Genomic DNA, 41,826 nt, shown 5'->3' on the forward strand with positions numbered 1-41,826 from the left:
GCGCTTGCTGCCTGTGTCGGCCTGTTCAGTGACATAATCAAAACGCTTAAGCGCCAACCAAGCAGACGCACCACTTGTAGGTGGTGCTTCAATGAGTTGCCATTGCGGCGGTTGACACTTAGCAAGTTCTGCCATTTGTAAATAAACCGCCTCACACAAACCTTCTTCATGGCCAAGTGCGAGATTTTTAGAGGTAAATTTAATTAGCCACGCTTCATCACCAGGCTTTGCAAAGGTTCGACAATGCTGAGTTTCCCCAGCAGGCATATAAATTTGTGCCTTAGGTCTGGCCCCGCCCGAACTACCTCCGGCGACTAATGCGGCCAACACCTGTTGCGTATGCCCATCTAACTCATCGTGATTATCATCCATATAATCTGACATCGAAGAATCGAACAGCGTTTGTGCTTCTAAGCCTAACGTCGCTAAATCAATATCCGCGTGCGTAGTGGCTGAAAACTCAGACACCGGAGAAAAAGACAATGCTCCCATGCCTTTATCACCGACAAAGGCTAACCTATCCATCGCCGTTAATTGATTAGGCAGTATGCCCTTTTGCCGGAAAATACGATCTTGTAACAGCATGCCCCAGCCATCGGGCAAACAATCTCCAAATACGCCATGTACACCTTGGTGCGGCTGCTTAGGTGCGGCTTGAACTTGTATACTCGACTGTAAGGTAAACGGTGATAAATTGCCAAACTGCTGCAAATAGTCGTCAGCATACTGAAAAAAAACGCCTTGACGATTCTGCGCCAAGACTCCAACAGAGATCTGCTCACCTGAGCTTAGCGTGCGAGTCACGGCGAGTTTTTGAATGGGTTTAAAACTCATCTTTTAGCACCTCATCAATACTCGTGGGCATAGCAGCGCGTTCTTTGCTAGGTTGTGTGAGTTGATAGAGCCTCTCTAGCGAATCAAGGGTCTGCCATAGCAACAGCAATTGGCGAAATGAAATTTGCCCGGTCAGCTCAAACTTTTTAATGGTGGCCGCAGGTACACAGCTGCGCTCAGCAAGCGCCGCTCGTGACAGCTTTGCCTGCTTGCGTAACTCACGTAAATAAGCCGCATAGGCTTGGCTTACATCGGTATCATCAAGTAAGGTAAAATTCATCCGCACAGACCAGGTGGATACAGTTATATCCATTATAGCGAAATAAAACAGAAATTGGATACTATTGTGTCTATTATCAAATAAGGTGTTGAAAAATCACTCGATAAATCCCTTCTAAACTGCTATTTTTAAACCCTAGCAGCAGCATAAAAACGGCACTGTTTTTCCGTAGTTTTAGCCAAGAAGCACCACTAAGATTTAGTAAAAGCCATAGGCAAGTGGTGGGCAGTTTGGTGGGCAAACAGGCATTTTTGAACGGTTTCTTTTCGGTAACTTATTGATTTTTTGAGGGTCTAGACCGCTACTCAATGAGCAGATCCAGAATATAGAGTAACCGTGATTGGATACACTTATTCTACAGCTGCTAGCTAGTCACTCTAGTTAGCAGCTTGTTAGCAAAAGTCGCTAACTACGCCGACAAAAGAAAAATTAAAATTAAAATTAAAAACTATGCCTATTACCCTACTACGAATTCTTCTACCTTTAATTGGCATTGCTTTCGCCTCTAAGGTAATTTTTCTCACTGCCGCTTCAACCGCGAGTATTTCGCTTTTGTCCTTAGATGGGCTATACAGCCTGTTCTATGGTTTGAGATTTGATATCACATCGGCGGCTGCTCTTTCTGCTCCAATTATTATCGTCGCCCTGATTCTGCATTACACACGATTTAACGGCACTCAACTAATCAAAGCACTGATGATTGCCTCTGCACTTTGGCTGATCGGCACCACAATGTCAGACACCATTTACTCTGCAGATGCCAACAAGCATGTGACCTTTGAGATATTTACCTCAAAAGGTCTTGAACTTGAACTAATGCATACCGCCATAACCCAATACTGGCATTTAACCCTAATCGGTGTGGTTCTGATGCTAGCCACCTCTCTCGCTATCTGGAAGTCGAGCTTTATTCGCTGCAGCCAAGTACCTTCAAGTAAACTGAGTTTTTCCTTAAGTATTGTTGTCTGGTTGGCCTTTACGGTTACGGCAATACGTGGGGGATGGATGGATCATCCTCAGTCTCCAATGAGCGCCTATAATATTGGTGACAACGAACGTGCCTTTATCGCTTGGAGTGCACCATACAGCGTGACTTATCATCTAGCCAAAGGGGCCAAAAAATCCGCGTTCTATATCACCGAACCTGCTAGTGAACAGCTAAAGAATGAATTAGCTCAAACATCTAGAGCGCCAGAAAATCTAAACAACCTAAAAGATGCCAACATCATTTTCGTTTTACTCGAAAGCTGGGTATCTATCGATATGAAGAGCTACGGTTCGAAAATTGACTCTAGTCCTTATTTTGATGCGCTAAGAGAAAAGTCACTTTCTGCACATGCTATGTATGCTGATGGCTATCGCACTGTGCAAGGCATGTTTGCCAGTATGTGTTCGTTCCCTAACCCGAATGGTGGAATAGTAGCAAGCACCCAGTTGCAGAATAATCAATACTACTGTCTACCACATATGCTTAAGGATCGCGGTTGGGATACTCACTTTGTACAAGGCAGTGGCAAGGGCATTGTTGGCGCATTTGCTAAAACTCTTGGCTTTACTGAGTCGTATGGAAAAATGGATTACGACTTTGATTACGAGAAAAACGAATGGGGCTACATGGACGGCGGTATCTATCGTTTCTCTCTTGAACGCCTAGATGAAATGCAGCAAAAGAACCCAGACAAACCTGTATTTATGATGATCAACACAGGGACCACTCATAGCGATTACCTACCGGAGTCATTTGGTTACCCATTCGGCGATGAAAATCTATCCCAGATTAGAGCCAGCGTACAAAACCACGCTGACATTGACCTACATGAGTTTCTTACTAAGCTCGAAGGTCGTTTAAGCAAACCAACCCTTGTTGTGTTAATGTCTGACCACACAGCCATGGTTTCAGAGCCAGGGTTAGCAAAAAACTCAATTCCATTTCTAATCTACGCAACCGACGGTTCGATTGCGGCTAAACAGATTGATGCATCCGTTTCTCAACGAGATATCGGTGCGACCGTATTAGATTGGATGGGAGGTTATGCGCCATGGTTTACTGGTCAATCTTTACTTCAAGAGCAAGAGTCCTATCGCAGTAGCTTCTCAAATGGCAGCCGATTCTATTGGATTGATGGCCGCCATGTGGTTGCGATTAACTCACCTGACGGCGAACTTAAACGATGTTTCAGTATCGGTGATGATACTGCTACGTTGCAGAGAGAAGACTGCAGTGCCGATTGGGTAGAACCGCTTTACCAGCAAGGTCGAGACTTTAACGCGCTCACTCAAGAGCTACTGTTTGATGGTAAGACATTGGATTATCGCCAGCTACCTTCCTTATTTCCTACCGAATAGTTGACAGCGACTAACAAAGCCCCACATCGTTAACGGGGCTTTGTTTTTACTCATCTTTCAACTTAGTATTTCGGTCCACATAAGGCCAATAGTGATGCCCAACTCGAATTACCATGGTCGAAATGGCTAGAATTAATGCCGCAACGGATAACCACACCACAATTGTCGAGTCCATCTCCTTCATTCCCAAAGTGATATAACGAGCAATAGCCATCATGGCGATGTAGATCGGGTAGCGCACTGGAATCTTACCGTTGACCACAAATTGCTTAACCATGGCCAATACTTCAAGATAGATGAACATCAGTAGAATGTCGGTAAGCAGAACTCGCTTTTCAGTGAATACATGCACAAACTCTTCAACGATGGCATATAAGGTGGCGAGGGTAATCGCAATCAGCAACACGGCTTCCAAAACATGGAAACATCTTAGAAAGGGTTTACTAAACGAGTTAGGTAAGTGAGAAGGCATTGGTGATATCCATATCAGTCCATTGATTGGAATAGAGTTTATCATGAAATCATGAACAAAATTCAACCAGGTCACTTTTCTCACTACAACAATACAAGCAGCAGACACTCGAACAAACGATTGTAAGTTGTCCTAAATAGGCGATATGTGCTACTCTTCGCCTCCATTTTTCTGGCCTAAATTTCACCACATCGGTGTTTCTATACGGTCAGTGCTATCTTTAAGTGAGTCAGTGTAGTCGGCTGACAACAACCAAACCAAATGTGGGATCGTACCTATGGCTAAAGGCACTCTGTATATCGTATCTGCACCTAGTGGTGCTGGAAAATCTAGTCTAATTTCTGCCATGCTAGAAACTAATCCAACCTACGCGATGAAAGTGTCGGTATCTCATACTACTCGTGGTATGCGTCCTGGCGAACAAGATGGTGTTCACTACCACTTCGTACAAAAAGAGCACTTTGAAGAGCTCATTTCAAAAGGTGAGTTTCTAGAGTATGCAGAAGTGTTTGGCAACTACTACGGTACTTCTCGCGTTTGGATTGAACAAAACCTAGATAAAGGCATTGATGTGTTCCTCGACATCGACTGGCAAGGCGCTCGTCAGATCCGTGAACAGATGCCGTTGGCAAAAAGCCTATTTATCCTGCCACCATCAAATGGTGAGCTAGAGCGTCGTCTTAACGCCCGTGGCCAGGACAGCGATGCCGTTATTGCTAAGCGCATGGCAGAAGCAAAATCTGAAATCTCACACTATAGTGAGTACGACTACGTGATCATCAACGATGATTTCGACACTGCATTAATGGACTTTAAGGCCATCATTCGCGCAGAAAGATTGAAGCAAGACAAGCAAGCTGCTAAATATAAAGGCATGCTTGACGCGCTTTTAGCTGAATAAGTTGTAGCTTCGAGTTTCGAAGAGATAATAGATCTATTAACCAATAAGACGAGAGTTTCAACAAACTAGTGGCTCGTAACTAGTGACTAGCATCTAAGCCACTCTGCCTGTATAATTTCTCGTCATTCAAAATTTTAGTTAACTAATTTGGAGTTCTCATGGCACGCGTAACTGTACAAGACGCTGTTGAAAAAGTTGGCAACCGTTTCGACCTAGTTCTAATTGCGGCACGCCGCGCTCGTCAAATGCAAACTGGTGGCAAAGATTCACTAGTGCCAGAAGAGAATGATAAGCAAACGGTTATCGCTCTACGCGAAATCGAAGAGGGTCTTATCACTAAAGAGATTCTTGATGCACGTGAGCGTCAAGAGCAGCAAGAGCAAGAAGCCGCTGAACTAGCAGCTGTAAGCAGCATCGCTCACAGCCGTTAATTAGACCTTCTCGTCAATACAACTATCTTCCGGGCCTAAAGTTTGTATCTATTCGATAGCCTAAAAGACGTTGCCCAAGAATACCTAACAGAGCCTCAAATTGAGGCTCTGCGTCAATCTTATGTGGTAGCGAAAGATGCCCATGAAGGGCAGACCCGTTCAAGCGGGGAACCTTATATTATCCACCCTGTTGCTGTTTCACGTATCTTGGCTGAAATGCGCCTGGATATTGAAACACTGCAAGCAGCACTGCTTCATGACGTCATTGAAGACACCGAAGTCACCAAAGAGGAGCTTGAAGCTCAATTTGGTACTACTGTTGCTGAACTGGTGGATGGCGTTTCTAAGCTCGATAAGCTTAAGTTTCGCGATCGCAAGGAAGCTCAGGCAGAAAACTTCCGCAAGATGGTTCTTGCCATGGTGCAAGACATCCGCGTTATTCTGATTAAGCTCGCTGACCGTACGCACAACATGCGTACACTCGGTGCGCTACGCCCAGACAAAAAACGTCGTATCGCACGTGAAACTCTCGAAATTTACTCTCCATTGGCTCATCGCCTAGGTATCCACAACATCAAGACTGAGCTTGAAGAGCTTGGTTTTGAAGCGCTCTACCCGAATCGTTATCGCGTTCTAAAAGAGGTAGTAAAAGCGGCTCGTGGTAATCGTAAAGAGATGATCGAGCGTATCCATGAAGAGATCGAAGGTCGCCTCCAAGAGGTAGGACTTAAAGCTCGAGTATTTGGTCGCGAAAAAAACCTATTTTCCATCTACAACAAGATGAAGATTAAGGAACAGCGCTTCCATACCATTATGGATATCTACGCTTTTCGCGTGGTCGTCGAAGACGCTGATACTTGTTACCGAGTGCTCGGCCAGGTTCATAGTTTGTATAAACCGCGTCCCGGTCGCATGAAAGACTACATTGCAGTACCTAAAGCCAACGGTTATCAATCGATTCACACTTCAATGGTCGGCCCTCATGGCGTCCCTGTTGAAGTGCAGATCCGTACTGAAGATATGGATCAAATGGCAGATAAAGGTGTCGCGGCACACTGGTCATACAAAAACAACAGCGATCGCACCGGTACCACCGCGCAAGTGAAAGCTCAACGTTGGATGCAAAGCTTATTGGAGCTACAGCAAAGCGCGGGCAACTCATTTGAGTTTATCGAGAACGTTAAGTCAGACCTGTTCCCAGACGAAATCTACGTCTTTACGCCAAAAGGGCGTATCGTTGAGCTACCTGTTGGCGCAACCGCCGTCGATTTCGCTTATGCGGTGCATACTGATGTCGGTAATACCTGTGTTGGTGCACGTGTTGACCGCAATCCATACCCGCTGAGTAAGTCGCTCAAAAACGGTCAGACGATTGAAATCATCAGTGCGCCGGGTGCGCGTCCAAATGCCGCTTGGCTTAACTATGTGGTGACCTCTCGCGCACGTACTAAGATCCGCCAGGTTCTGAAAACGATGCGCCGTGAAGAGTCAATCACGCTAGGACGACGCCTACTTAACCACGCATTAGGTGAGCACTCACTAACTGATATTGATGAAGCCAACATCAACCATGTACTCAACGACCTCAAAATTGACACCATTGAAGACCTGTTAGCCGATATTGGTCTAGGTGAACTAATGAGTATCGTCATTGCTCGTCGTTTACTTGGCGATGCGGACGAACTAACAGAAGTGGCAGGCGATAGCGAAGGTAAGAAGAAGCTGCCAATCCGTGGGGCTGAAGGTATTCTTCTAACATTTGCTAACTGTTGTCATCCAATCCCAGACGATCACATCATCGCACACGTGTCTCCGGGCCGTGGTTTGGTTGTCCATCGCGAAATGTGTCCAAATGTACGTGGTTATCAAAAAGAACCAGACAAGTACATGGCGGTAGAATGGTCTGACGATTACGACAAAGAGTTTATTACTGAAGTCACTGTCGATGTGCAAAACCGTCAAGGCGCATTGGCCGAACTAACCAACGTTATTTCAAAAACTGGCTCAAACATTCACGGGCTCTCTACCGAGGAACGTGATGGACGCTTGTACACAGTAACGGTACTGCTAACGACTAAAGATCGTGTTCATCTTGCGGGCATCATGCGTAAGATTAAGGCGATGCCACAGACACTAAAAGTTCGTCGCCGCAAAAATTAGAGTTAAGTTCCTAGATAAAGATGTTCCTAGTTCCTAGAACCTACCTCTAGGAACTAGAAACTAGGGACTAGAAACTAAAAACCTATGAATTTAGAACGCTACAATCGAATCCAAGAAGTATTAAAAGCACGCCAATCTGATCTGACTCTTTGTTTGGAAGAAGTGCATAAGCCAAACAATGTCTCTGCGGTTATCCGCACTGCTGACGCCACGGGAGTACACAAAATTCACGCGGTTTGGCCAAATGAGATGCGCACACTCAGCCACACTTCAGCTGGAGCTCGTAACTGGGTGGATGTGGAAACCCACGACTCTATTGAAGAAGCAATCACTGAGCTTAAAGCCCAAGGGATGCAGGTACTTGTCACTAATTTGTCTGACACTGCGGTCGACTTTCGCGAGATTGACTACACCAAACCTACAGCCATCATTCTAGGCAGTGAGAAAATCGGCGCTTCAGAGCAAGCAAAACAGCTCGCCGACCAAGATATCATCGTGCCTATGGTAGGAATGGTTCAATCTCTCAACGTTTCAGTCGCCAGTGCGGTTATTCTTTATGAAGCGCAGCGTCAACGTGAAGCGGCTGGTATGTACGACAACGAAGTCAGTTCTGTACCAGAAGAGACCATTCACCGCTTACTGTTCGAGCGTGGCCACCCAGTATTGGCTAAAGTCGCCAAGCGTAAAGGTTTAGCGTATCCGCCACTGGACGACCAAGGCCAGATCGTCGCAGATGACGAATGGTGGGCAGAGATGCAGAAGAGATAATAGTTCCTAGTCTCTAGATCCTAGAGTCCAAAATCTAAGGACTAGGCACTAGGAACTCCCCCTCTTTACTGTACAAAAACACAGATCGATGGTTAACTATCACTAACTTAGTGTATGACTTGTCGAGCGTTTTATGTCCCAACTGCTATCTGCGATTCCTTTAACTTCTCTCACTGGTGTTGGCGCCAAGGTAGCAGAGAAGCTCGCAAAAGTTGGGCTCCATTCAGTTCAAGACCTACTGTTTCACCTACCGCTACGCTACGAAGACCGCACTCGTGTCTACCCAATGGTTAAGTTGCACGCTGGCTTATGGGCAGCAGTGCAAGGTAAGGTGATGAGCGTAGATACCCTGTTTGGTAAACGCAAAATGCTGTCGGTGAAAATCAGTGACGGCAATGGCACTGTCACATTGCGCTTCTTTAATTTCACAGCAGGAATGAAGAATAACTTCAGTGAAGGTAAAACCGTTCACGCCTATGGTGAGATTAAACGTGGTGGTTATGGCTTAGAGATTGTCCATCCCGACTACAAGTTCTACGCACCGAACCAAACGACTCAGGTAGAGCAAACTCTGACGCCAGTTTATCCAACAACTGATGGACTGAGGCAAATTACACTACGCAATCTTACCGACCAAGCGCTTGAGTTACTCGACAAAGCGGCAGTCCAAGAGCTACTGCCTAGCGGTTTATACGATCAGCAAATTACTTTGGCGCAAGCGCTACACACCATACATCGACCGCCACCAAGCATAGATCTAGCGCAATTTGATGAGGGTAAACACCCAGCCCAGATCCGCTTAATTATGGAGGAGTTGCTGGCACAGAACTTGTCGATGTTGGCGGTGCGTAGCAAAGGTCAGCAAGACACAGCATTACCGCTACTCGCTCGCAACAAACTTAAGCAGCAACTGCTCGACCAACTTCCCTTTTCACCGACCAATGCTCAAGCACGCGTAGTGGGTGAAATCGAACAAGATCTCGAAAAAACACACCCTATGATGCGCCTAGTTCAAGGAGATGTGGGGGCAGGTAAAACACTAGTCGCAGCGCTTGCCGCTCTGCGCGCCCTTGAGCATGGCTACCAAGTAGCACTAATGGCACCTACAGAGCTGCTTGCTGAACAACACGCAATTAATTTCGCGGCTTGGCTCGAACCTATGGGCATCAAGGTAGGTTGGCTCGCTGGCAAACTGAAAGGTAAAGCCAAAGAAACGGAGCTAGCACAAATCGCCAATGGTGAAGCGCAAATGGTGGTCGGCACCCATGCTTTGTTCCAAGAGCATGTCGAGTTTCATCACTTGGCTTTGGTTATCATTGATGAACAACATAGATTTGGTGTCCACCAGCGCCTAGAGCTGCGTGAAAAAGGGGCTAAACAAGGTGCTTATCCGCACCAGTTGATTATGACAGCCACTCCAATCCCTCGTACGCTGGCAATGACTGCTTATGCTGATTTAGAGACTTCAGTCATCGATGAGCTTCCTCCAGGCCGAACGCCAATTCAGACCGTTGCCATCCCTGACACTAAGCGCGACGATATTGTTGAACGAGTGAGAAATGCTTGCCTCAACGAAGGTAAACAAGCTTACTGGGTGTGTACTCTAATTGATGAGTCAGAAGTGCTTGAAGCTCAAGCCGCTGCCGACACAGCAGAAGAGCTACAACGTAAGCTACCTGACGTAAAAATAGGCTTAGTTCATGGCCGAATGAAACCTGCTGAAAAGCAAGCCGTGATGCAGGACTTCAAAGACAACAAGCTGCACTTATTGGTTGCGACCACAGTGATTGAAGTAGGAGTGGATGTACCAAACTCAAGCTTAATGATCATCGAAAACCCAGAGCGGCTTGGTTTGGCTCAACTTCACCAACTACGGGGTCGTGTAGGCCGAGGTAGTGTCGCCAGTCACTGTGTGCTGCTCTACCATTCGCCACTATCAAAGACCGCTCAGAAGCGCTTAGGTGTTCTACGTGAAAGCAATGATGGCTTTGTTATCGCGCAGCGAGACTTGGAGATCCGAGGCCCCGGTGAACTGCTCGGTACTAAGCAGACCGGCATGGCCGACTTTAAGATTGCCGATCTGGTTCGTGACCAACGCCTTATCCCTGAAATACAGCGCATTGCTCGCCATATTCACGACAATCACCCGCAAAACGCTGTCGCGATTATTGACCGTTGGCTTGGCGATAGAGACGTGTACTCGAAGGCGTAGTAAGAAGAAGGAAAGTTCCTGGTTCCTAGTTCCTAGAAATACACTCACCTTCTAGGCACTAGGCACTAAAAACTACCCTAATCCTTCACCTGCAAAATCTCACCCCACGGCAAGCTCTCATCACCCAAGACAATAAAGTTTGGGTTCTCTAGCGTGTCACGTTCATTGTAAGAAAGCGGCTCAAGTAAGGTGCTTAGAATACGTCCGCCAGCCTCTTCAACAATACATTGAGTTGCCGCCGTATCCCACTCGCCGGTAGGACCGAGCCGTAGGTAACAGTCAACAGCCCCTTCGGCAACTAAACACGCTTTCAATGCTGCGGAGCCAAGAGGGACTAAATCATAGTTCCAACCACTGCTCATCCGACTGGTGATACGGTTAATATCCTGGCGGCGACTAATTGCAATCGCAATCGGGCTTTGTTGCCCATCGTGTTGGTGAGTTTTAATTCGCACGCTTTCGTTCAGATCGGGAATCTTCCAGGCGCCTTTACCTTGGTAGGCGTAGTAAGTCACCCCAGACACAGGTCCATAAACCACCCCCATCACTGGCTTGTTATTTTCAACCAAGGCAATGATAGTCGCGAAATCTCCACTGCGAGCGATGAACTCTTGAGTCCCATCAAGCGGATCCACTAGCCAGTAACGCTCCCATTGCGAGCGCTTGTCTAAGCTAATATCCGCATCTTCTTCCGATAAAACCGGGATATCAGGCGTCATATCTGTAAGCTTTTCAACCACCAGTTTGTGCGCGGCAATATCGGCACTGGTCACTGGCGTTTCATCGCTTTTAGTGAACTCCTCGTACTCTTTCTTCTCGTAGATATCGAGAATCAGCTGCCCTGCACTGCGGGCAATTTCAATCACTGCTGGCAAATGATGAGAAAGGTCTTCTTTGATTGGCATAAAAAATCCTTAGCGCTCTACCTACTCGTCCCTCAAAAAGGAACCTTGATTATGGTTTTAAAATTCGTAGAGCAAGCAACAGCGCAGTAATACTCCGCGCTTCACAAAAATCAAGGTGCGTTAGCAGCTCTTCAGCTTGCGCTAAAGGCCAACGAACCACTTCTAACGGTTCAGGCTCATCACCTACTAATTGCTCTGAGTATAGATCTTGAGCAATAAATAAGGTCATTTTGCTTGAGAAATAAGAAGGGGCAAGAACCACTTCTTTTAACGGCGTTAATGTTTTAGCACCAAAGCCAATCTCTTCTTTCAGTTCACGCTCAGCCGCTTGTTGAGGTGTCTCGCCCGGGTCAATTAGCCCTTTAGGAAAGCCAAGCTCGTAACGTTCAGTGCCAGCGGCGTACTCTCTAACGAGCAATATATCGCCCTGTTCTGTAATAGGCACCATCATGACCGCATTGCGACCACTGGGTTTCATTCGCTCGTACGTTCGCTGCTCACCATTGCTAAAGCACAAATCCAAGGCTTCAATCGCAAACAAGCGCGATTGAGCGACGGTCTGCTTTGCCAATATTTCTGGTGGGTTCCGTTTAGCCACGTACTTACTCCTATTTATGAAGCGGGGGTTCTCTTAATATATGAGAAATTTGTCATCTTTGAAAACAAAAAAAGGGCTGACATTGCTGCCAACCCTATGTATTTCATTCTAATTACTTAGTAGTAAGAGTGCTCACCGCGATCATGCTCAGTGGCATCGCGAACCGCAGAAAGCTCACCTTCAAACTGCTGCAGTAGTTCTTTCTCGATGCCCTCTTTTAGGGTCACATCAACCATAGAACAACCGTTGCAACCACCACCAAAGGCAACAATAGCAACGCCTTCCTCGGTAATTTCTACTAGGTTTACATGACCACCATGGCCAGCAAGCTGAGGGTTAACCTGAGTTTGAATTGCGTACTCAACACGTTCAACCAAAGGCGCGTCATCAGACACCTTGCGCATTTTAGCGTTCGGCGCTTTCAACGTTAGCTGAGAGCCCATTTTATCGGTTACAAAATCAATTTCAGCGTCTTCCAAAAATGGCAGACTTAGCTCATCAATAAATGCTGAGAAAAATTCAAACTCTAGCTCGGTATCTGTAGATTCCACCGCTTCTGGAGGGCAGTAAGAGACACCGCACTCTGCGTTTTGAGTGCCAGGGTTTACCACGAATACACGAATATTAGTGCCTTCTGGCTGCTGACCTAACAGGTTAGCAAAGTGTTTTTGGGCAGTTTCTGTAATAGTAATTGTATTTGACACGACGAATACCTGAGTAATTTTGTAGGCTATTTGTTCATCATTCTACTCCTGAAAAACAAGAGATCTAGCCTTTTAGTCAAATTATATGCCCAAAATAACTGAAGTTGCCGCACGGTAACAAGACTATTCAACCCTACGAACATAAGTGTACTATGCGATTTGGGCGACTAGCCTTCCGGTGAACTGACGCACTGAACAAGGCTGCAGACTCAAGAATGAAGGGGGACTAGTCTGCTGGCTCAGGAGTACGGCAAATGCAGTAGATATCAATCCTGTTCACCCCCGCTTCAAGCAGCAATTGACATAAATGCCGCACTGTACTGCCTGTGGTCACAACATCATCGACAATCGCGATATGCGCTACCAAAACGTCATCTGTGAGACGAAATGCTTTATCCAAATTCCTTCGACGCTGTGATTTGGTTAACCCTTGCTGTTGGGCCGTCGACCTAACACGAGTGAATAAGTTGCTATAAGAGACGTTGAGTTTTTTTGACAGGGAGCGAGCGATAAGCTCACTTTGATTGAATCCACGACGTAGCTTCCGCTGCCAATGCAAAGGCACACTAGTAATGAGCTGCGGAGACTCGTCAATACGTGGCTCGAGCAAACTGGCTAGCTTTCGCGCCTGCCAGAATTGGCGCTCATACTTAAGCTGATGCACATAACCCGACAATGGCGCTTGGTAATCACCAACGCAGTAAAGTCGATGCCAACTTGGCGGTTGCATCAGGCACTGGCCACAGACATCAACCTCATAAACGGTTGGCAAGCCACAGCACTGACATCTAGGCAGTGGCGCAAAGCTCTGTGAGCAGTGTTGACAAATGCCACTGCTCGGATAGGGCTTGCTGAGCGGCAACTGACAAACCTCGCAATGCATAGGTAACAGGTCGGCGATGTATTTCACTACCCTTTGAGTTAACATGGCCCCATTCCATGACAATAATCGTTCCATGATTGTGTCAACCAAGCGAAACGTAAAAGGGTGGAAATAGTGGGACTTAACGAGAGCCAAACTGAATCTTTATATTGGCAATCCAGTGGTCAAGGCAATGATCTAGTTTTGATTCATGGTTGGGGTATGAATGGCGCAGTGTGGCAACAGACAGTTGAAATCCTCAGTCAGCATTTTTGCGTCCACGTAGTGGACCTGCCCGGCTTTGGTCATAGTCATCAATCTAGCTTTGAGAACATGGACGATCTCGCTGAACAGGTGCTACAACACGCGCCAAATAAGGCCATTTGGTTAGGGTGGTCTCTCGGTGGCCTACTCGCTACGCATATCGCGCTCAATCACCCGGAACGAGTACAAAAGCTTATCACGGTAGCAAGCTCACCTAAATTTGCTGCAGAAAGACCTTGGCGCGGCATTCAGGCCAATGTACTCAGTGCCTTTACCGCACAACTGGTCGATGACTTCCAACTGACGATCGAGCGTTTTATGGCATTACAAGCCATGGGCAGTCCGTCAGCTAGACAAGACGTTAAGCTGCTGAAGAAAGCGGTACTGTCTCGTCCAACACCGAACCCTACTTCCCTGCTTGCTGGTCTGCAGCTTTTAGCCGATCTCGACTACCGAACAGAGCTAGAAAATCTAACCATCCCAATGCTGCGCCTATACGGTCGACTTGATGGATTAGTCCCTGCAAAAGTCGCCACTGACGTCGATTCTCTGGCGCCCGAAAGCGACAGTTTTATCTTTGCAGAGTCTTCCCATGCGCCCTTTATGACTGAGCTCGAAAACTTCTGCAAACAAGTTCGCCAATTCATTGACAATTAACCCTGCAAATGAACAATGTGCAAAAAAGTAGCAAAGTACGCTAAACATTTTTGTACATTGGTCGATAAATAATCTAACCGAAAGAGTTCTAGGGGCGATTGTCCCAACTCTCAGGTTGGGAGTGAGGAGGTAAATGAATGCTCGTATCACCTACGAACGTTAGTGTTCCACTCATCGCCCCATCGGTTAATGTGCAAACGGAACAAGCGGCACGCGACAACAAAGTCCGAGAGCCAATTGCACCAACGATTGCATTGACCAAGAGCAACGCAGAACGAAAGGTAACAGCAGACGATAAACGGCGAAGGCAATCATCATGGGATCCGTCCGAGCATCCAAGCTATGAGACGGAAGAAAGTGGTCATTCTGTTGCGGTTTCTCAGGAAGAACCTAAAGATACTCTCGAACGGTTATTCCAACTGTTGGCACTGGAAAGTTATAGCGCACATCAAGGTAAAGGCTACGCCATGCGTTTTCGTTTGCCGAGACGCATAATCGATGCGGCGATAACAGAAGGGATGATGGAAAAGCGCAGAACCGTGATTAAATTCCATTACGGTCATGCGGTGGCCCCTAACACCCCATCTGACGTAATTGCGGTGTTGTAGTTCCTTGTCTGATTCGATAAGGTAACGCCGAAAAAAATCCCCGTTAGTATCACTACTACGGGGATTTATATTTTTAAGGCAATACGTTAACGCTTCGCTTTGGCAAAGGCGGCAGCAAATGCACCGCCCATCGCACTATTGCCATTGGATGACTCGTCACGACGATATTGACCACCGCTGTTCTTGCGCTGTTGACTTCGTGGAATACTCGAACGTTGCGCTCGGTTGTCTTGTCCTGGCTCATCGTTTAATCGCATTGAAAGGCCAATACGCTTACGCTGCACATCCACCTCCATCACTTTCACCTTAACGATATCACCGGCTTTAACCACTTCACGAGGGTCTGATACATAGCGATCCGTTAGCGCAGATATATGCACTAAGCCATCTTGGTGAACGCCGATATCAACGAAGGCGCCGAAGTTTGCTACGTTGGATACGACCCCTTCTAACACCATACCAGGCTCTAGGTCAGAGACTTCATTCACCCCATCAGCAAAGGTGGCAGTCTTAAACTCAGGACGTGGGTCACGACCTGGTTTATCCAACTCTTTGATAATATCGCTCACCGTTGGCACACCGAAGTTATCATCGGTGTAGTCGACGGCATGTAAGCCACGCAAAAATTGAGTATCACCAATCAGCGCCTTAACGTCTTTACTGTTCTTCTCCGCAATCGCTTTGACTACAGGGTAGGCTTCTGGGTGAACAGAAGAGGCATCAAGTGGGTTCTTGCCATCCATGATACGTAAGAACCCAGCACACTGCTCAAAGGCTTTAGGCCCAAGTCGAGCAACTTTCTTCAATGTAGTGCGCGCTTCAAAGCGACCATTCTCATCGCGGTAATCAACGATATTCTGCGCAATTGTGCTCGACAAGCCAGCGACGCGAGTTAGCAACGCTGGAGAAGCCGTATTCACATCTACGCCAACCGCGTTTACACAGTCTTCAACCACTGCATCTAAGCGTTTTGCCAACATAGATTGGCTAACATCGTGCTGATACTGACCAACACCGATCGATTTAGGGTCGATTTTAACCAGTTCTGCCAATGGGTCTTGCAGACGACGGGCAATCGACACCGCACCACGCAGTGACACATCCAAATTAGGGAACTCTTTCGCTGCCAACTCCGAAGCCGAATAAACCGAGGCACCCGCTTCACTCACCATGATCTTCTGTACTTTAAGATTACCGCGCTTAATCAAATCAGCGACAAAGCTGTCCGTTTCACGTGAAGCTGTGCCATTACCAATTGCAATCAAATCAACCTTGTACTTACGCACCAAAGCATCAACAATCTGGGCAGATTTGTCATATTGCTTTTGTGGTGGGTGCGGATAGATGGTTTCTGTTGCGAGCACTTTACCGGTTGAATCAACGACAGCAATCTTAGAACCCGTGCGCAGGCCAGGATCGAGACCAAGAGTCGCACGCGGACCAGCAGGTGCGGCCATCAGCAAGTCTTTTAGGTTAGTGGCAAACACTTCAATCGCTTCTATCTCAGCACGCTCTTTCATGGCGCCCATCAGCTCAGTTTCCATATGCATGGAGACTTTAATTCGCCATGCCCAGCTAATTACTTGCTTACGCCACGTATCGGCTGGAGCATTGCTGAGTGAAATACCGTAGTGATCGCTAATAATAGTCTCACAATAAGACTGGCGAGCCCCCTCTTCTTGAGCCGGGTCCGCATTCATCGCTAGGGTTAAGAAACCCTCGTTACGACCACGCAACATGGCAAGCGCACGGTGCGACGGTACTTTACTTAACGCTTCATTGTGCTCGAAGTAGTCTTTAAATTTCTCACCTTCATGCTCTTTGCCTTCAACCACTCGGGCAACCAGCTCTGCATTGCGGTTAAGGTGAGTACGAATTTTCTCAAGCAGGTTAGCATCTTCTGCAATACGCTCCATCACGATAGCGCGCGCACCATCTAGCGCTGCTTTGATATCGGCAATGCCTTTGTCTGCATCGATATAATTCGCCGCTTCTACTTCTGGCTCCGTCTCTGGCTGAGTCCAAAGCTTATCCGCCAAAGGCTCTAACCCCGCTTCAATGGCAATTTGACCTTTGGTACGACGCTTTGGTTTATACGGCAGGTACAGGTCTTCAAGACGCGTTTTACTGTCAGCCTGGTGAATTTCGGTTTCAAGCTCAGCAGTCAGTTTACCCTGTTCTTTGATCGACTTAAGAATAGTGTGGCGACGCTCATCTAGCTCACGCAGATAGGATAAGCGGCTATCAAGGTTACGTAGCTGAGTGTCATCCAATCCGCCCGTGACCTCTTTTCGGTAACGGGCAATAAACGGAACTGTGTTTCCATCATCGATTAGGTTAACAGCAGCAGTGACCTGCTCAGTCCGAACATTAAGTTCCTGAGCAATTAAATTACAGATAGCTTGGCTCATCCGATGAATCTCTTGTTATTTGAACCCTATTGATATTGGGATGACTCAGATAAAACCCAACATTTTTTGTTGGTCACGCAAATGTTTGGCCAATAGTTTGGCAATTGTGTGAAAGTTGTGTCAGAAATAGACATAAGTGAGAACTTAACTCTCATCACTAGGACTAACTTCGTTCAAGACCTTACGTCAATAACAAGTCGTTGGAACTGCTATGAAAAATATCTTACTGGCTCTCTCTGCACTCTCGATATCCTTGCTGACACCACTAGCATCTGCCAACCAAGAAAGCGCGGCAATCAATGCTTCAACTCAATCTCCTGTCTACACACTCGACGATAAAGTGGTGTTAGGGCGCGTAGAAAGCGTTTATCTTGATGAAATAGAGCAACTAAAGGGGGTTTCATTCGCAGGAAAGATAGATACAGGCGCAGACACGACTTCAATGCACGCAACCAACATTCATGTTTCAAGCTCGCATGAGAAATTCAGCAAACTCAAAGACCAAAAGCTAATGAAAGCCTTGGTCGATTTCGAGCCAATAGACAGTGTCGAGTACCAAGATTGGGACGCGGAACTGTTTGCACCGTATTCAATTGAGGTGACATTCACTATCCAGCATCCTCACACAGGTGAAGATATTGAAATCACCCGCCCCATTGAGCGTGTCGGTGTCATTCGTAACCGCACTCAGACAGAACCGCTTCTACGACCAACCATTCGCCTGCCAATGACCATCGCAGGAAAAACCGTAAATACACAAGTCAACCTTACCGATAGAAATCAATTTTCAGCCCCTATTTTGATCGGTAAAACTTTCCTCGATAACAATGCTTGGGTATTCGCGGGATACGACTATCTACAAGAGCAGCCAAAAGCGCAGTTAATCGGTAAAAAAGAGATTGTGACGGTATCGGGCATAAAGCAGAAGCTCAGCTACTCACTAAATAATACCTACACCTCTCTGCATGCCAGCAAGATTAAGATCGACAACGAAAATCACCAAGTTACGTTTAATGTTGAAGATGGTAACGGTGGCAGTGCAACTCTGACTCGCCCGTTAGAAAGAATGCTAAACGTAAGCGGTAAAAAGAGACCCATGGTATTTATTCCAGTCGAAACCAACGGTGACAATACTCAATACTGGCTTGTCTACTTAACTGACCGCAGTAAGTTCAGATCAAAAATTCGCCTTGGCTCAGGAACTCTCAATCGCCATTTTATGATTGATACTAGTGGCACTTCATTACTTTCAAGCAAACCGAAAACCCTCAGTAGCAAGTCAAAAGCGATGCAAGTTTCGGGGAAAGAGTCGATTGAGCTCGATGGAGTCAAGCTGGTTGCCGAACCTTCAATGGTGGTCAAAACGCCATTACTGAAAGTAACCAGCTTTGAAGTATCGGACAAAAAAGGCAAAGAGTGGGTAACTTATTATCTCACTGATAGTAACGGCGATGCTAAGCAGTTTTCTAAACCGATCAACAAGACACTAAAAGTCGGTGACTCCACTCGCCCGGTAGTGTTTGGCTCCTTCATGTTATATGGAGAGGAAGTCGAACTTGCTTACGCCATTGATGTGCTCAACGATGACGAAACTGACAACTATTTCATCATTGGTCAAAAGATGTCAAAAAATGGCGTGGTGATAAATACTCGTAGCGATTACCTGCTCGATTCGTACCCACTATTTAAAGCCGGACATATTGAAGTCGCGCAAGTTGAAGGGCTGAGCTTCCCAGTCAAGCTTGATACCGGCGCAGACGTCAGCTCGATCAACGCGCAGAACATCAAACAGTTCGAGCAAGGTGGCAAACCTATGGTCACTTTCACCTACCAAAACGATCTTGGCATGGAAAAAGAGTTTACCCTCGAAGTCGTCGATAGCATGAAAATTCGGGCAAAAAAAGGGGAGAAGAAAACCACCCGGCCAGTGGTTGAAATGCAGGTTAAACTCGGTGAACTAGAAAAGAAAATCCGCGTAAACCTCAAAGACCGTAGCCGTTTTCATTACAGCATGATCCTGGGTAAAAACTTCCTTAAATATGGTGCGGTAGTCGCCAGTGAACATAACTACATACTGACCGAAAAGCCAACTGGTGAAGAGTAGCTAGTATAAGTCCCGCACTGCGGGACTTATACTATTCAGCGCTGTAGCGAATGCTGTTCACGAACCACTCCTTGTAGCCTTCCGGAGTCTTAACGCTGAACTCATCATCAATCTCTTTTTTCAGCAGCGCTCGCGCCATTGGCGAATCAATCGAAATATAGCCCTTAGCATCACCGTAAATCTCATCTGGCCCGACGATGCGAAACGCTTTTACTTCCCCCGCTTCGTTTTCAATCTCTACCCAAGCACCAAAAAACACTTTGCCTTCCTGCTGCGGTGAGTAGTCCACCACCTTAACTTGCTCGAGACGCTTACGCAGATAGCGAACACGACGGTCTATCTCGCGTAAACGCTTCTTGTTGTACTGATAGTCAGCGTTTTCACTTCTGTCACCTAGGCTTGCAGCCCAAGTCACTTTCTTAGTCACTTCGGGGCGTTCTTCTTTCCACAAAAAATCGAGCTCTTTCTTAAGTCGATCATAGCCTTCGCGAGTAATTAGGTTTGTTTTCATATTTCTGACGCTATTAAATTGAAGATCCGATATACATTAGCTAAAAAGGAAATAAACGTTAACAATTCTTTGCTCCCATTGCTCAAGAACAATGTTACATTTTGAACTGCGCATTAAGGTGAATATTGAACTGTCCCTTATTAAATAGGTGGAACCATTACATGCAAGAAAATCACAAGATACTAGTTGTTGATGATGATGCACGACTTCGTGCACTACTAGAGCGTTATCTATCTGAACAAGGATTCCAAGTTCGTAGCGTTGCCAACAGTGAGCAGATGGACCGCCTGCTAACACGCGAAACTTTCCACCTAATGGTCTTGGATTTAATGCTGCCAGGTGAAGATGGTTTGTCAATTTGTCGTCGCCTGCGTAATGCTAATAATACGCTACCAATACTCATGCTGACTGCAAAAGGGGACGAAATCGATCGTATCGTCGGCCTTGAGGTGGGTGCGGATGACTACCTACCAAAACCATTCAACCCGCGTGAGCTGTTAGCTCGTATTAAAGCGGTGTTGCGTCGTCAAACGACTGAGCTGCCGGGTGCACCAAGCAGTGAAGAGTCTATCGTAGAGTTTGGTGACTTCAGCCTAAACCTTGGTACGCGTGAGATGTTCCGTGGTAAAGAGGCAATGCCACTAACCTCGGGTGAGTTTGCAGTGCTTAAAGCCCTTGTCACCAACGCCCGTGAACCGATGTCGCGCGATAAGTTAATGAACATGGCGCGCGGCCGAGAGTACTCGGCAATGGAACGTTCGATTGATGTTCAGATCTCTCGTCTACGACGCATGCTAGAAGTTGACCCAAGTAAACCACGTTATATTCAAACCGTGTGGGGGCTAGGTTATGTCTTTGTTCCTGATGGCAAAGAAGCGTAACCAACCAAAGTTTGCTAGAGTGCGAGACAATGTCTCGCACTTTTTTTAATACCAATCGGAATAACTAGGTGTTCAAATCATTGCGCTGCAAAAATGACCCAATATTTATTCTGGCTGATACAAGCCCTAATCCACTATCAAGGTAGGTGTTATGCGCATTCGCAGCTCATTTACTCAGTCCATTCTGATCTTTCTGACTCTGCTGGTAGCAAGCCAAATCTACTCTTACTACGCTGTGTTCAATTACGCTTTAATGCCGAGTTTGCAGCAGTTTAATAAGATCATTGGCTATGAGATCAGTCTTATGCTTGATGACTCCGAAAACCTTGAAGATGGATTAGTGATGGATGCGCCATTGCGTCAACGAGTGCTAGAGCAACTTGGTGTCACTATCCATGCGGAAGATAGCCCAATTGCGCAGGAGTATCATCACGCGATCTCGATTGATTTAATGAGTGAAGAGATGACCAACGAACTCGGCTCGCCAACCGATGTGCGTATGATGTCAGGCAAAGATAGCTATGTTCTGTGGATGAAAATAGAGTCATTACCTGACTCACTAATACGGATTCCATTATCTGAGCTGCAAGAAGAAGACTTTAAGCCGCTTTTTAACAATAGCTTAATCATGGCACTGCTAATCATTGCTGGAGGCTGGCTGTTTATTCGTTTGCAAAACCGTCCACTGATTGCTTTAGAAAAGGCAGCCAAAGGCGTCGGTCGCGGTGAGATTCCACCACCTTTGCCAGAAAAAGGGGCGTCAGAGATTCGCTCTGTGACTCGCGCCTTCAATCAGATGTCCAAAGGCATCCAAGAGCTAGAAGAAGACAGAGCTTTGTTAATGGCAGGGATTAGTCATGACCTAAGAACTCCGCTGACGCGCATCCGCTTAGCGACCGAGATGATGTCCCCGGAAGATAGCTATTTGGCGGAAGGGATCATTAGCGATACCGAAGAGTGTAACGAGATCATTAGCCAGTTCATGGATTATTTGAAACCCGTAAATACGCAGTCTTTTATCGAGGTTAATCTCAATGATATCGCCAACGATGTCGCTTCTTCAGAAGGAGGGTACGAAGTTCAAATTGATACCGATCTTCACCAGCCACTGAAAGAGACACACGGTAGCCCAATTGCGATTAAGCGCGCGGTGAGTAACTTAGTCGTCAACGCAATTCGCTATGGTAATGGTTGGACAAAAGTCAGCACGGGCGCCACCGCAGACAACAAGCTTGTCTGGGTTTGTGTCGAGGATAATGGTCCGGGGATAGAGCAGAACCAAATAGCCAAACTATTTGAACCCTTCACCCGTGGCGATACGGCAAGGGGAAGCGAAGGAACCGGACTAGGCTTGGCTATTGTCAAGCGGATCGTCAGCCAACACAACGGTTCAGTGACCGTCAACAATCGCACTGAAGGCGGGTTAAAAGTGCAAATCAGCTTCCCTGTTATTAAGTAGTTTATAGCTATCAAACGTCATCAACGTATCAAACAATAAGGGCAGCTCAACGCTGCCCTTAGCTTTTGTGGCCTTACAAGCGGCCTCGGTAGCTAAACCGAAATTTACCTTCGCTGTCTGCAGGGGTTGGCAACCATTTGAGCTGCTGTTGAAATGAATTAGGAAACTCTGCCTGAGGCTTAAACCAAGCGCTCGCTGTGTAACTCTGATCTGAGTTCAATTTGGCAATCACACCACTTTCCACTTGCGAACTGGTTTGCTCACCAACGATATCGACCTGGTTCTGCTGACAGGTAAAGTTAGCGACCACTGGGCCAATATCTAAATCGGCCATTGGCGTGCCGACTGTTTGTGTATTCCACACTACACTGCCTTCAGCACTGCCACAGTAAGGGGCGGCATAAGTGTATGAGCGAAGGTTGAGCTCAACTTGACCTGCTAGATCCAATGCAACTGGCATGGGTGGAGCCAACTCAATCACTTTTTCAACGGGAAGCGAGGCAATTAAGCTCTCTGCGTAGAAACCACTCGGCGAATAACCAACAATACCGCGACCTTGTAGAGCGAGGTCACTGCCACGACCAAAGCGCACATTAGCCTCAACAGAGCCAGTAAAAAGCTTGGCAATATTGAGCTGCCAGTTCACTTGTCCATAATTCTGATCTTGCCACTCAACTTGGTGTACTGAACCATTCCAAACCGTGCCATCTACACCCGATAAATAGAGTTGATGAGGCAAAGGCGCATACTGCACCACAAACTGAGCTGGCACATGTGCCAACGCACTTACCACAAACACTGTACTGAGAAATAGCCCAGCAACGACGTTCTTCTTCACCTGACTACCCTCTACCCAACTGGAGTCGTTTTACTTCGACAATGCCATCTCGACTGCCTTTATCAATATCAAGGAAGATGACGTTAATTCCGTGTGTCTCCTGTAGATAGGTTATCCAGCTTACGAACTGATTGAACGGTAAGGGCGCGACCCATACTTGGAACTCTTCACCGCGTGGTTGAACACGGATCAACTCAACTTGGAAACGACTGACGCTCGATGACACCGCTTGGTTAATAGGTAGGCTTGAAACCGTTCTACCTCCCTGCCCTTGGTACTGGCGAATGTCATCGGCTTTACTTTTTACCCATGCCAGCAGCTGCTTTTCCGTTTGGATTCTAGCTTGAGCTTGGTCGGCACGCTCAACAACAGGCTGAACAACGCCCCTGTATAAACCACCAATAATGACCAATGCGGCACAAATACTTACCAAGCGCTGCTCTCGGACAGAGATGCTCGACCACCAAACTTGTAAGGTATTAATCAGTTTGTTCATGCTGCATGCCTCACAATGGTTTTAGAACGAATGAGCCATTCACTAGGCTACCGGAACGATTAAGCTGACCTTGCTCAACCGTAAACTCTGCACCAAGCAACTCGGCGGTCTTTTCAAAAGTCTGGAAATCGCTGCTTTGTGCCTGCAAGCGCACTTCATTGCGCCCACTGTCGTACTTAAAGCTAGTTAGCTGCATACTCGGCACCTGATTGAGCAGTGGGGGTAACTTAACCATCAAACTCAGTAAGGCCCCCTCATCAGAGCCACCAGCCAAACGACTCGCTTCACGCTCCATTTCGCGTTTTAAGTAACTAACCGTTGGGATCTTAGTTTTACCCGGCAGTGACTGACGAAATATCCGCTCGCTTTCAGCGCGATAGGCTGCTGCCTGAGCTTCGTATCTTTGTACTTTAAGTACACTATCAACCATGACAACAGCCAATAGCAACACCGCCGCCACCGCAACTTTTTGCCACACTTTCCAATAACGAACTAATGAAGAGCTTGGTTTAAACCGCCCGGTAAGAATATTGACCTTGCTCGCTACCGCTTGCTCGACCAACAGCTGCATCACCAATTTAGGCTCACCAATCTGCCAATCTTGCTGTGGATTCAACTCCAATGATGCGGGCAGAGCGGAAAAAGCCACTAATGGCAGATACTCACCCTGATCCTGAACCCAGTCAGATTGCGCCAGTAGTGGCAACCAGTCACTATCAATGGTGACCCCTTGATAGGGTGATTTTTTCACTAGCCACTGCTGCCCAAGCTCTACCGCGGATAACCCTTGTTGATCTGGTAGTGCTAACACGTCTGGCAACACCTTGTACACCTGACAACCGATATCAGCGAGCTCTGCAAGAAGCTTTTCAAACCATTCAGAATCGACGGCACAGACCTGCGCTCGACCATGATGTTTGTTGAGGATGGTGAAATGAAGTTGATCGACATCCTGTGCTAAGTCATCCTCAAGCATATAAGGCAACATAGAGTCTAAGTGGCGACTGGCTCCCGCTGGGATTTCAACATCAGCTAGCACGACACTTTCCGCCGACAATAGAACCACAGTACGACGGCCTTGAGCGTAAGTCGCAATGTCTGGCAGCGCTTGATAATTGTCTAACTCTCCGCTGGCAATGACTTCCTTTTGCGTCTCCGACCAAACTAACCATTGGATAGCCAGATCAGGGTTATTTCTCAGCCGAACGATCAGAAACTCGTTCACCGATACCTCCGAAGCGGCGGCTAATCACCGTCGCAGTTTGTTTATCGTTACTAAATAACAGGCTACGAACTCTAACTCGAGAGTCGCCAACCAATAATTCAACATCAAGTTCGAAATAGGCACTGGTTACCGCCAAGTAACCTTTACCCTGACTGCGCGTCTCACCCGTTACATTGGCAAGCTCTTTCTCATTCAAAAAGTCGTCAACACTAGCCCAGCCATCAAATGGGCGATTTTCTATCACCTGCTTCGCTTGTGCACTGCTGAGTGCAGGTTGAAACAGAGCGGCTAGCAGTTGTGCATGTTCTGGCCTGATGGTATTGATGTTGAGCCGTAAATCCGGGGTAGGAATAGCGCACACATAAGGCCGCACCTTCTCCATTACCTCTCCCGATACCTGATTCACCGCTCGCAGCTCAGAGCTATCGGATATTAAACTGTTCGCCGCCATATAAGCCGGGGACATTGACTCATAAAAGCTGTCTTCAACGCCCAAGCTAGAGTTAACGGTATTGTCGCTGTCGAGGTACTCCCATAACGATTGGGCTATGGTTTCCGCCTGGTAATTATCGACCTCTAACTCTTCCAACAAATTTTGTAATACACCAACCAAATACGGAGATTGAGTTGCGCCACTGGTCGCATTCAAACCGGCTAATGCATTGAGATTAAAACACGCTTGCTGATCAATAAGGCGACCTTTCAAAGTACCGTAGTCAAGCGGATACGTCTGCTCTTCCAGCGCCCATGGTTGAGAGAGATTAATTGTATCTGAGTCTTTGAAGCTCTGCTCAAGACCCGCTTTCGCTAACGCCTCAGCTCCCACGCTATACCAATAAGCTTGCTGATAGTTAATTTGGTTAGTCGCACGGTGGAACTGACTGAACAGGCGATCCGCCATGCTCGCTGCAATACTCACCATCACAGCCAACAACAGTAAAACAATGATTAGGGCAACGCCACGCTGTGCTTTCACCATCTTATTCCTGCCCGTTTGCCTGCTCTAGAGAGCCACCAGAAGTAAGATAGATTCGCTCAATCTTGCCGTAGTCCGCGAGTTGTAACTCCACCGCTACCGCTTCAGGTAAGGTGTAACTACTCAGCCAAACTCTCAGCCATTGCTCACCATCAAAAAAGCGCAGTTCAAACGCCTCGACCTCATCGAGCAAAGGCATCACAATACCCTCTTGACCCACAGGCGTATCAACATAGCGCCACCAAACTCGTTGTAACTGGTTATCTTTAATCCGGTAACCAACCTTGCTCACTTCACCACGCGGAAACTGCTGTTGCGGGTTATGCCAACCAGAGCGAACAAACATCACGCCTTTGCTATCGGAGTCGAGCAAATACTCTTTCCATTGCAGTAGCAGCGGCGAAGGCTCTTCACCATTAGTGCGCGACTGTCTCAGTGCCATTTGGCGAAAATCGTTGTCCAGATAGACCAGTGCTCGCTGCAACGACTTTAAGCGCTCACTGCGCTGCATGGAAATCTCATTGCTACGTTGCACTTGGTTTAGTACCTGATAAGCACCAACACTCAAGCTAGCAAAAATCGCAATCGCCACCAGCACTTCGATTAGGGTAAAACCTTTATTACGAGAGACGTTACTTCGGCACATAACTTCTCACCGTAACTACTGGCGAACCTTTCGCCCGAGTCGCGACCTTAACATCAAATGCTTGCAGCATATCGCCTGACGTCGAGACAGGCTCTACGCTCCAATACCACTCTCTATCTGCGAGCGTTTCTACACCGGTCTGCTTGCTCGGCATCGCCTCAGACAAAATCACTTTCGCCATTTGGTTATCAGCCACCATAGCGGCGAAAGTTTTCTCTTCCAAATAGTTGAGAGTATTTATGTGCTGACTCACCGAACGTATTGTCGCAATCGCTGCTGTAGCAAAAATGGCTAACGCAACCAAGACCTCAAGCAGCGTGAAGCCAAGCTTAGCTCTCTTCATCACGCTCCCCCGGTGCCAACAATAGAATTTGGCCATTTTCTTTTGCCACTACCTGCCACGCATCTTCATCAGCACTGCCATCCTGAGGATAAATAGCAATAGAAAATGGCGTCACTTCCCCACTCGACATAACAAACACTTGGGGTGGGCGCTGTTTTTGCTTATCTTCTAGCTCAGCAAACATCTCTTCATCGAACAGGGAGCCGGGCTGAAACAGACGATCTTTGTTATTCCAAGCATCCCCACCTAACGTCAGCATGATCGACAAATTGTCATCCAACTTAGTTTGTGCAGGGATCGGACTCTGCTCTAATTGCTGCCAACCATCAGTCTGTAAACGCATAAAATGGTAAGTCGACGCTTTTTCGTCAACACGCAATCCAAAATCATTGCCACTCAACATCGCCTCTTCATTGAGTAGTTGCATGCGATGGAACAGAGATTGCGCCTGTTTTTTTGCGCCGTCTTCAGCATTAACTGGCAGGGTAGCTATCACCGCTACTGATGCGACCGAAACCAACACCAATACCAGTAAGACCTCTAGCAGAGTAAATCCACACTGACGACGCATAACCGCTAAATGCTCGCGTTTGGGTTACTGAAAATCTTGAAGGTTCCAGTTACCGATATCTGCATTGGCACCTTCACCACCCTCTTGACCGTCGGCACCTAAGGTAAAGATATCAACGTTACCTTGATCACCCGGACTTAGGTATTGGTACTCGTTGCCCCAAGGGTCAGACGGAAGACGACGAATATATCCACCGTCACGGTAGTTGCGTGGCTCTGGGCTTGAAGGCTTAGTCACTAACGCGTCTAAACCTTGGTCAGTGGTCGGGTAAACACTGTTATCCAGCTTGTACATATCAAGCGCGTTTTCTAACGCCACGATGTCAGTGATGGCTTTTTGCTGATCCGCTTTCTCTTTATTACCAAGCAGGTTCGGCACAACGAAACTCGCCAAAATACCTAAAATCACCACAACAACCATGACTTCTAGCAGGGTAAAACCGGCCTGTTTTTTAAATTGCTTGTTCATTTTTCTCTCCACAAAAAGCAGCCTAACGATTCGCTACGCGGCTAAGAACTCATTAAATTATTCATCTCTAGGATTGGCATTAAGGTTGCCATGACGATAAACAGCACTAGTCCCGCCATCAGGGCAATCAATGCTGGGGTAAAGATCCCGAGTGCGATATTAACCGTCGACTCAAAATTAGCATCCTGGTTATCTGCCGCACGAGTTAGCATGCTCTCTAACTCACCACTCTGTTCACCACTGGCAATCATATGCAACATCATAGGTGGAAACAGCTTGGTTTGTTCTAAAGCTCGGCGCAAACTCGCCCCTTCACGCACGTTCTCTGTGGCGATTAACACCTGCGCTTTGACGTAATGATTCGACATAACATCCACAGCAACACGCATACCATCAATAATCGGAATTGCACTAGATGTACAAATAGATAAGGTTCGAGCAAAACGCGAGGTATTCAGACCACGAGCGATCTTACCAACTAATGGCAACGAGATAACTTTACGATCCCAAGCGAGTCGAAGCTTAGGCTTACTCAAGGCAAATTTGATCAGGTAGATAGCGACAATGAAAGCAATAACAACATAGAGCCCCGAGCTCTGTACGAACTCACTCGCCGCCAGCAACAGCTGAGTCGACTGAGGAAGTTCCTGGCCCATTTGCACAAACTGGCCGACGATTTTAGGCACCACAGCGGCCAACAGAAAAGCGACAATACCAATCGCAAACACGACCAGTACAATTGGGTAGACCATTGCCTGAATCAATTTCGAGCGGAGCTTTTGACGATTTTCCGCGTAGTCAGCGAGGCGTTCTAATACAGAATCTAAATGGCCTGATTTTTCACCCGCGGCCACCATAGAGCGAAACAGTTCATCGAACACATGGGGATAGTCAGACAAACTATCAGCTAAGGTATAACCTTCAGTAACCTTAGAGCGAACCGCCAATAGCATGGTTCGGATATGGGGCTTTTCAGACTGCTCAGATACAGCCTTCAAACACTCTTCTAATGGCATCCCTGACTGGACCAAAGTTGCAAGCTGACGAGTAATCAAAGCCAGATCCGGCGTACTTACACCACGTTTAAACTGAAAGCTTACTTGGTTGCGCTGTTTATTGGCTTTTTGTCTGGTCTCACTCACCTCAACAGGGACCAAGCCTTGCTCTTTTAACTTGGCACGCACCTGACGAGCGTTATCCCCTTCGATAACGCCCCTTTTCGATTTACCTTTCTTGTCTAGTGCTTTGTACTCAAATGCCGCCATCAGCTTTCCTTGGTCACTCGCATAATTTCTTCGAGAGAGGTAATGCCCATGCGAACTTTGTTTAAGCCATCTTCTTGAATACTTGGCGTCTGCTGACGGATATGCTTCTCGATAGCCTGCTCTCCGGCTTCACTATGAATCAGAGACTGGACATCTTCATCAATCACCAACAGCTCATGTATGCCAGTACGGCCACGGTAGCCTTTGTAATTGCACGCTTCACAGCCCGATGCACGATAGAGGGTTAAATCCTCTTTTTTCTTCAAACCGAACAGTTTTTTAGTCTCTTTGTCGGCCTCGTATGGCTGCTTACAGTCCGGACACAGGGTTCGCACCAAGCGCTGAGCCAATACACCGAGCAATGAAGAGGAGATAAGGAAAGGCTCGATGCCCATATCTCGCAGACGGGTAATCGCCCCGACAGCGGTATTAGTATGCAGGGTCGACATTACCAAGTGACCCGTCAAAGATGCCTGCACCGCAATTTGCGCCGTTTCTAAGTCACGAATCTCACCCACCATGACCACATCAGGGTCTTGACGTAAGATGGCACGCAAACCGCGTGCAAAGGTCATATCGACTTTAGGGTTTACCTGAGTTTGACCGATACCATCGATATCAAATTCGATCGGATCTTCAACGGTGAGAATATTGCGCTCGTTGCTGTTGATTTCAGTCAAGCCAGCATAGAGGGTAGTCGATTTACCCGAGCCTGTTGGGCCTGTGACCAAGATGATGCCATGTGGTCTTGAAATCATCTGACGGAAACCATCACGATTAACCTCTGTCATGCCGAGGCTTGGCAGTTCAAGGCGGGTTGCGTTTTTATCGAGTAGGCGCATCACTACGCGCTCACCATGAGATGAAGGCATAGTCGAGACGCGAACGTCAACAGCTCGGCCACCAATACGCAGCGAAATTCGACCATCTTGTGGCACGCGCTTCTCAGCAATGTCGAGCTTGGCCATGACCTTAACCCGCGATACCAACAAAGGGGCTAACTTGCGACTTGGCGACAATACATCACGCAAAACGCCGTCAATACGGAAACGAATAGAGAGGTTTTTCTCGAATGTCTCGATATGGATATCCGACGCGCTCTCTTTGATTGCCTCACCAAGCATGGCATTAATCAATTTGATTATCGGGGCATCATCATCAGATTCAAGCAGGTCTTCATCTTGTGGCAAGTCTTCGGCTAATGAGAATAGATCATCACTTTCGGCGCCAATATCTTCCATAAGCTGACGCGCTTCGGATGAGTCGCGTTGATAGGCTTGAGTCAACTTGCTATCAAATGCCTCTTTACTCAGCTCTTGCAAAGTAAAAGGCTGACGACAAACCCGCTTAACTTCAATCAGCGCCGGCATTGCGACTGGCGCGACATAGTAGAGCACCAACCCTGCCTCACTAGATTCAAGCACTAGCTTAAAACGGTTGGCGAAGCTAAATGGCAAGCGCTTAAAGCTTGGAGTCAACTCTAGATCCATTACTGCGCGCTCATCTGATCAAGGAATGCTTGAATTTCAACAGGGTGACCAATCTCTTCACCATACTCTGGCAATACTGGAATGTGGCCATCATCCATCAACTTTAAGCCTTGATCCGCTCTATACAGTTGCTCAGCACGGATAAAGTTGTACTTACGTTGAGTGATACCATCCGCCGTAACACCATCGCGAATAATGGTTGGCTTGATAAACACCATCAGGTTCTTCTTCTCAACCTGAGTACTGGTCGACTTAAATAGATGACCTAAATAAGGAATATCACCTAGCAGTGGCACCTTAGATTCACTCTCTAAAGCTCGCTCATCAATCAAGCCACCCAGTACAATCATTTGCCCGTCTTCAACCATCACTGAGGTATTCAGCTGACGCTTAGCAAAACGAACATCAACCGCACCATTGGCACCAAGCACGTTGGAGACTTCTTGCTCAATATTTAGCTGAACTGAGTTGCCTTCATTGATTTGCGGCACCACTTTAAGTTTGATACCGACCTCTTTTCGCTCAACCGTTTGAAACGGGTTGTCATTATTTGAGCTCGCCGCAGAGCCGGTAATCACCGGCACCTCTTCACCTACAATGAATGACGCTTCACCATTGTCCATCACGGTAATACTTGGTGAAGAGAGGATATTTGAGTTGGAATCTGTAGATACCGCACTGATCAGTGCAGTCCAGTCCCCCATCACCACGCTCAGTGCCGCACCATTGACACCCGAGAGCGCGGACGCTAGCTTAGTGTAGTCACCTTGCTCAGTGGTGGTTTCATTACGCAAGAATTTACCGTTGTCATCATAAACAGCGGTAGTCGTGGTGGTATCTTTAGCTTCTTCTAAACCAACCATCACACTGCCGATTGGCGCACCGGCATTAGAATGCTGGATAACAGCACCCGTTTCTAGCGAGCCCCACTGGATACCGAAATTCAAGCCATCACCCTCTGACATTTCGACAATCAGAGCTTCAATCAAAACTTGTGCACGACGAATATCAAGCTGAGCAATAACGTCTTGCAGCGCATTCATAATATCTGGTGGAGCAGTTAGAACCAGTGCGTTGGTCTCTGGGTGGGCTGCAATCATCACGTCATTGCGCTTGGCACTAGTCGATGATTTAGAGCCCGAAGATTTCTCTGCTTGCAGGTTGTCTGATACACCTTTGAGAACATCAACTAGATCTTCCGCCTTGGCATACTTTAAGTAGACAACGCGGTTGTTACCTTTTGTCGCCATTTCGACATCTAACTGCTTAATTAGCTTACGCAGACGTTGACGAACTTGTGGATCGCCCGAAATCAAAATGGCGTTGGTTCTATCATCTGCCACCAACTTAGGTTGCAGAAATGCCGGAGTATTCTTTGCGTCAGTGGTTTTATTCAATGCTTCAACAATACGCACCATTTCAGCGGCTGAGGCATTATCAAGCTCCACCACTTCAATCTCTTTGTCACCCGCTTGGTCAACACGCTTAATGATGTCTGCTAAACGGTTCACCACAGCAGCACGGCCAGTAATCAGGATAATGTTGGCTGGGTCATAGTGAACCACGTTACCCGCGCCCGCATTGTCGTTAAGCTGACGTAATAGAGGAGAGAGTTCCCGCACCGATACATTGCGTACTGCAACCACTCGGGTGACAACTTCATCACCGTTGATACTGCCATCGCCCACAACTGGTACAGCAGAAGTTTTTGCGTCTTTATCCTTGATGACTTTTAATATGCCGTTTTCCATCTCGACGACAGCAAAGCCATACACTTCCAGAACATTAAGGAAGAAGCTGTAGTACTGCTCTTCGGTCAACATGTCGTAGCTACGTACATCGACTTTGCCACGTACTGACGGATCAACAATGATGGTTTTTTCTAAGTTTCGACCAACGATATTGATGAACTCTTGGATGTCAGTCCCTTTAAAGCTGGCACTAAAGTCGTTAGCAGCCACCATGGTTGGTGACATAAGTAAGCTTCCCGCTAAAAGCCATGCGCTCTTTCTAAGCCAATGGTTCACTCTGTACTACTCCTTGGAACAATTGTCGCGGCGGCAACAATCTTATAATTCAATGTATATTTGGTGAGGTTGACCATTTCGCTCTACCGTGAGATTTAGTTCGGTCAACTGGGACAAGCTTCTAAACACTTCACCCATCGTCTCTGGATCTTTCAGATCCAACCCATTAATTGATACTGCGATGTCACCGGATTGAAGCCCAACTTCATCAAACAAGACACTGCTTTTGCCTGGTGAAAGGCGATAACCGATCACCTCATTGTCCTGTTTAACTTGCGACATGCGAACGTACTGGAAAATCTGTCTCGCATCCTGACGAATCTCTTCACGGATGCTAGCAATAGAATCTGAGGAAACCTGAACACGGGTCTCTTCTTCACTTGGAACTTGGGGCTGCGCAGGGGAAGGCTTACTGTATTTTAAGCCTTCAAGCATCACGGTTTCATTGCGCCCAGAGTTATCAATAATCACTCGGTCAGATTGAACCTGAATAAGTTTGGCGCGCGTGCCTTCAATCACTTCATCAATACCATAGGTCACTTGCTGACCACGGTTAGCAATGACTGCTAGGCTCTTAGCAGGATTCGAACTGGTAACCACGCCAACTAAAACAACATTCAAACGGCTCTTAGGGGCATCTTGAACTTTTGGCTGTTCAACCACTGGGGCATTAGTTTGAGGTTTACCAAATAGGTGGCTATTTTGCAGCTCAGAGATGTCGAGACGCGCTGCGCTTTCAGTACCAGAGGACGTAGCGCTTGCCTGCCATTGCGCGACGGTTGGTGAACTCCAAGGTTGCCATAGCATCCTTCCACCAATCCAGGCGCTGAGCGTTAGCAGTAAAATCATCACCACATAACTGATGCGTTGTTGCACACCAATATCTTTTAGTGCCTCACCCATTCGGTATAGTGCCGCTGCACTGCTTTGCTTCACTCGCTGTCCCTATTTCGCTGGCTTAGAGCCCAATTTCTGCCGTCAAAGGCGAGAGCTAAGCCCTGTATGACGGAGGTTAATATTAGTTATCAAAGATGTAGCCGGCCATTGTAGCAAAATATGAAACAAGCTAAACATAAAACCCCCTGCTACCGCTTTGTTCATGGAGATTTTTTATGATCTCGCTTGAAAAGTGTTACATTCGTCACCATTGTTACTGCATCTGAATGGATTGAACATCCACCACCTTAGAGGGCAAGAAATACAATGGGTTCCCAAACCGAAGCAGTTAGACTCGATAAATGGCTCTGGGCGGCGCGTTTTTATAAAACTCGTTCCATAGCTCGCAATATGGTCGATGGTGGTAAAGTCCACTATAATGGTCAGCGTAGCAAGCCGAGTAAGGCAGTCGAACTCGGGGCGGTAATTACACTAAGACAAGGGCACGAAGAAAAGACGGTAGTAATAGAGAAAATCTCTGACCAACGTCGCGGTGCTCCAGAAGCACAAACGCTCTACTCTGAAACCGCAGAGAGTCTAAGTAAACGTGAAGAGAACGCAGCACGTCGTAAGCTTCACGCCCACAATCCTAGCCCAGATCGCCGCCCTGATAAAAAGCAGCGCCGCGATATCATTAAATTTAAACACCAATAAGCTCTACCAGATTTACGAGGAATCGCCACATGGCAAGCAATGTTTTGAACCGCTACTTATTTGAAGATCTTTCAGTTCGTGGTGAGTTGGTACAACTGGATGATGCATACCAACGTATTATTTCAAGCAAGGAATACCCAGCACCACTACAAAAGCTGCTTGGTGAGCTATTGGTTTCAACCACTCTTCTAACAGCAACGCTAAAGTTTGAAGGCTCGATCACTATGCAGCTGCAAGGTGATGGCCCTGTATCTCTAGCAGTAATTAATGGCGATCACGACCAGAAGATCCGTGGTGTCGCTCGTTGGGATGGTGATATCGCTGACGACGCAACAATCCATGACATGATGGGTAAAGGCCACTTAGTGATTACTATTGATCCGAAGAAAGGCGAGCGCTACCAAGGTATTGTTGGCCTGGACGGCGACAACCTGTCTGAAATTCTTGAAAGCTACTTTGCCAACTCAGAGCAGCTTAAAACACGTATTTGGCTACGTACAGGTGAGCACGAAGGCAAACAACGTGCAGCGGGTATGCTAATTCAAGTTATGCCAGATGGTACTGGTACGCCAGAAGACTTCGAGCACCTAGAGCAGCTAACTGATACAGTTAAAAATGAAGAACTATTCAGCCTAGAAGCGAATGACTTACTGTACCGCCTCTACAACCAAGAAAAAGTTCGCCTGTTTGATCCTCAGCAAGTTGAATTCTTCTGTGGATGTTCTCGAGAACGCAGCGGTGCAGCGATTGTTACCATCGACCGTGCGGAAATAAATGACATTTTATCCGAGGTTGGTTCAATTTCTTTACATTGTGATTACTGCGGCACGAATTATTCGTTCGACGAAGCGCAAGTCGCTGAGCTGTTCAATTCCGCTAATCCGAGCAACAAAACACTGCATTAATTTTTACAGCATACCAAGCTTGTAATTTACCCTTCAAAAGGCCAGCTCATGCTGGTCTTTTTTGTGATCAACTCCCCGCAATACCTAGCCTAAGCCGTAATAAATTAACCTGTTAATTTTAAGCGATTAATAATGATTTTGCTCTAGCGCAAAGCTTTGCGCACACGATAAACTAACTCGGCCAATATGTGATGAGTCGCTTAAAACCCCAAAAAAAATGCGGATAAATTTTGAGCTATATCCCTGTTTTCTATGAGACCCATTGCTAGCATGGTGAGCAGACAAAATAAAAAATTATTACAAAATCCCTACAAAAATATCCCTACAAGGAGCACCTATGACCGTTATGGAACATACAAAGGCTGCAACAATCGATCTTACCAAACACGGACTTCAGAACGTAAAAGAGGTTGTACGCAACCCTAGTTACGAGATGTTGTTCGAAGAAGAAACTCGCGCTGATCTGGAAGGCTACGAAAAAGGCGTAGTCACCGAACTAGGCGCCGTTGCTGTTGATACCGGTATTTTTACTGGACGCTCACCAAAAGATAAATACATCGTTAAAGACGCAACCACTGAAGAACATATGTGGTGGACGTCAGACCAAGTAAAAAATGACAACAAGCCAATTGATCAAGCCGTTTGGAATGATCTAAAAGAGCTTGTTACTAACCAGCTATCAGGAAAACGTGTTTTCGTGATCGATGGCTACTGTGGCGCTAACCCAGATACTCGCTTAAGTATCCGTGTTATCACTGAGGTAGCGTGGCAAGCGCACTTCGTGAAAAACATGTTTATCCGCCCAACTGAAAAAGAACTAGCAACGTTCGAACCTGATTTCGTAGTAATGAACGGTGCGAAATGTACTAACCAGAAGTGGGAAGAGCATGGCCTAAACTCTGAAAACTTCACGGTATTTAACCTAACTGAACGCATGCAGCTTATTGGCGGTACTTGGTACGGCGGTGAGATGAAGAAAGGTATGTTCGCAATGATGAACTACTTCCTTCCTCTAAAAGACATTGCTTCTATGCACTGTAGTGCGAACAAGTGCAAAGACAACGGCGACGTAGCGATCTTCTTCGGCCTATCTGGTACAGGTAAAACTACCCTATCTACTGATCCGAAGCGTGAACTGATCGGTGATGATGAGCATGGCTGGGATGACGACGGTATCTTCAACTTCGAAGGTGGTTGTTACGCGAAAACCATCAAGCTATCGAAAGAAGCTGAGCCAGACATCTACAACGCAATTCGTCGTGATGCACTACTAGAGAACGTTACTGTTCGCAGCGATGGCTCTATCGATTTCGACGATGGTTCGAAAACAGAGAACACTCGTGTTTCTTACCCTATCGAGCACATTGATAACATCGTTAAGCCAGTATCAAAAGCGGGCCACGCAAACAAGGTTATCTTCTTGTCTGCTGACGCATTTGGTGTGTTACCTCCTGTGTCTAAACTGACTCCGGAGCAAACTAAGTACCACTTCCTATCTGGCTTTACCGCTAAACTTGCTGGTACTGAGCGCGGCATCACTGAACCAACACCGACATTCTCGGCATGTTTCGGCGCAGCATTCCTAACGCTACACCCAACTAAGTACGCAGAAGTACTAGTTAAACGTATGGAAGAAGCAGGTGCTGAGGCTTACCTAGTAAATACCGGTTGGAATGGTAGCGGCAAACGTATCTCAATTCAGGATACACGCGGCATCATTGATGCGATTCTAGATGGTTCGATTGAAAACGCTGAAACTAAGCACATTCCTATCTTCAATCTAGAAGTGCCAACTGCATTACACGACGTTGACCCAAGCATCCTAGATCCTCGTGATACTTACACTGACCCACTACAGTGGGAAAGCAAAGCGAAAGATCTGGCTGAACGCTTTATCAACAACTTTGATAAGTACACAGATAATGCCGAAGGTAAATCGCTAGTTGCAGCTGGACCTCAGCTAGACTAGTGACGTAGATATATTTATGTAGCTAAGCCCCTATATTGAGGGCAATGTAGATCAGATAAGGATCGGTTGACCGATCCTTCTGATGAGAGACAATCGGAAACCTGTTTATAGGTTTCCGATTTTTTATGTCTATTCAAAACTGTTTTGCCGACTTCCTTGAAGAAAACCCTGTTGATGTTGCTCGACTCACCACGTTCTCAGAACATATTCCCGATGAATGGATTGCTAAAGCAGCTACACTGTCAGATAAAGCCACAATTCGTCGGCGTCGATTACCAAGTGATATGGTTTTGTGGCTGATTGTTGGTATGGCGTTCTTCCGTAATGAACCAATTGCCGAAGTCGCAAGAAGAATGAACGTCTGTGCTGATGGCTTGGCTGATGAAGAATTATTAGCAAAGAGCGCTTTAACCCAAGCAAGACAACGCTTAGGCAAAGCAGCACCAGAATGGCTGTTTAAGCAATGTGGAAGTACGTGGGGCCTTGAACGATACCCTGATGATACATGGCAAGGCCTACAAGTTTTTGCCGTAGATGGCGCTCTTTTTCGAACAGCTGATACACCCGAATTAAGAGAGCATTTTGGCTCCGGTAATACTTCTAGCAACAGGCAAACACCTCATCCAGTATTAAGGGTCGTGACCATGATGAACGTCCGCTCTCATGTTATCGTTGATGCAGCGATAAGCCCTTATCGCCGAGGTGAAATTCCTTTAGCTATGCCTTTTATCAACGCCTTGCCAGATGACTCTGTAACGCTGTTGGATAAAGGTTTTTATGGTGCAGACTTACTGCTTTCTCTGCAAAACAGTGGAACAAACAGACACTGGCTTCTGCCTGCGAAGAAAGGCGTGAAATATACACTGTTGGATGATAAAGAAAGCAGCGACATGCTTGTGGAGATGAACGTCTCACCGCAGGCTCGTAAAAAGAATCCTAGTCTTCCTGAAAAATGGAAAGTAAGAGCAGTCACGTATGAGGTGCAAGGTAAATCCAAAACGGTGTTTACTTCGCTTCCTCGAGAAGAGTATGACGCTCAATCAGTCGCGAAGCTTTACCATGAAAGATGGGAAATTGAATTAGGCTATCGGGACATCAAAAGTTCAATGCAACACAACGCTTTAGTGCTGAGAAGCAAGACAGTAGAACTCGTATACCAGGAGTTATGGGGGCTATTACTTGGTTATAACTTGGTGAGACGAGAAGCAAGCCAAGCCGCAGTGGAACACGGACGATTACCCAATGAAATCAGCTTCAAGTACGCTTGCCAATTTATAGCCAGTCAGCTAAAAGTGATGAGTAAAGCGGTATCTTTAGGTAACACGCCGAAACGCTTAAAAAGCCTCCGCGGAGATTTATCTATCCTCTTTATAGACAAACGCCCCAAGCCTAATCGGCCTAGGGCGGTAAAAATATCAAAGACCCGATACCCCGTTAATCGCTACGCGGCTCCTCTTAAGTGAACTACGTTGCTCGACAATGTATTAGTTAAATAGAGCTCATATCTATGAAGTTTGACCGCACGATATTTTTACCTTTGCTGCTCGTGTCCACAATCAGCGTGGCCTCGGAGAAATCGACACTCTCTTTCTCGATTGATAATGATGGTATTTTTGGCGTTGACCAAGACTATACCAATGGGATTTTCTTAACTTACACCTCGAGCAAAATAACACCCTACCCGATTCTAGAGCCATTCAGTCTCTCTTATTGGGGCAAACCGGCTTTAGATAAGTTTGAGTTTGCTATCGGCCACAAGATGTATACGCCGTCGGATATTACCGCTCCGGTGCCATTGAAAAACGACAGACCCTACGCAGGTTACCTGAACACTGAGTTTAACTACATCAGCCTGAACTCTGATATTGCGCAACGCTTCAATCTAACTATCGGTACCACAGGTGAAAACTCGCTCGCCGACCAAGCTCAAGATATTGTTCATAGCATTACTGGCTCTGATGACCCGCGTGGTTGGGCATACCAAGTTGATGATAAGGTTGTCGGCAGTATTGGTTACTTAAATCACTTTAACCTAGTAAGGCAGCGCTATAAGGCTGACACTGACTGGGAGTTATCTAGCGTGTCAGAAATCAACGCAGGTAACTTCCGCAGTGACATTTCCGCTGGGGTGATGTTTCGTTGGGGTGCCGATCTACAAAACAGTATGGGTGCAGCAAATATTGACAATGAAAACCCGTTTCGCGCTGGCATGATTGGTAGTTCAGACAGAGGGTGGTTCTTATTTACCGGTATTGAAGCTCGTTACCGCTTCAACGATATTACCATCGAAGGTGACCGCTCTGGTGTTGACAAGTTTGCCGCTAATGAAGGCAGAAGCTCCAGTTATTACGATGTCACTCTTGAAAATACACAAGCGACTGCGGTGGTAGGTTTTGCGTGGTATAACCCGAGTTTTGGTATGACATTAACCACAACGGTTAAAACACCAGACTATAAAGAAGCGAAGGAAAGCGTATATGGAACAGGTGGGTTCTCCGTATACGCTTTCTTCTAAGCAAACCTAATTCTTATAAGTAGACCCTAGTTAGATGGTGAACTTCTGGCAATCGAGGTTGAGGTTGCCAGAACGCTCTTCCACCACGCTCCTCACGCTTTTCAGTTGTTCGTTATTTTGCTCTAGCTCTTTCATTGCCGACGATATTTGAGTCATGTTATCTGCCATTGACTGACTAGTGGTCGCCAACTCTTTAATAGAAGAGAAAATCACTTCAGTCTGATGAGCCGCTTGGTCGGCTTTTTCCGTAATCTGCTCCAAGGCATCCATTGCTTCTTGTCCGCGCTTTCGCCGAGCCGTCATTGATGACTCTGACTGCCCGATGTATTGAATCACTTCCGCACTTTCTTTCTTCATCGTATCTATGGTGTCAGAGATCTCTGTTACCGCATCAACAGTGCGCACCGCCAAACTGCGCACCTCATCAGCAACAACGGCAAAACCTCTCCCTTGCTCTCCGGCACGCGCCGCCTCTATTGCCGCATTTAACGCCAACAAGTTGGTCTGTTCTGCAATACCGTTGATGATCTCCATCACCGAGTCAACCTTCGAAGAAGCCTCTTCGAGCTGTTGAATATGCCCCGCAGCTGAGGTCAATATCGCGCCAACCTCTTCGAGCGACCCAATCGCTGATCCTATGACCTTCGCCCCTTCTGCCGCAGCATGAGTAGAAGAACGAGAGATCTCCGCGACAAACTCCAACGAATTAGAGACCTCTTGTGTGGTAACACTGACCTCTTCGGTTGCCGAAGCTAACAACTGGGTTTGTCCAAGCACTTCCGACTGATGCTGAGCCAATTGATCAAGGCCTTGATTCAATTCAGCAGCATTCCCTGAAAGAGCTTGGCAGCTCTCTTGAACACCACGAACCAAGCCGCCAAGATTTTCGCAGCTTTCGTTAATGCTACTCGCTAACTGGTTAAACTCATCGTTCGGGTTCTTAGTCATCGTCATACGTTGCGACAAATCACCTGCAGAGAGTCCATGCAACACTTTACGAATTCTGGTCAAAGATTTAGTTAACGAGGTACTTTGCATCACGAAGATGGCCACCGTAAATATGGCAAGAACAGAACACGCAGCCAATACTGACCACTGAGTTTGCTCCGAAGCGCGTTCAGCCGATTGTTGATATTGCATCGAAGTGCCAGCCAACTCTTGAGAGATAGATACGATCAACTGAGTTAACTGCGCTTTGGCACTCATTAGCTGCTGTTCAACTGTACCAAGCTGCTGCGACAATTCGCTTACACGAGCAAAGGTCAGCTTATATTGCTCGATCTCTTTCTCATACAAATCAAGCATCGCATACACATTCGACATACTCTCAAAACTGCCCATAGCACGATTAAACAGTTTTAATCCAAGGCGTAGCCGCTGACTCAAACATACTTACTGTACGCTTAAGGTTATCCGCTTGCTGATTAAGTGCTAATTGGGATAGGAACTTAGAGTTGTGATTAACCGCAGTAACGATGTCTGAAATTTCCTGTTTGGCTCGAGAAACCTGTGAACCATTCAGGTTATCCAAATCGCTACTTAACGTGAGAATCTTACTTTGCGTTTGGTAAATTGAAGTTGAACCGGTAGCGATGTCACTACTGAGGTGGTATTGATCACTCATTTGGCTCAACCGTGAAGAGGTAAATCCTGCTAAAGCAACAAAACCTATGACTAGAACAATCAGAAATAGCATAATTTTCTGCTTTTGCGATAAAGCAAGCATATCCATAAAAAATCCCTTAACAACAGTGGTATGCAATAAGACTCGACCAGCTAAAGTTTAATTTTTATTATCAACATTCTTATAATTGAAACATTTATATAACATGCATTTTAGCTCAAGTGCGTATTTTTTTCTTATTTAGCAAAATGTTGTTTCTAACCGTCTCTAACCCTATTTAAACCCTAATATTTGTAATAAAATGACGACAAATAACTAAGTACGAGATGAGCACATGTCAACAACAGGTCGAATTCATTCTTTCGAGTCTTGTGGAACCGTGGACGGACCGGGCATTCGTTTTATTGTCTTCTTACAAGGCTGTCTAATGCGTTGTAAGTATTGCCATAATCGCGATACATGGGACACGCACGATGGTAAAGAAGTGACCGTTGATGAGATCATAAATGA

Annotated in this window: 38 protein-coding genes and 1 pseudogene; 17 read left to right on the forward strand and 22 right to left on the reverse strand. The window is 46.6% G+C overall.

Annotated features, from left to right (window positions below; genetic code table 11):
• Together QTO00_RS00485 and QTO00_RS00490 are read right to left on the reverse strand one after the other, a co-directional pair.
• Positions 1-834: type II toxin-antitoxin system HipA family toxin (locus QTO00_RS00485; RefSeq protein WP_331422265.1), on the reverse strand; the 834-nt coding region annotated here is incomplete at its 3' end.
• The gene (locus QTO00_RS00490) at positions 824-1,114 is read right to left on the reverse strand and encodes a helix-turn-helix domain-containing protein (protein ID WP_262660455.1); all 291 of its coding nucleotides are present in this window, start codon (positions 1,112-1,114) and stop codon (positions 824-826) included. The genes QTO00_RS00490 and QTO00_RS00485, both read right to left, overlap by 11 nt.
• A gap of 450 nt (positions 1,115-1,564) precedes the next feature.
• Between QTO00_RS00490 and QTO00_RS00495 the strand changes: the two genes are divergently transcribed.
• Positions 1,565-3,460, forward strand: a complete 1,896-nt coding sequence (locus QTO00_RS00495) for an LTA synthase family protein (RefSeq protein ID WP_331422270.1) — start codon at positions 1,565-1,567, stop codon at positions 3,458-3,460.
• 46 nt (positions 3,461-3,506) lie between these two features.
• Here QTO00_RS00495 and QTO00_RS00500 read toward each other — a convergent pair whose 3' ends face one another.
• Positions 3,507-3,932, reverse strand: coding sequence for a phosphate-starvation-inducible protein PsiE (locus tag QTO00_RS00500; protein WP_331422271.1), 426 nt, complete (start codon positions 3,930-3,932; stop codon positions 3,507-3,509).
• A gap of 277 nt (positions 3,933-4,209) precedes the next feature.
• On the opposite strand from QTO00_RS00500, the gene gmk reads away from it, so the two are divergent.
• From gmk to recG, 5 genes are all read left to right on the forward strand, one after another.
• Complete coding sequence (gene gmk, locus QTO00_RS00505) at positions 4,210-4,833, forward strand: guanylate kinase (protein WP_331422272.1); 624 nt, start codon at positions 4,210-4,212, stop codon at positions 4,831-4,833.
• A 158-nt stretch (positions 4,834-4,991) separates the two neighbouring features.
• Complete coding sequence (gene rpoZ / locus QTO00_RS00510; RefSeq protein WP_004410883.1) at positions 4,992-5,264, forward strand: DNA-directed RNA polymerase subunit omega; 273 nt, start codon at positions 4,992-4,994, stop codon at positions 5,262-5,264.
• 42 nt (positions 5,265-5,306) lie between these two features.
• Positions 5,307-7,424: a bifunctional GTP diphosphokinase/guanosine-3',5'-bis pyrophosphate 3'-pyrophosphohydrolase gene (gene spoT, locus QTO00_RS00515; protein ID WP_331422274.1), complete on the forward strand. Its 2,118-nt coding sequence runs from the start codon at positions 5,307-5,309 to the stop codon at positions 7,422-7,424.
• Between the two features lie 84 nt (positions 7,425-7,508).
• Positions 7,509-8,192, forward strand: coding sequence for a tRNA (guanosine(18)-2'-O)-methyltransferase TrmH (gene trmH, locus QTO00_RS00520; protein WP_331422276.1), 684 nt, complete (start codon positions 7,509-7,511; stop codon positions 8,190-8,192).
• Between the two features lie 133 nt (positions 8,193-8,325).
• Entirely contained in the window at positions 8,326-10,404 is a 2,079-nt protein-coding gene (gene recG, locus QTO00_RS00525; RefSeq protein ID WP_331422278.1) for an ATP-dependent DNA helicase RecG, read from the forward strand.
• Between the two features lie 77 nt (positions 10,405-10,481).
• On the opposite strand, the gene cysQ is transcribed toward recG, so the two are convergent.
• From cysQ to QTO00_RS00545, 4 genes are all read right to left on the reverse strand, one after another.
• Positions 10,482-11,309 carry a 3'(2'),5'-bisphosphate nucleotidase CysQ gene (cysQ, locus tag QTO00_RS00530; RefSeq protein ID WP_331422279.1) on the reverse strand — a complete coding sequence of 276 codons (828 nt, stop codon included), beginning with the start codon at positions 11,307-11,309 and terminating at the stop codon, positions 10,482-10,484.
• 49 nt (positions 11,310-11,358) lie between these two features.
• Complete coding sequence (gene nudE / locus QTO00_RS00535; RefSeq protein WP_331422281.1) at positions 11,359-11,907, reverse strand: ADP compounds hydrolase NudE; 549 nt, start codon at positions 11,905-11,907, stop codon at positions 11,359-11,361.
• A gap of 116 nt (positions 11,908-12,023) precedes the next feature.
• Positions 12,024-12,611 carry a Fe-S biogenesis protein NfuA gene (nfuA, locus tag QTO00_RS00540; protein WP_038210188.1) on the reverse strand — a complete coding sequence of 196 codons (588 nt, stop codon included), beginning with the start codon at positions 12,609-12,611 and terminating at the stop codon, positions 12,024-12,026.
• Between the two features lie 226 nt (positions 12,612-12,837).
• Positions 12,838-13,539, reverse strand: a complete 702-nt coding sequence (locus QTO00_RS00545; RefSeq protein WP_331422282.1) for a phosphoribosyltransferase family protein — start codon at positions 13,537-13,539, stop codon at positions 12,838-12,840.
• 69 nt (positions 13,540-13,608) lie between these two features.
• Here QTO00_RS00545 and bioH point away from each other — a divergent pair, with 69 nt between their 5' ends.
• Both bioH and QTO00_RS00555 read left to right on the forward strand, forming a co-directional pair.
• The gene (gene bioH / locus QTO00_RS00550; protein ID WP_331422283.1) at positions 13,609-14,394 is read left to right on the forward strand and encodes a pimeloyl-ACP methyl ester esterase BioH; all 786 of its coding nucleotides are present in this window, start codon (positions 13,609-13,611) and stop codon (positions 14,392-14,394) included.
• A gap of 137 nt (positions 14,395-14,531) precedes the next feature.
• Positions 14,532-15,002 (forward strand): ATP-dependent Lon protease, encoded by a 471-nt coding sequence (locus QTO00_RS00555; RefSeq protein WP_331422286.1) that lies wholly within the window; start codon positions 14,532-14,534, stop codon positions 15,000-15,002.
• Positions 15,003-15,088: 86 nt separating this feature from the next.
• Here the strand turns inward: QTO00_RS00555 and QTO00_RS00560 are convergent, their stop codons facing one another.
• On the reverse strand, positions 15,089-17,413 hold the full coding sequence (locus tag QTO00_RS00560; protein ID WP_331422287.1) for a Tex family protein: 2,325 nt from the start codon (positions 17,411-17,413) through the stop codon (positions 15,089-15,091).
• A 211-nt stretch (positions 17,414-17,624) separates the two neighbouring features.
• Here QTO00_RS00560 and QTO00_RS00565 point away from each other — a divergent pair, with 211 nt between their 5' ends.
• Positions 17,625-19,517 (forward strand): ATP-dependent zinc protease family protein, encoded by a 1,893-nt coding sequence (locus QTO00_RS00565; protein WP_331422288.1) that lies wholly within the window; start codon positions 17,625-17,627, stop codon positions 19,515-19,517.
• A 31-nt stretch (positions 19,518-19,548) separates the two neighbouring features.
• Here the strand turns inward: QTO00_RS00565 and greB are convergent, their stop codons facing one another.
• Complete coding sequence (gene greB, locus QTO00_RS00570; RefSeq protein WP_038210200.1) at positions 19,549-20,028, reverse strand: transcription elongation factor GreB; 480 nt, start codon at positions 20,026-20,028, stop codon at positions 19,549-19,551.
• A 161-nt stretch (positions 20,029-20,189) separates the two neighbouring features.
• On the opposite strand from greB, the gene ompR reads away from it, so the two are divergent.
• Entirely contained in the window at positions 20,190-20,909 is a 720-nt protein-coding gene (gene ompR, locus QTO00_RS00575) for an osmolarity response regulator transcription factor OmpR (RefSeq protein WP_038210202.1), read from the forward strand.
• A 151-nt stretch (positions 20,910-21,060) separates the two neighbouring features.
• Positions 21,061-22,368, forward strand: coding sequence for a two-component system sensor histidine kinase EnvZ (envZ, locus tag QTO00_RS00580; RefSeq protein ID WP_331422291.1), 1,308 nt, complete (start codon positions 21,061-21,063; stop codon positions 22,366-22,368).
• A 73-nt stretch (positions 22,369-22,441) separates the two neighbouring features.
• On the opposite strand, the gene QTO00_RS00585 is transcribed toward envZ, so the two are convergent.
• From QTO00_RS00585 to gspC, 12 genes are read right to left on the reverse strand one after another with little or no spacing between them, the layout of a single operon-like run.
• Positions 22,442-23,206, reverse strand: a complete 765-nt coding sequence (locus QTO00_RS00585; RefSeq protein WP_331422293.1) for a type II secretion system protein N — start codon at positions 23,204-23,206, stop codon at positions 22,442-22,444.
• Positions 23,207-23,210: 4 nt separating this feature from the next.
• Positions 23,211-23,702 carry a type II secretion system protein M gene (locus tag QTO00_RS00590; protein WP_331422294.1) on the reverse strand — a complete coding sequence of 164 codons (492 nt, stop codon included), beginning with the start codon at positions 23,700-23,702 and terminating at the stop codon, positions 23,211-23,213.
• Positions 23,703-23,712: 10 nt separating this feature from the next.
• Positions 23,713-24,927, reverse strand: a complete 1,215-nt coding sequence (gene gspL, locus QTO00_RS00595; RefSeq protein WP_331422296.1) for a type II secretion system protein GspL — start codon at positions 24,925-24,927, stop codon at positions 23,713-23,715.
• Positions 24,893-25,906 carry a type II secretion system minor pseudopilin GspK gene (gene gspK, locus QTO00_RS00600; protein WP_331422298.1) on the reverse strand — a complete coding sequence of 338 codons (1,014 nt, stop codon included), beginning with the start codon at positions 25,904-25,906 and terminating at the stop codon, positions 24,893-24,895. Before gspK ends, gspL begins: the two co-directional genes overlap by 35 nt.
• Before the next feature lies 1 nt (position 25,907).
• On the reverse strand, positions 25,908-26,549 hold the full coding sequence (gene gspJ, locus QTO00_RS00605; protein ID WP_331422299.1) for a type II secretion system minor pseudopilin GspJ: 642 nt from the start codon (positions 26,547-26,549) through the stop codon (positions 25,908-25,910).
• Positions 26,536-26,892: a type II secretion system minor pseudopilin GspI gene (gspI, locus tag QTO00_RS00610; RefSeq protein ID WP_331422300.1), complete on the reverse strand. Its 357-nt coding sequence runs from the start codon at positions 26,890-26,892 to the stop codon at positions 26,536-26,538. Before gspI ends, gspJ begins: the two co-directional genes overlap by 14 nt.
• Positions 26,879-27,463, reverse strand: coding sequence for a type II secretion system minor pseudopilin GspH (gspH, locus tag QTO00_RS00615; protein WP_331422301.1), 585 nt, complete (start codon positions 27,461-27,463; stop codon positions 26,879-26,881). The genes gspI and gspH overlap by 14 nt, the downstream gene beginning before the upstream one ends.
• Positions 27,464-27,487: 24 nt before the next feature.
• Complete coding sequence (gene gspG / locus QTO00_RS00620) at positions 27,488-27,931, reverse strand: type II secretion system major pseudopilin GspG (RefSeq protein ID WP_038210218.1); 444 nt, start codon at positions 27,929-27,931, stop codon at positions 27,488-27,490.
• Positions 27,932-27,972: 41 nt separating this feature from the next.
• Positions 27,973-29,196 (reverse strand): type II secretion system inner membrane protein GspF, encoded by a 1,224-nt coding sequence (gene gspF, locus QTO00_RS00625; protein ID WP_331422304.1) that lies wholly within the window; start codon positions 29,194-29,196, stop codon positions 27,973-27,975.
• The gene (gene gspE / locus QTO00_RS00630; RefSeq protein ID WP_331422306.1) at positions 29,196-30,686 is read right to left on the reverse strand and encodes a type II secretion system ATPase GspE; all 1,491 of its coding nucleotides are present in this window, start codon (positions 30,684-30,686) and stop codon (positions 29,196-29,198) included. The genes gspF and gspE overlap by 1 nt, the downstream gene beginning before the upstream one ends.
• A complete protein-coding gene (gene gspD, locus QTO00_RS00635; protein WP_331422308.1) occupies positions 30,686-32,713 on the reverse strand; it encodes a type II secretion system secretin GspD in 2,028 nt (675 codons plus the stop codon). Before gspD ends, gspE begins: the two co-directional genes overlap by 1 nt.
• A 42-nt stretch (positions 32,714-32,755) precedes the next feature.
• On the reverse strand, positions 32,756-33,616 hold the full coding sequence (gene gspC / locus QTO00_RS00640) for a type II secretion system protein GspC (protein WP_331422317.1): 861 nt from the start codon (positions 33,614-33,616) through the stop codon (positions 32,756-32,758).
• A 300-nt stretch (positions 33,617-33,916) separates the two neighbouring features.
• Here gspC and hslR point away from each other — a divergent pair, with 300 nt between their 5' ends.
• The 5 genes from hslR (at position 33,917) to QTO00_RS00665 (ending at position 39,692) form a co-directional block, all read left to right on the forward strand.
• Complete coding sequence (gene hslR / locus QTO00_RS00645; protein ID WP_004746109.1) at positions 33,917-34,303, forward strand: ribosome-associated heat shock protein Hsp15; 387 nt, start codon at positions 33,917-33,919, stop codon at positions 34,301-34,303.
• 29 nt (positions 34,304-34,332) lie between these two features.
• Positions 34,333-35,208 (forward strand): Hsp33 family molecular chaperone HslO, encoded by an 876-nt coding sequence (gene hslO, locus QTO00_RS00650; RefSeq protein ID WP_331422310.1) that lies wholly within the window; start codon positions 34,333-34,335, stop codon positions 35,206-35,208.
• 337 nt (positions 35,209-35,545) lie between these two features.
• Complete coding sequence (gene pckA, locus QTO00_RS00655) at positions 35,546-37,177, forward strand: phosphoenolpyruvate carboxykinase (ATP) (RefSeq protein ID WP_331422312.1); 1,632 nt, start codon at positions 35,546-35,548, stop codon at positions 37,175-37,177.
• Positions 37,178-37,302: 125 nt separating this feature from the next.
• On the forward strand, positions 37,303-38,640 hold the full coding sequence (locus tag QTO00_RS00660; protein WP_331422313.1) for an IS4 family transposase: 1,338 nt from the start codon (positions 37,303-37,305) through the stop codon (positions 38,638-38,640).
• A 44-nt stretch (positions 38,641-38,684) separates the two neighbouring features.
• Entirely contained in the window at positions 38,685-39,692 is a 1,008-nt protein-coding gene (locus tag QTO00_RS00665; RefSeq protein WP_331422315.1) for a lipid A deacylase LpxR family protein, read from the forward strand.
• 30 nt (positions 39,693-39,722) lie between these two features.
• On the opposite strand, the pseudogene QTO00_RS00670 reads toward QTO00_RS00665, so the two are convergent.
• Positions 39,723-41,424 (reverse strand): annotated as a pseudogene (locus tag QTO00_RS00670) (methyl-accepting chemotaxis protein).
• Between the two features lie 226 nt (positions 41,425-41,650).
• Between QTO00_RS00670 and QTO00_RS00675 the strand changes: the two are divergent.
• On the forward strand, positions 41,651-41,826 hold a 176-nt coding region (locus tag QTO00_RS00675), incomplete at its 3' end, for a 4Fe-4S cluster-binding domain-containing protein (RefSeq protein WP_331422319.1).

It is taken from the genome of Vibrio sp. M260118, from assembly GCF_036533755.1.
Lineage (GTDB): Bacteria > Pseudomonadota > Gammaproteobacteria > Enterobacterales > Vibrionaceae > Vibrio.

Excerpts from the sequence above, each read along its gene's own strand:
- recG (WP_331422278.1), top strand. The coding sequence starts at position 8,326 with ATGTCCCAACTGCTATCTGCGATTCCTTTAACTTCTCTCACTGGTGTT.
- trmH (WP_331422276.1), top strand. The coding sequence starts at position 7,509 with ATGAATTTAGAACGCTACAATCGAATCCAAGAAGTATTAAAAGCACGC.
- gspK (WP_331422298.1), bottom strand. The coding sequence starts at position 25,906 with ATGGTGAAAGCACAGCGTGGCGTTGCCCTAATCATTGTTTTACTGTTG.
- gmk (WP_331422272.1), top strand. The coding sequence starts at position 4,210 with ATGGCTAAAGGCACTCTGTATATCGTATCTGCACCTAGTGGTGCTGGA.
- gspG (WP_038210218.1), bottom strand. The coding sequence starts at position 27,931 with ATGAACAAGCAATTTAAAAAACAGGCCGGTTTTACCCTGCTAGAAGTC.
- hslR (WP_004746109.1), top strand. The coding sequence starts at position 33,917 with ATGGGTTCCCAAACCGAAGCAGTTAGACTCGATAAATGGCTCTGGGCG.
- hslO (WP_331422310.1), top strand. The coding sequence starts at position 34,333 with ATGGCAAGCAATGTTTTGAACCGCTACTTATTTGAAGATCTTTCAGTT.
- QTO00_RS00590 (WP_331422294.1), bottom strand. The coding sequence starts at position 23,702 with ATGAACAAACTGATTAATACCTTACAAGTTTGGTGGTCGAGCATCTCT.
- gspJ (WP_331422299.1), bottom strand. The coding sequence starts at position 26,549 with ATGTGCCGAAGTAACGTCTCTCGTAATAAAGGTTTTACCCTAATCGAA.
- pckA (WP_331422312.1), top strand. The coding sequence starts at position 35,546 with ATGACCGTTATGGAACATACAAAGGCTGCAACAATCGATCTTACCAAA.
- rpoZ (WP_004410883.1), top strand. The coding sequence starts at position 4,992 with ATGGCACGCGTAACTGTACAAGACGCTGTTGAAAAAGTTGGCAACCGT.
- QTO00_RS00545 (WP_331422282.1), bottom strand. The coding sequence starts at position 13,539 with ATGTTAACTCAAAGGGTAGTGAAATACATCGCCGACCTGTTACCTATG.
- QTO00_RS00490 (WP_262660455.1), bottom strand. The coding sequence starts at position 1,114 with ATGAATTTTACCTTACTTGATGATACCGATGTAAGCCAAGCCTATGCG.
- QTO00_RS00495 (WP_331422270.1), top strand. The coding sequence starts at position 1,565 with ATGCCTATTACCCTACTACGAATTCTTCTACCTTTAATTGGCATTGCT.
- gspE (WP_331422306.1), bottom strand. The coding sequence starts at position 30,686 with ATGGATCTAGAGTTGACTCCAAGCTTTAAGCGCTTGCCATTTAGCTTC.
- gspI (WP_331422300.1), bottom strand. The coding sequence starts at position 26,892 with ATGAAGAGAGCTAAGCTTGGCTTCACGCTGCTTGAGGTCTTGGTTGCG.
- gspC (WP_331422317.1), bottom strand. The coding sequence starts at position 33,616 with ATGGGTGAGGCACTAAAAGATATTGGTGTGCAACAACGCATCAGTTAT.
- QTO00_RS00565 (WP_331422288.1), top strand. The coding sequence starts at position 17,625 with ATGAAAAATATCTTACTGGCTCTCTCTGCACTCTCGATATCCTTGCTG.
- QTO00_RS00665 (WP_331422315.1), top strand. The coding sequence starts at position 38,685 with ATGAAGTTTGACCGCACGATATTTTTACCTTTGCTGCTCGTGTCCACA.
- greB (WP_038210200.1), bottom strand. The coding sequence starts at position 20,028 with ATGAAAACAAACCTAATTACTCGCGAAGGCTATGATCGACTTAAGAAA.
- ompR (WP_038210202.1), top strand. The coding sequence starts at position 20,190 with ATGCAAGAAAATCACAAGATACTAGTTGTTGATGATGATGCACGACTT.
- QTO00_RS00660 (WP_331422313.1), top strand. The coding sequence starts at position 37,303 with ATGTCTATTCAAAACTGTTTTGCCGACTTCCTTGAAGAAAACCCTGTT.
- gspF (WP_331422304.1), bottom strand. The coding sequence starts at position 29,196 with ATGGCGGCATTTGAGTACAAAGCACTAGACAAGAAAGGTAAATCGAAA.
- QTO00_RS00555 (WP_331422286.1), top strand. The coding sequence starts at position 14,532 with ATGCTCGTATCACCTACGAACGTTAGTGTTCCACTCATCGCCCCATCG.
- cysQ (WP_331422279.1), bottom strand. The coding sequence starts at position 11,309 with ATGCCAATCAAAGAAGACCTTTCTCATCATTTGCCAGCAGTGATTGAA.
- gspH (WP_331422301.1), bottom strand. The coding sequence starts at position 27,463 with ATGCGTCGTCAGTGTGGATTTACTCTGCTAGAGGTCTTACTGGTATTG.
- QTO00_RS00560 (WP_331422287.1), bottom strand. The coding sequence starts at position 17,413 with ATGAGCCAAGCTATCTGTAATTTAATTGCTCAGGAACTTAATGTTCGG.
- QTO00_RS00500 (WP_331422271.1), bottom strand. The coding sequence starts at position 3,932 with ATGCCTTCTCACTTACCTAACTCGTTTAGTAAACCCTTTCTAAGATGT.
- envZ (WP_331422291.1), top strand. The coding sequence starts at position 21,061 with ATGCGCATTCGCAGCTCATTTACTCAGTCCATTCTGATCTTTCTGACT.